This window comes from Variovorax sp. 10L426, from assembly GCF_056395305.1.
In genome coordinates this window covers 55,618-111,142 of the sequence record NZ_JBFTJF010000012.1, presented here as the reverse complement: position 1 = coordinate 111,142, position 55,525 = coordinate 55,618, and the positions used below count along the sequence as shown (strand labels likewise).

The following is a 55,525-nucleotide window of genomic DNA, read 5'->3' as shown; positions in this document are numbered from 1 at the left end:
CCGGCTACGCGGACCTCGCGGTCTCCAAGTCAGACATCAAGTCCACCATTTACGGGCACCCCGAATTCAAGGCTTTCATCGAGAAGCAGAACGCCCATTTCGCCACTTGGCGCAAGGCCGCCACGGTCAGGCTCAAGGGGCTGAAAACCGGATTCCATCCCAAGGAACTCATCGCCGAACTGTCGGAGGGCCTGCTCGCGCATTACATCGGCCAGCCGCTGATTGATGCCTACGATGTCTACCAGCACCTGATGGACTACTGGGCCGATGTGATGCAGGACGACTGCTACCTCATTGCCGACGACGGCTGGAAGGCCGAGACCTACCGAGTCATCGAGAAAGACAAGAAGGGCAAGGAAAAGGACAAGGGGTGGACCTGCGACCTGATCCCGAAGACATTGATCGTTGCGCGCTACTACGGCGAGGAACAGGCAACGATTGATGGCCTGACGATGCAACTGGAAAAGACGGCAGCCAAACGATCGGAGCTTGAGGAGGAGCACAGCGGCGAAGAGGGTACTTTCTCGAGCGTGGAGAAGATGACGGTCGGCAATGTCAAAGACCGTATTCGCGAACTCGGGCAGGGGGCTGAATGGGCGGAGGAACTGAAAGCGCTGAAGGACTGGCTCGTGCTGGCGACCGAAGAGGCTGTGCTCAGTCGGAAATTGAAGGATGCCGAGGCTGACCTCGACGCGAAGGCCTATGCGCATTACGCGAAGCTTTCGGAGTCCGAGACCAAGGAACTGGCAGTTGACGACAAATGGCTTCAAGTATTGGATGAAGCCGTACACGGTGAGATGAATCGTGTAAGTCAACAGCTTGCGAGGCGTCTCGCAGAACTCGTCGACTGCTACGAGATTTCGCTACCGAAAGTGGAGGATCGTGTCCGCAAACTGTCGGTCAAGGTTGACGCACATCTTGTAGAAATGGGGTTTTCATGGAATTGAAGCCCGCGTACAAAGAGAGTGCATTGGGAGTGATCCCTGAAGATTGGCAGATTGCTCCGGTTCGAGAGCTGGCTGCTCCCATTCGTAACGCGATCGTCGGTGGACCGTTTGGATCGGACTTGGTATCTAAAGACTATGTAGATGAGGGAGTACCTGTCATTCGTGGGCAAAACATGGGCGGAAGGCTTGTGTCAGGAAAGTTCGCATGTGTGACTCCTGCGAAGGCGCAGTCGTTGGACGCCAACTTGGCGAAACCGAACGATCTCGTATTCACTCAGCGCGGGACACTTGGGCAAGTGAGTTTGGTGCCGGATGCTCCTTTCGATCGCTATTTGGTTTCCCAAAGTCAAATGAAGGTCACTCTCAATCGAAAAATCTGCCATCCGCTCTTTTACTACTACGTGTTCAGTAGCTCGGCACAGCAGGACATTATTCGAGATGAAACCATTCAAACAGGCGTGCCTCATATCAATCTCGGAATTTTGCGCAATATTGAAGTTCAGGTGCCTTCACTCTCTGAGCAGGAGGCTATAGCCGAAGCTTTGGGTGATGTGGATTCCCTGATCGAATCTCTTGAGCAGCTTCTCGCTAAGAAGCGCTCTATCAGGCGGGGCGCGATGCAGGAATTGCTCGCCGGGACGCGACGACTTGAAGGTCACTGCGCCAAGTGGAGGAAAATGGCATTTGGGGAAATTGTCCATTTACGCAAAGAGAGAGTCGATCCCCGCTCGTCGGCTTCCGTAGATTTTTGTGTCGAGTTGGAGCACATCGAACAGGACAGCGGCCGACTCATCGGCGCTACTGCAACGTCAGAGAACTCATCCTTGAAATCGGTATTTCAAAAGAATGATGTTTTGTTCGGGAAGCTGCGGGCATACCTCAGAAAGTACTGGCATGCCGATAGAGGGGGCGTCTGTTCTACGGAGATTTGGGTAATGGCGGCCAAGCAATCCATGCTCGTTTCTCAGTATCTATTTCAGTTGGTGAAGACCGATCGCTTCGTCGATGCGGCCAGTACCGCATATGGGACGCATATGCCTCGTTCGGACTGGAATGTCGTCAAGAGTTTGGAAGTCGCACTACCTTCGATAGGAGAGCAGGCAGCCATTGCGACCGTGCTCTCCGAAATGGACGCTGAAATCGAAGCCTTGGAAGCCAAGCTCACCAAGGCTCGTCAGATCAAGCAAGGCATGATGCAAGAGTTGCTCACAGGGAGGATTCGACTGGTATGAAGTCATCGACCATCATGTTTGGCAGGCGCGGGAGCGCCGCATGAGCACCGTCGGGCAACCCGAACGCGCCACTCAGCAGCGCGTGATCGCGCTGTTTCGCGATGAACTCGGCTATCTCTACCTCGGCGACTGGTCCGACCGAGGCGGAAACAGCAATATCGAAACAGGCTTGCTCTCGGACTGGCTCGCCCGGCGCGGCAACAGCCCGGCGCAAATCGGCGTTGCCCTGCACAAGCTGCAGACCGAGGCCGGCAACCACAGCCGCACGCCCTACGGCAACAACCAGGCGGTCTACAGCCTGTTGCGCTATGGCGTGCCGGTGAAGGTCGAGGCGGGCAAGGTCACCGAGACGGTTCACCTCATCGACTGGGACCAGCCCGAGAACAACGACTTCGCCATCGCAGAGGAAGTCACGCTCAAGGGCGGCCTGGAGCGGCGGCCGGACCTGGTGCTCTACGTCAACGGCATCGCCATCGGCGTGATCGAGCTGAAGAACAGCCGCGTGAGCATCGGCGAAGGCATCCGGCAGTGTCTTTCCAATCAGCAGCCGGCGTTCAACCAGTCGTTTTTCTCGACGGTGCAGTTCGTCTTTGCGGGCAACGATTCCGAAGGGCTGAAGTACGGCACGGTCGGCACGCTTGAAAAGTACTTCCTGAAATGGAAGGAGGACGAGGCCGACGACAGCCGCCTCAAGCTCGACAAATACCTGCTCAAGATGTGCGGCAAGCACCGGCTGATCGAGTTGATGCACGACTTCGTGCTCTTCGACGGAGGCATCAAGAAGCTGCCGCGTGTGCACCAGTATTTCGGCATCAAGGCCGCGCAGGAGCACGTTAGCCAGAAGAAGGGCGGCATCATCTGGCACACGCAGGGCAGCGGCAAGAGCATCGTGATGGTGCTGCTCGCCAAGTGGATTCTGGAGAACAACCCCAACGCGCGGGTGGTGGTCATCACCGACCGCGATGAGTTGGACAAGCAGATCGAGAGCGTCTTTTCCGAGGCGGGCGAATCCATTCAGCGCAGCGGCAGCGGGCGCGAGTTGATGCGGCAACTCGGTCAACCCAGGCCGCGCCTTCTATGTTCGCTGGTCCACAAGTTCGGCCGCAAGGATGTGGACGATTTCGAAGCCTACATCCAGGCGTTGCGGGCCGAGCCGAGTTCCACGGTCGGCGAGGTGTTCGTGTTCGTGGACGAGTGCCACCGCACGCAAAGCGGCAAGCTGCACAAGGTGATGACGGCGCTGATGCCCAACGCGGTGTTCATCGGTTTCACCGGAACGCCGTTGTTGAAGAAGGACAAGCAGACCAGCCTGGAGGTGTTCGGCGGCTACATCCACACCTACAAGTTCAGCGAGGCGGTGGAGGACAACGTGGTGCTGGATCTGGTCTACGAGGCGCGCGACATCGATCAGTGGCTGGGTTCGCAGGCCAGGATCGACACGTGGTTCGAGGTAAAGACGCGCGGCCTGAACGACTGGCAGCGCAACGAGCTGAAGCAGCAATGGGGCACGATGCAGCGCCTGCTGAGTTCGAAGGCGCGGATGGACCGGGTGGTCGCGGACATCGTGTATGACTTCAGCATCAGGCCGCGGCTCAACGATGGCAAGGGCAACGCGATCCTGGTGGCGTCGAGCATTTATGAGGCGTGCCGGTACTTCTCGCTGTTCAAGGAGACGCCGTTCAAGGGCCGGTGCGCGCTGGTGACTTCGTACAACCCGAACCCTCAGGATGTGACGCGCGAGGAAACGGGCGCAAACACCGAGACGGATAAGCAGTTCATTCACAAGACCTATACGGCGCTGCTTGAGGGCGTGAACGCGAAGCCTGGGATGACGAAGACAGAGACCTACGAGGAGTGGGCGAAGGCCTTGTTCATCAAGGAGCCGGCGAGCATGAAGTTGCTGGTGGTGGTGGACAAGCTGCTGACGGGGTTCGACGCGCCGCCGTGCACCTACCTGTATCTGGACAAGAAGATGCAGGACCACGGCCTGTTTCAGGCAATCTGCCGCACGAACCGGCTGGACGGGGACGACAAGGAATTCGGCTATGTGGTCGACTACAAGGACCTGTTCAAGAAGGTGGAGAAGGCGATCGCGGTCTACACCTCTGAGCTGGACCACAGCGCGGGCGGTACGGACCCTGAAGTGATGATGCAGAGCCGGCTGGCGAAGGGCCGGGAGCGGCTGGACGCGGCGCTGGAGGCGCTGGCGCTGCTGTGCGAGCCGGTGGCGCCGCCGCAGGGGACGCTGGAGCACATCCGTTATTTCTGCGGGAATACGGAGATCGCCTCTGATCTGGTGGAGCGAGAGCCGCAGCGCTCGACGCTGTACAAGGCGACGGCGACGCTGGTGCGTGCCTACGCCAATCTGGCCGACGATATGGCCACGGCCGGGTTCACGCAGGCGGATGTGACACGTATCAAGGAGCGGCTCAGGCACTACGTGGACGTGCGCGATATCGTGCGTCAGGCCAGCGGGGAGTCGCTGGACCTGAAGGCTTACGAGGCGGACATGCGCCACCTGATCGATACGTACATTGAGGCAGGGGAGCCGCGCAAGATTTCGCCATTCGATCAGTTGGGGTTGTTGGCCCTGATCGTGAAGAGCGGCGTCGGGCAGGCTATTGCAGATCGGCTGGCAAATCTCAGGGGCGACAAGGACGCCATCGCGGAGACGATCGAGAACAACGTTCGCAGCAAGATCGTCAAGGAGCATCTGAGCGATCCGGCGTTCTTCGAGTCGATGTCGGCGTTGCTTGACGAACTGGTGCAATTGCGCAAGCAACAGGCCTGCAACTACGAGGCATTGCTCAAACAATACGAGGCGCTGGCGAAGATGGTGGAGTCGGGCAAGGCGGAGAACATGCCCGCACGACTGGATACGCGCGGGAAGCGCGCCATCTTCAACAATCTCAAGCCATACGCGGTGGCCTTCGACTCGAAGGGGGTGGTGGCCTCGGAGCCGCTATCGCCGCATGAGGTGGCCTGGAACCAGCAGCGCGCTGTGGGCGTGGCCCTGCGGATAGACGAGGTGGTGCGCAAGGTGCGGCCCGACGATTGGCGGGGGGTGCAGTCGCGCGAGCAGGTGATCAAGAAGGCCTTGTACGAGGTGCTGCGCGACCCGCGCGAGGTGGAGCACATCTTCCTCGTGGTGAAGGCGCAGCCGGAGTACTAAGGGACCGATGATGCATGCGCTGACATTGGGCGATGTGGCGGTGGATGTGGAGTTCAAGGACATCAAGAACCTCCATCTGAGCGTGTATCCGCCAACGGGGCGGGTGCGGATCGCGGCGCCGCTGCGGATGAAGATGGACACGGTGCGCGTGTTCGCGTTGTCAAAGCTGGCCTGGATCAAGGCACAGCGGCAGAAGCTCCAAGATCAGGTCCGGGAGACGCCGCGCGAGTACCTGGACCGGGAAAGCCACTACTTGTGGGGACGGCGTTATCTGCTGGAGTGCGTGGAGGATCCCAAGGGGCCGTCCTGCGTGGAGCTGAAGCATCGGCAGATCGTCCTGAGGGTTTCTCCAGGCGCGGACCTTGCGGTGATGGAAGCCGTGGCGGCCCAGTGGTATCGAACGCAGCTCAAGTCGATGGTGGCGGAACTGCTGCCCAAGTGGCAGGCGGTGCTGGGAGTCACGGTGGATCGCGTTTTCGTACAGCAGATGAGAACTCGGTGGGGCAGTTGCAACCCCGGTTCGCGCTCCGTCAGGTTGAACACGGAGCTGGCAAAGAAGCCGCCGGAGTGCGCCGAGTACGTGCTGGTTCACGAAATGCTGCATCTGCTGGAGCCGACGCACAACGCCCGTTTCCAAGCGTTGATGGACAGGTTCATGCCGCAATGGCGCGTGTACCGGGATGCGCTGAACCGGTTGCCGGTGCGGCACGAGGACTGGGTTTATTAGGCTGCCGCCGAGGTGCTCAAAGCAGCTTCGAAGCCTCCGCAATCGGTATCGGCACCGTCATATCCAACAGCATCTGCCCCATCCCCTTGCCGAGCGGGTCTATGCGCATGGAGGAGGGGCCGCCGCCGTCCAGCGCATCGTGGAGCAGCAGATTCATTCCCGCGATGCCCGGCAGGTAGAAGCGCTCGACCTTGCCGTGCACCATGTGCGCGAAATACGCGCCCACCGCCTCGGGCGTGACGCGCGACCAGAGGAGAGGCAGCCATTCGGGCCGACGCGCGACGAGGCCGATGTTCGACAGGTTCCCCTTGTCGCCGCTGCGCGCCCACGCCAGTTCGATCAGTCGCACTTCCACCTGCTGGCCACCGTCTTCCACGAAGGCCGGAAGCTCGGCGATCGCCACAGCCGGCGACGAGCCGCCGACCGGCGGCACCGCCACCGCGTGTCGTCGACCATCGAGCACGAAAGCCATCGGCACCGTCTCCTTGGCGAGCAAAAAGGCGAAGGGCTTGATCAGCGGCGACACCGCCGGCCGGCCGCCACCGGGCCCCGTGGTGCCGGGTGACCACGAAGTACCCGATGGTGCAATCTCGCGCGCGAACATCGCCAGCGCGGCCTTCTGGGGATGGTTGGCAACCACGCGCATCATGACCTCGCGCACATGCCGCGTACGCGCGTGCGGGCCATAGAGCGATTCAGCGCCGATCACCTCGATGTAGGTCGACGTGAACGGCGGCAGGCCCATTTCGGCGAGGATTTCGCTCGTTCGCTCGATGATCGACTCGGCCGTGCGCACCGCCTTCTTCTCGGCATCGATACCGACGATCACCATGCTCCCAGCGCAACGGAAACCGTCCAGTTGGGTTGCCGAGACCTTGTAGCTCGGCGACGGCGCACGGCCTCGCGCCGGGCTCACGTGCACCCGGTCGGCGCCTTGCTGCTCGATCGTTACGTCCCGGAAGTCGCAACTCACGTCGGGCAGCATGTAGGCGCCCGGGTCGCCGATCTCGTAGAGCAGTTGCTCGGCCACGCATGCCCGTATCACCTTGCCGCCGGTGCCTTCGGGCTTGGTCACGACAAAGCTGCCGTCGGCATGGCATTCGACGATCGGATAGCCGATGTGAGCCCAGTCGGGGATATCTGCCCAGTCGGTGTGCAGGCCGCCCGTCGCCTGACAGCCGCATTCGATGATGTGGCCCGCCAGACTGCCCGAGGCGAGCAGGTCGTAGTCGTCGGCGCGCCAGCCGAACTCGTGCATCAGCGGGCCGAGCGTGACGGCGCTGTCGACGCAGCGGCCCGTGATGACCACGTCGGCGCCCGCTGCCAGCGCGGCGGCAATGGGAAGTGCGCCCAGGTAGGCGTTGGCGCTCAATACCTTCTCAGGCAGCGACTCGCCGGTGAACATGTCCTTCGCGCCGGCATCGCGCACGACGGGCATCTGCGCACTCAGGTCATCGCCTTCGACCACCGCGATGCGCAGTGCCACGCCTTCGGCCTCGGCCAGTGCCTGGAGCGCGGCAGCGCAGCCGTGCGGATTGATGCCGCCGGCATTGCTCACGACCTTGATGCCCTGGCGCTTGACCTCTGCCAGCACCGGCTTCATCGCGATGTCGACGAAATCCGTGGCATAGCCCATCTCCGGCTTCTTGGCGCGCGCCGCGGCCAGGATCGCCATCGTCGTTTCGGCCAGATAGTCGAACACCAGGTAGTCGAGGCGGCCGAGCTTCACCAACTGCGGCGCCGCCACCATGCTGTCGCCCCAGAAACCTGAGGCACCCCCGATGCGAACGGTCTTCTGCACGGCGGCGGGCGTGGGCGTGGTCATGGCGAACGGTCCTCTATGGCAACGGATGAAGCGAGCTTAGGCGAGGAGGGCGGGGCGACGCTTGCGCCAACTCGCTGCGTGGGGGCAAGCGCTGCGGGGGAGACAGCCGACGAGGCGCTGGGGCATGATCGCGTGGCCGCTGCTTCCTTGTTCCATGTTTCTTTCCTGCGCGGCATCTGCCATGTCATTGCCTCCACCTACCGCCGAGCGCGCGCCTGCCCACGGCCGAACCATCACCATCCGCGGTTATCGCCGCAACGATGGCCTCTGGGACATCGAAGGTCACCTTCGCGACGTTCGCGACCAGCATTTCAAGTTTCCGGGCGGCGAAAGGCCGGGCGGTGAGGCGATCCATTCGATGTGGCTGCGGCTCACGGTGGACAACTCGGCGCTGATCGTCGATGCAGTCGCCGCAACGGAGGATTCGCCGTTTCCCGATGCCTGCGGCGACATCGCGCCGAACTACGCGGGGCTGATCGGCCTGCGCGTGGGGGCGGGATTCAACCGTCACATCTCGAAGCTTTTCGGCGGGATTCGCGGCTGCACCCACATGTCGGAGTTGCTTCGGACCATGGCGACCGGCGTCATCCAGACGCTCGCCGGCACCAACCTCACGGTGTCGGAGACGGAGAAGCCCTTCCAGCTCGACGGCTGCCACGCGTTGGCGAGCGACGGACCGCGCGTGGCGCTGTTCTATCCACGCTGGTATCGGCCGGCGAAGGACGATCCGGACGCCGAGGTGGACCCGCAGTCGTAGCCAGTCGGCGCAAGACCGTCCGGCCTCGGTGCGGCTAGCCTTGGCTGACAAGGAGACATCCATGGAGTTTCTGGAGGCGCCGCCGCTCCCTTTCTATTTCTCGCCAGAGCATGAGCAGTTCCGCGCCAGCCTGCGCGAATTCGTGGCGAAGGAAATCACGCCTTTCGTCGCCGAATGGGATGAGGCCGAGACCTTCCCCCGCGAACTCTATGCGCGCGCAGCGTCCCTTGGCGTCCAAGGCCTCGGCTATCCGGAGGCCTACGGCGGCACCCCGGCAGACGTGTTCTATCAAATCGTGGTGGCCGAAGAATTCGCGCGTTGCGGCGGTGGCGGCCTGCAGGCCTCGCTGAACTCCCACAGTATCGCCTTGCCGCCCATCCTTCTGGCGGGCAGCGAGGCGCTCAAACAGCGTGTGATTCCGCGGGTGCTCGCCGGCGAGAAGATCGCGGCGCTGGCCGTGACCGAGCCCTCGGGCGGCTCGGACGTAGCGGCCCTGAAGACCACGGCCGTCCGTGAAGGCGACCACTACATCGTCAACGGCGAGAAGACCTTCATCACGTCCGGCATGCGCGCCGATTTCATCACCACCGCCGTGCGCACCGACCCGGCCAACAAGGGTGCCGGCGGCATTTCGGTGCTGGTGATCGACGGCGACACGCCCGGCCTCACGCGCTCGCCGCTCAAGAAGATGGGCTGGTGGAGTTCCGACACGGCGCATCTGCGCTTCGAGAACTGCCGCGTGCCTGCGGCGAATCTCGTGGGCGTCGAGAACAAGGGCTTCAAGACCTTCATGAACAACTTCAACAGCGAGCGCCTCTTCATGTCGGCGTCGGCCTGCGGCTTTGCGGAGGTGTGCTTGGCAGAGGCTGTCGACTGGGCGCGGCAGCGCACCATCTTCGGCATGCCGCTGTCCGAACGCCAGGTAGTGAGACACAAGCTCATGGACATGACGCTGCGCATCGACGCCGCACGCACGCTGGTCTACGACCTGGCCTACCGCATCGAGCACAAGCTGGCCGACCCTGCACGCCTGGTGGCGCGCGTGTGCCTGGCCAAGGTGCAGGCCACGCAGGCAATGCAGTTCTGCGCCGACCAGGCCGTGCAGCTTCTCGGCGGCATGGGCTTCATGCGCGGCACGCGCAGCGAACGCATCTACCGCGAGGTCAAGGTCATGATGATCGGCGGCGGCTCCGAGGAGGTCATGAAAGACCTGGCGGCGCGCCAACTCGGCCTTTGATCGGCCGCTGAGATAACCAGGGCAAGCACGATGAAAGATACCGCCGACGATCTCCGCGCCGAATACCGTGCGCTCGCGGACCTCTGCCGCACGCTGACACCCGCGCAATGGCGCCTGCGCAGCGAGTTCTACGGCTGGACGCCCTGGGACGAAGTGGCCCACCTCTGCTTCTTCGACGAGACCGCCTTGCTCGCGGTCACCGATGCAGACGCCTTCGCACGCGATGCCCAGGTGCTCAACGAGATGCTCGCCGCCGGCAAGGAGTTCAGCGCGATCGCGCGCGACAAATACGGCCACCTCGACGGTGCAGCACTTCTCGCGCTCTGGGAGCCGATTGCGATGCGCCTGACCGATGTGCTCGCGGGCCTCGACCCCAAGGCGCGGCTGCCCTGGTACGGGCCGATGATGAGCGCGCGCTCCTTCGCCACAGCGCGCCTGATGGAGACCTGGGCGCATGGCCAGGATGTGTGGGACGTGCTCCGGCGCCGCAGGCCCGGCACGGCGCGCCTGAAGCACATCGCGCACATTGGCGTCACGACCTTCGGGTGGACCTTTGTCAATCGAGGACTGCCGGTACCGCCCGTGGTGCCGTACATCGAACTCGAAGCGCCCGACGGCGAAACCTGGCGTTGGGGCGATCCGACTTCGACGGAGTCGGTGCGCGGCACCGCGCTCGATTTCTGTCTGCTCGTGACCCAGCGGCGCAACGTCGCGGACACGGCGCTGCGCTATACGCAAGGCAGCGCGAAGCAATGGCTGTCGATCGCGCAATGCTTCGCCGGTCCTCCCGCCGACCCGCCGGCACCCGGCGTGCGCAAGGTGGATGACGCCGACGCATGACCGGATTGCCGCTGGCGCTCGATATGCAGGCGCCGATCGAGGCGGCGCTTTCGCGGCTGCGCGAGGGCAGCGCCGAGTGGTGTCTGTCCGACCACACTTTCCCCAATCTCTATCTGTTCCGTGCCGCGCACGACTATCGCTATCTTCCCGGCGAGTGGCCGTGCGTGTCGGGTCGAACTTACGACGGAACACGACACCTGATGCCCCTGTTTGCGTCCGCGGACGCGCCGCTCGAAGTCCTGCTCGGGCTGCTCGAAGGCCACGATTGCCTCTATCCGGTAGCGCGGCGCGATGCCGACGCGCTGCCATCCGAGGTCTTCAGCCTGTCGGATTCACCGGACGACGCCGACTATCTCTACGCAGCGACACAGTTCGCGGACTACCCGGGCCGCGCGCTCGCCGCGAAACGCAGCCAAGTACGGCAGTTGTTGGCCACCCACACCCTCTCGGCCGAGCCCTTCGGCGAAGCATGGACCGGCGCGGCACGCGAGGTGCTGCGCGGCTGGATGGCGCAAAAGGGAAAAAGCAAGGGTGAAGCCGATGAAGCGGCCTGCATCGAAGCGCTCGACCATGCCGCGCGCTTCGGATTCGAAGGCTTTGTCCATTTCGCGAACGGTTTCCCCGCAGGCTTCGTCCTGGCGCAGGCGCTGCAGCCCGGCGTGTTCGTGATGCGTTTCGCCAAAGGCCTCGACAGCCATATCGGCATCTATCCGCACATGTTCCAGCACTTCTGCCGCGCCTTCGCGCGCCCGGTCACCTGGCTCAACTTCGAACAGGACATGGGACTGCCGGGTTTCCGGCGCAGCAAGCGCTCGTACGGGCCCTCCGCGCTGATCCCCAAATTCCGGGTTCGTCTGCGTGCCTGACGGCGATGCAGCCACTTCGCGCAAGACCGGCCGGGACCCGGTGCCTAAGCTCGACGAATGGCAACCATTGAATCGACCATTTCCAGCGGCAGCGAGGCCTTCAAGGCGAACGCCGAAGGCATGAAGGCCTTGATCGAGCGCGTGCGTGGTTACGAGCAGCGCAGCATCGCGACATCGGCCAAATCACGCGAACGCTTCGAGAAGCGCGGCCAACTGCTCCCACGCGAGCGGCTGTCTCTTCTGCTCGATCCCGGCACGCCTTTCCTCGAGATTTCATCGCTTGCGGGACTGGGCCTGGACAACCCCGACTTGGAGAAAAGCGTTCCGGGGGGCGGCGTGATCGCCGGCATCGGCTGGGTCTCCGGCGTGCGCGTCATGGTCAATGCATCTGATTCCGGCATCGATGCCGGTGCGCTGCAGCCGATGGGCATTCCGAAGCAGTTGCGCATTCAGGAACTTGCGCTGGAGAACAAACTGCCCTACGTGCAACTCGTCGAAAGCGCGGGCGCCAACCTCATGACCTACAAGGTCGAGGAATTCATCACCGGCGGGAGCCTGTTTCGCAACCTCGCGCGCATGTCGGCCGCCGGCTTGCCCGTCATCACCGTGACGCACGGCTCATCGACGGCAGGCGGCGCCTACCAGACGGGCCTGTCGGACTACATCGTGATGGTGCGCGGGCGTTCGCGGGCCTTCCTGGCCGGGCCGCCGCTGCTGAAGGCCGCCACCGGCGAGATCGCGACCGAAGAAGAACTCGGCGGCGCGGTGATGCACACCTCGATCTCGGGCCTGGGCGACTATCTTGCAGAGGACGACCGCGACGCCATCCGCATTGCGCGCGAGATCCTCGCCAACATCGACTGGAATCGCGACCTGCCACAGGAGCCGCCGCGGCGCTACAAGCCGCCGCGCCACGACGCCGAGGAGTTGCTCGGCATCATGCCGATGGATCCCAAGCGCCCGGTCGACATGAAGCAGGTGATCGCGCGCATCGCCGACGACTCGGAGTTTCTCGAGTTCGGCGAAAACTACGGCAGCGCCACGGTGGTGGGCCACATCAAGATCGAAGGACTGCCGCTGGGCATCGTGACCAACAACGGCCCGATCGACCTGGCCGGCGCGACCAAGGCCACGCACTTCATCCAGGCCTGCTGCCAGTCGAAGACGCCCATCCTCTACCTCAACAACACGACCGGCTACATGGTGGGCAAGGACTACGAGGAGGGCGGCATGATCAAGCACGGCTCGAAGATGATCCAGGCCGTGACCAATGCCACTGTGCCGCAGATCACGATCTATTGCGGCGCATCCTTCGGGGCCGGCAACTACGGCATGTGCGGCCGCGGCTTTCATCCGCGCTTCTGCTTTTCATGGCCGAATGCCAAGACTGCGGTGATGGGGGGCGAGCAAGCTGCCAGGACGATGGTCATGGTCACCGAGGCGGCGATGAAGCGCAAGGGCGAGGTCGACCAGGCGAAGCTCGACGATCTGGAGCGCCGCATCATCGAGCGCTTCGACAGCCAGATGAGCGTGTTCACCACCAGCGCGCGCGTGCTCGACGACGGCGTGATCGATCCGCGCGACACGCGCGCCGTGCTCTCGAACGTGCTCTCGATCTGCCGGGAAGCTGAATTGCGCCAGCCGCAAAAGATGCAGTTCTCGGTGGCCCGCCCATGACCTACGGGTTCCATTCATGACCGCACCCGCACCCGCACCCACTTCCCACGCCACTCCATTTCACAAGCTGCTCATCGCCAATCGCGGCGAGATCGCATTGCGCGTGATCCGCAGCGCGCGCTCGCTCGGTTATCGCACCGTGGCCGTCTACTCCACCGCGGACGCCCAGGCGCGCCACGTGCAAGAGGCCGATCAGGCCGTGTGCATTGGCGAACCGCTGCCGGCGCAGTCGTATCTGAACATCCCGGCGATCATCGAAGCCGCAAGGCTCAGCGGTGCCGACGCGGTGCATCCGGGCTACGGCTTTCTCGCGGAAAACGAAGATTTCGCGCGGGCTTGCAAGGACGCGGGACTGGTCTTCATCGGCCCCTCGGCCGAGGCCATCGCATCGATGGGCAACAAGGCCGGCGCCAAGACCTTGATGCAGGCGGCCGGCGTGCCTTGCATTCCGGGCTACCAGGGCGACGACCAGAGCGAGGAGCGCCTGGTACGAGAGACCGCGCGCATCGGCTTCCCGGTGATGATCAAGGCCACGGCCGGTGGGGGAGGCCGCGGCATGCGGCTTGTCTCGTCCGCGGAGGAGTTTCCTGACCTGCTGCGCAGCGCGCGCTCGGAGGCGCAGAGCGCGTTCGGGAATCCGGAGGTGATCCTCGAGCGTGCCATCGTCGAGCCGCGCCATATCGAGATCCAGGTCTTTGCGGATCGCCTCGGCAACGCGATCCATCTTGGCGAACGCGATTGCTCGGTGCAGCGGCGCCATCAGAAGCTGATCGAGGAGGCGCCGTCGCCCGCAGTGAATGCCGAACTCCGCGAGCGCATGGGCGCGACGGCAGTGGCGGCGGTCAAGGCGATTCGCTACGAAGGCGCGGGAACGCTCGAATTCCTGCTCGATCGCGAAGGCAACTTCTACTTCATGGAGATGAACACGCGGTTGCAGGTGGAGCACCCCGTGACCGAGGCCGTGACCGGGTTGGATCTGGTGGAACTGCAACTGCGCGTCGCGGCCGGCGAGCCGCTGCCGTTGTCCCAGGAGCAAGTCCGTTTTGACGGCCATGCGATCGAAGTGCGGCTGTGCGCGGAAGATGTCGACAAGGGCTTCATGCCGCAAAGCGGCGCGGTCGCACTCTGGAGGATGCCCGCGCGATTGCGCGTTGAAGAAGCGTTGCAGGACGGCGGCGAAATCCCGCCGTTCTACGACTCGATGGTCGCGAAGATCATCAGTCACGGCCGCACGCGCGACGAGGCGCGGCGAAAGCTCGTCTCAGGCCTTGAAGACATGGTGGCGCTCGGCGTGACGACCAATCAGGCTTTCCTGCGGCGTTGCATTTCGCATCCGGTATTCGCAAGCGGCGGAGCGACGACGGCCTTCATTGGCCAGCACCACGACGAACTGCTTGCGACAGACGCCGTCACGCAAGAGCGGGCCGCGGCGCTCGCCGCCGTGCTTCTCTACGAGACGACCGGCGAGCGTCGCCCACAGCCGCAAGGACGTCGCATGTGGCACAGCCTGCCCATATCGGCGCGCTTCGAACTTGCCGGGCAGCTTCGCAGTGTCAGCATGGTGCTGTCCGAACGGCGGCACTTCGATGTCACCTTGGACGGAAAGACTTTTGCCATCGAGTTGATCACGCTCGGCGACGACGCGGTGCGAGTCATCTGCGACGGCGTGCTCGAAAGCGCTACCTACCATCGCGATGGCCCGATGCTGCTCATGCACTACCGCGGCCTCTCGTTGCATGTGGAGGACAAGAGCCGCGCTGCCTCGGTGCGACAAGGCGAGTCGGGCGGGGACGGCAAGCTGCGCGCATCGATGAATGGACGCGTGGTTGCCGTACTGGCCGAGGTGGGTCAGCAGGTCCGGGCCGGCCAGCCGATCGTGACGCTGGAGGCGATGAAGATGGAGCACGTCCACACCGCGCCGTTGAGCGGCAGGCTCGCGGCGGTGCATGTCTCGAACGGTGATCAGGTGGCGGCCAGCCGCGTGGTGGCCGAGATCGAAGCTGATGCGGCCGAACCCGTCGAAGCGGGCCAGTGAGGCGCTTCAGTTGAACATCCGGGGATCGAACTCGAAAGGATTGCGCTCGACATGCACCGCGATGTGCCGGTACTGAGGGTGATCGGGATTGATGACCAGGTTCAGGTCGCCCGGCTCGACTGCTGAAGGAACCCATAGGCCCAAGGTCTGGCCCCGCTCGCGCCATTGCAGCCCGACCGCCTGCGTCAGAGCCTGGTTCGTCACCCAGTCCGCGGGCAGGGCGGACATGACGCTCGCATCGAGCGTCGCCTCATCGGGCAAGTCGAGCCGCATCAGCGCCAGATTCCTCGGCGCAATGCCGTTGCAATTCACGCGCATTTCCAGTTGGCAGATGGACCGGCTCGAACCCGCGTAGACCACCGGTTTTCCGACAGGCGGCATGGGATGCCATCGCCCGGCAGCCAATGTGGAGCCGATCCACAGGGTGTCGAGCGTGAGATTCCTGGTGCTCGCGATGCGCCAGACGGGCAGCGTCAAACGACGCCCCCGTGTTCGATCGCATTCAGGATTTCGCGCACACGCTCGGCGCCGAATTCGTTGGACGCGAATTCCAGCGGTGTCTTGCCGTCGAGCAGCGGATGGGACTTGGTCATCCAGGCCGGGCCGTCTTCGCCGAAAACCTCGGCGGCCCGGACCAGGAGGTCGGAGTGGCGCAGCATGCGCTCGGTCACGGCGGCGTCCAGGTCCTTGTCGCCGCCGCCCTTGCGCGACAGCATGGAGGGCGTGAGGTTGAGCGCGATCTGCAGGTCCTTGCGGCGCTCCAGTCCGGAGGCGGCGAACCATTCGTCGATGACTCTGGCCCTGACCGGGGATGCCGCCATTTCGGCCGCTTGTTGGCGGTTGAAGAGCAGGATGCCGTGCGCCGCGTCGTTGCCAGCCGCGCGAAAGACCCAGAGGGGGCGGTTCTCGCCGGTGCTGCCATAGGCCGCCTCGAACACGCGCTGGAACTTGGCGGCCTGGCCGTAGGCGGCAGCGTCTTCGGCCGCCACGGCGACAGGCTTCGAGCCGAGGCGGGGGTATCGCCGTGTCTTGGCCGCCGGTTGTTTGCTCGATCGTTGGGTGGAAGTCATGGCTCAGACACTAGCATAGTTGCAAATGCAATGCTGGTATGTTGCATTTGAATGAATCCAAGCGTTCAGCGCATCCGATCCGCCACCCAGTCCACGAAGACGCGCACACGCGCCGACAACTGCCTGTGATGTGGATAGAGCACCGAAACTGGCATCGGCGCAGGCCTGAATTCCGTGAGCACCTCGCGCAGCGCACCAGACGCCAGCAGTTCCTGCACGTGGTAGCGTGGCAGCTGCACGACGCCCAGCCCGGCCTCGCAACAGGCGACGTAAGCGTCCGCATGACTCACCGTGACCGAGCCGCGCAACTGCATCGCCTGCCGTTCTCCGTCGACGGTGAACTCGAAGGGCAGGACCTTGCCGCTGGCGTTCGCGTAGTTCACTGCGCGGTGGGCGCGGAATTCATCCGGCGTCATGGGCTCGCCGAAGCGGTCAAGGTAGGCGGCGCTCGCACACGTCACTTGCTCAAGCAGCGCGACGCGTCGGCCCACCATGCTTGACTCGCGCGGCTCGCCGGCGCGCAGCACGCAGTCGATGCGCTCGCGCACCAGGTCGACCAAACGGTCGCCGAGGCCGATCTCCAGCTCGATGTCGGGGTACTTGTCGAAGAAATCGCCGATGTGTGGCAGCAGGAAATACCGGGCGAGGGTGCCTTGCAGGTCGACGCGCAACTTGCCCTTCGGCTTCGCCGCCGATTGGGTGAAGGCGGCCTCCGTTTCCTCGAGATCGGCCAACAGTTGCTGGCAGCGCTGGTAATACGCCTCGCCGTCCAGCGTGGCGCTGACCTGCCGCGTGGTCCGGTGCAGCAGGCGAACACCGAGACGTCTTTCAAGCTGCTGGATGGTGTGCGTGACCGTCGCGCGCGGCAGCTGAAGCTCGTCGGCGGCCTTCGTGAAGCTGCGCCGGTCGACGATGCGCACGAAGACTCGCATGGCTTCGAAACGGTCCATCTGAAAGCCCTCAATTGTTTGTTCTGATTGAACAGTGAAGGCAAATCTAACGCATTTATCTGAAAGGCGATAAACAGAACAATTCATTCACCGACTCGGCAATGAGCGGCGAAATCAGCCCTCAACCAACGTCAACCCAACCCATGGGAATCCGTCATGAATAACGCTTCACAGGTCGCCATCGTCACCGGCGCATCGCGTGGCATCGGCGCCGCTATCGCAACCCGTCTTGCCAAGGATGGCTACAAGGTCATCGTCAACTACGCCGGCAACGCCAAGGAAGCCGCGAAGGTGGTGGAAACCATCGCAGCCGCCGGCGGCGATGCGAAGGCCGTGCAGGCCGACGTGGCCGACCCGGCTGCCGCCCGTCGCCTCTTCGACGAAGCGCTGGCAGCCTATGGCCGCGTGGACGTGCTCGTGAACAACGCGGGGATCATGCCGCCCGCCTTGCCGCATCTCGCGGACACGGACGACCAGACCTTCGATCGCTTGTTCGCTGTGAACGTCAAGGGCAGTTTCAACACCCTGCGCGAGGCCGCGAGCCGCCTTCAATCGGGTGGCCGTATCGTGAACTTCTCGACCAGTGTGATCGGCCTGGCCTTGCCCGGCTATGCGGTGTACGCGGCGACCAAGGGCGCGATCGAGGTCATGACCCACATCCTCGCCAAGGAATTGCGCGGACGGAACATCACCGTCAACGCCGTTGCGCCGGGACCCACGGCCACCGCATTGTTCCTCGATGGCAAGACGCCCGAAGCGGTCGAGCGCCTCGCCAAGGCTGCGCCGCTGGAACGGCTCGGCACGCCGGATGACATCGCAACCGCGGTCGCTCAACTGGCGGCTCCCGGCGGTTGGGTGAACGGCCAGACGCTGCGCGTCAACGGCGGCCTTGTCTGAGCCAGCACATCGCCGACCTGCTGACGGCCTCGTCGCGCGTTGATCGAACACCTTCAACGCCGCAGATGCCGCACTTCCTCGGCCAGGGCTTGCACGGTCAGCGGCGCCGAGCCCTCGGCCTCGTTGCTGATGGTGACGTAGGCGCGATGGCCTGCGCCCGTGGTTCCGTGGATCACCCGCGCCAGTGTGGTCCGGGTCTCGGGATCGAGGTCGACCAGCTTGTCGAACGGCTCGTACAGCGTCTTGGCTTCTTCATAGCCATAGGCGCCGTGTCGCCGGTGGAGGTTCCATCGGCACACGAGCGGTCCGGGCCAGAGGGCGCGCAGCAGCGGAAGGTGATCCTCGATGGGCGGCATCTTGGAGTGAAGACCGAGGCAGTAAGTCGCGCCTGCTTCCCGGAGCACATCGCATAAGGCAGGCGTCAGGAACTCCGGATTGCGCACTTCGACCGCGATCACGGCGTCCGGAGCGATAGGGTGCAGGGGCGGCATCGCCTTCAACATCGCGCCGAGCCGGTCGAGGATTTCAGGGAGCCGGCCCAGCATCGGGCCGGGCAGGGGACTGAGCTGGAACACCAGCGCGCCCAGCTTGGCGCCCAGGCCATCGAGCGCCGGCTGGACGAATTCCATCGCAGCGAGCATCGGGTCCAGAAAGGCCGGATTGGGCTCCATACCGCGCCCATCCTCGCCGCGCACCACGGCATCGGCGACGAGGCTCGGCGCCTTCACGACGAAGCGGAAATCCTCCGGCACCTGCGCCGCATAGACCGCGAACTGGCTGGCGGACAAAGGCTTGTAGAAGCTGCGGTCGATGCTCACCGCGCGAAACAGCGGATGCTGGACATAGGCCGCGAGGCCGTGTTTGGACAGGACGGATGGTTCGTAGTCGCCGTCCCAGACTGTGTCCTTCCATCCCGGGAAGGACCAGGACGATGTGCCCAGGCGCAGGCCCGGCGGAAGATCTGCCGCGAGCGCATGGAGCAACGGATCGGGTGAAACCGCCTGGACCTTTGCCGTGCGCTTGCCGGCACGCTTCCTGGCAGCGGGAGCAAGTGACGGGGAGGGTGTCGGCTCGGCCCGGTCGTCCGGCTCGCTCAGGTCGTCGAAAAGAGATTCCTGCATCAGCTCTGCTTCGCAGCCTGAGGATTGGCGACGATGTCCACACCGGCCGGGGCGTAAAGACTCAGCTGGCCCACCTTTTCTTCCACCGTCATCCGGCCGATCAGTGACTCGACACGCGCCTCGGCAACCGATTGCTGAACAGTGGTCGAACAGCCTGTGATGCCGGCCACGACAAAGAGGACAAGGGCGGCCGCCGGAAATCTGCAAACACTCATGGCTGCCGATTTTCGCGGACAGCGCGGGCACAATCCGCGCCATGAGGCAATGGTTACGCACCCGGGGTGGCTGGTGGCTCGCCTGGCTGCTGGTCACCGGCGCCGGCGCGGCCTGGATTGCGCGTGCCGAAATCCAGCAGTTGCACGAGGATTTCGAGGTCAACGGGCGCATCGCGCACCGGCTGATGAGCCAGCAGGTGGTGCAGTACGACGCGGTGCTCGCGACGCTCGCGCTGCTGGAAACCGTGCCCGGCGGGAGTCAGCCCGAGCGGCGATTGCCGTCTGTCTATCCGTCGATCCTTGGCGTTCAGCGCCACGAGGCCGACGCGCCTTGGTCCGACCCCCGCCTCGCCGATGCGGCAGCCCGCTCGCGTGAATTGCGGCGTCCCGAATTCGTTGCGGACGATTTTCCCGGCGGTCGCTACAGCCTGGTGATCGGTGCGCTCCCGACCAGCTATGTGATCGACATCGACCTCGCAACGACGGTGCCATGGCGAGACTGGCCGATGGACCCGAAGACCAGCCCGGTCCGCGTCGCGCTTGAAAGGGAAGGGCAGCAGTTCGTGGTCCAGCCGGGGGCGGAAACCCTACCCGGCGGCTGGCACTTCGGCTTCCGCAAGGTGCTGGCTTCGGAGAGCCAGGCCTTCGATCTCGTGGCGGAGCGCCGGGTGTCGTGGACGGAACTGCCTTGGGGCGCGATGAGCGGGTGGGCGCTGGCGGTGGGACTCGTGCTCGGCGGCGCTGCCATGTTTCGGCGCCAGCGGATCGCACGGCAGCGCGCCGAAGATCTCTTGCGGCTGGGACAGGTCGCGAGGCTCAACGCACTGGGCGAACTCGCCGCCGGCATGGCGCACGAGCTGAATCAGCCTCTGACGGCGATGCTGGCCAACACGCAGGCCGCCCGGCGGCTCCTCGATGACGATCCGCCGGAACTCGCGACCGCGCGAACGGCGATGAAGCAGGCAGCGGAACAGGCGCGGCGAGCCGCCGATGTGGTGGGTCGCCTGCGCCGCGTGATCGAGCGGCCCGAACGCCACGCCGACACACGGCCCGTGCCTTTGCAGGAGGCGCTGCGCAGCGTGCTCCATCTGCTGGCGCCGGAATTCGAGGGACGATCGGTTGTGCCAGCGATCGACGATACGGCCCATGCGCCCGTCATCGTGCAAGTCGACCCGATTGCGCTCGAACAGATCATCCACAACCTCCTGATGAACGCCCTGCAAGCGCTGGACGAAGCGCCGTCAGGCGAGCGACGCCTGCGGCTCGCGATCGGGCGCGAAGGCGCAGTGGGTGTGCTGACCGTCACCGACAACGGTCGCGGCTTCGCGCCCGACGCGTTGCCGCACATCTTCGAGCCGTTCTTCAGCACGCGCGAAGGCGGCCTCGGCCTCGGGCTGAGCCTCTGCGAGTCGCTGGCCGTCGGCATGGGCGGATCGCTCGCCGCCGAGCACGAGTCGCCACGCGGCGCCCGCTTCACGCTGCGATTGCCGCTGGCTGCCGCATCCCCGGAGCACACCGCATGAACGAGCCGCAGTCCCCGCTGATTCACTTGATCGACGACGACCTCGCCGTGCGGGAAAGCCTGGCGCTGCTGATCGGAACCGTCGGCCTGCGCGCGCAGACCTGGGCGGACCCGCAGGAATTCATCGACGGCTTCGACCGCGGCAGCGTCGGCGCGATCGTGCTCGACGTCCGCATGCCGGGCATCAGCGGGCTTGCCGTGCTGGACACGCTCATCGGACAGGGCGTCGACCAGCCCGTCATCATGCTCACCGGCCACGGCACGGTGGAGATGTGCCGGCGCGCATTCAAGTCCGGCGCGGCGGAGTTTCTTGAAAAGCCCGTGGACGACGAGCAGTTGCTCGAAGCCCTGCAGCAGGCCGTGCGCCGGCACGTCAACTCGCGCGAGCGCACGCAGGCCGACCAGGCCGCACGCGACCGCTGCGCACAGCTTTCCGAACGCGAACGCGAAGTGCTCGGCTACATCGTGGCAGGACTGACCAACAAGGAGATCGCGCGCACGCTCGCGCTGTCGCCACGCACGGTCGAATCGCACCGGGCCAACCTTTTCGCCAAGCTCGAATGCGATTCGCTGGCTCGGTTGATCCGCCGCTACGCGTCGCTCGTCGATGGCGAGGCTCCGTAGTTCTACGGAGCACTGCGCGTAACCGTACGAATGGCGTTCCCGCCGCGCGATTTCTACAGTGGCGGTGCGGTCGGCGAAGTGCCGGCGCGACCCCATCGAACCCATTCGGAGATCCTCATGCATTCAACCCTTCGCCTCGGCAGCCTCGCCGTCCTTCTTGCCGCCGCCGTGACCGCACAGGCACAAAGCCAGGCGCCGAGCCCGGCCGTCCGGGCCGAAAAGAACATGTCGCTCGAACTCGCCAACCAGATCGCCGCTGCCAGCGTCGCAGCCTGCGCCGCCAACGGTTATGCCGTGGCGGCGACGGTGGTCGACCGCGCAGGCACCGTGCGCGCCGTGCAGCGTGCCGACAACGCCGGCGCCCATACGCTGGGCGCCAGCGAACGCAAGGCATGGACTTCGGCATCGGCCAAGTCGCCGACGCTCGCAATGATGGAAAACGCGCAGAAGAACCCGGGCGCGGCGAACCTGGTGAACATCCCCGGCTTCCTGCTGCTCGGCGGCGGCGTGCCGGTGAAGTCGGGCAACGAAGTGATCGGCGCAGTAGGTGTGGGCGGCGCGCCGGGCGGTCACCTCGACGAGCAATGCGCGAACGCGGCGCTCGAAAAGGTCAAGGGTCAACTGGGCTGAGCATCGAAAAGCGGCAGGGCGGGCGCCGCAAAACAAGGCGTCTCAGGGACAATCGGGGCGATTCTTTTCGCAGGGCCGCCCCATGTACATGCCTCCGCAATTCAATGGCACAGATCGCGCCATCGCTTTGGAACTGATGCGCGCGCATCCCTTCGCCAGCCTGATTTCGACCGACGACGAAGGCCTGCCATACGTCACTCATCTGCCACTGGTGGCGGATGAAAGGGCGTCCGGCGAACTGGCGCTGCTCGGGCACTGCGCCAAGCCCAATCCGCACTGGCGCTATCTTCGCGACCGGCCCAAGGCGGCGGTGACCTTTCTCGGGCCGCACGCGTACATGTCGCCTTCGGTCTACCCCGATCTCGCCCGCGTCCCGACCTGGAACTACCTCGCCGTGCATTGCACGGTCGAAGCCAGCCTGATCGAAGCGCCAGTCGAAAAAGATGCGCTGCTCAAGCGCCTGATCGGCCAGCACGAACCGGCCTACGCACAGCAGTGGCGCGACCTCTGCGAGGAGTTCCAGAACAAGATGCTCAACGGCATCGTCGGCTTCGAACTGCGCGTGACGACGCTCCAGTGCAAGCTCAAGCTCAATCAGCACCGCAAGGAATCGCATCCCGCCATGTACGCGCAGTACAGCGTGGGTTCGTCGGACGAGCAGGCGCTCGCGGGATGGATGAAGCGCCTCGGGATGAACGTGACCGATGCGGTCAGGGCCGAGGAGATCTGAGATGCGCGCTATCGGGCTCATCGGACTTCTGTTGGCGCTGGTCGTCGTCGGGGTGCTCGTCAAGAAGCAACTGAACGTGGTCACTGCGCCGGTGCTGCCGCCCGGCGTGGCGGTAACGGGTGCTGCACCGGCAGGCGATGTTCGCGCCCAGAGCCAGCAGATTCAGCAGCAGATCAAGCAATCCATCGAGGCGGCGCAGAAGCCGCGTCCCATGCCGGATGACAACTGACGCGCACTGGATGGCATTGGCGCTGGCCGAGGCGCGGCGGGCCGGTGAATCCGGCGAAGTGCCGGTCGGCGCAGTGGTGGTGAAAGACGGTGTGCTTGTCGCGAGCGGACGCAATGCGCCGGTCGCGATGCATGACCCCAGTGCGCATGCAGAGATCAACGCGCTGCGGGCCGCAGGGGAGGTGCTCGGGAACTACCGCCTCGATGGCTGCGAGCTTTTCGTGACGCTCGAACCCTGCGCGATGTGCGCCGGGGCCATGCTGCACGCGAGGCTGAAGCGGGCCGTGTTTGGCACAACGGATCCCAAGACGGGCGCGGCAGGATCAGTGGTTGATCTGTTCGTGCAGCCGCAACTCAACCATCACACGGTGGTCGAGGGGGGCGTCCTGGCGGACGAGTGCCAGGCGCTTCTGCAAGCCTTCTTCCGCGATCGTCGCAGCGCTGCCCGCGAAGCGGCAGAACCGTTGCGCGACGATGCCTTGCGCACGCCAGCCGAGCGCTTCAGCGCGTTGGCCGACTTTGCCTTCGCGCCGCACTACGTGAGCGAGCTGCCGAGCTTGAGCGGGTGGCGCATGCACTACCTCGACGAGGGTCCGGTCGATGCGGGATTCGCGCTCCTGTGCCTGCACGGACCCGGTGAATGGAGCTATTTCTTTCGCCATCTCGCAGGACTGAGGCAGGCACGCGTCCTGGCGCCGGATCTCATCGGCTTCGGCCAGAGCGACAAGCCCAAGCGCGAGGCGATTCATCGGCTGGACTGGCATCGCGATGTACTGCTCGAGTGGATCGACCGGCTTGATCCCGGGCCGCTGGCGCTCGTGCACAGCGCCGGCGCGTCCGCGCTGGCGTCGCTTCTCGTCGATGCGGCGCCGGCGCGTTTCCCCAAGCTGATGCGCGCACCCGACGAAGGAGGGCAGGCCGTCGACGCATGGCGGGCACCGTTCCCCGATCGCGGCTACGAGGCCGGCCTGCGGGCGCTGGGGGCCATTCCGAAGCGCGCCTCGGGCCTCTCGGCCGCGCAGGCTGCGCAACTCGTCAAGGACGCGATGGGATACTTCGCCCCGTGAAAAAACACATCTACATCTATTCGCCATCCAGCGCCGTGCGCGACAAGGCCGCTTTCAAGCGCGGCATCAAGCGGCTCCAGGCGCTGGGCCACGAAGTCGAGATCGACGAGACCGCCCTTGCCAGCCATCAGCGTTTCGCCGGCGACGATGCCGCACGCCTGGCGGCCATCGCCCGCGCCGCCGCCAGCGGTGCTGACGTGGCGCTCATCTCACGCGGCGGCTACGGCCTCACGCGCATCCTCGACGCCATTCCGTACAAGGCCGTCGCCAAGGCCATCCATCGCGGCACCGAGTTCGTCGGGCTCAGCGACTTCACCGCGTTCCAGTGTGCGCTGCTGGCGAAGACCGGCAGCGTGAGCTGGGCCGGTCCGGCCGTCGGCGAAGACTTCGGCGCCGAAGCAGGGGCCGACGACATCATGGAAGCCTGCTTCGACGATTTACTGTGCGGGCAGGGTGAGGGCACCGGCTGGCGGATGCCGGCGCGCGATTTCACCGGCCTGGGGCCCATTCGCGGCATCCATGGCGCAGTACTGTGGGGCGGCAATCTCTGCGTGCTGACGAGCCTGCTCGGTACGCCTTACTTCCCGACGATCGACAAGGGCGTGCTGTTCCTCGAGGACGTCAACGAGCACCCGTATCGTGTCGAACGCATGCTCGACCAACTGCGACATGCCGGCGTTCTCGCGCGCCAGAAGGCAGTGATCCTGGGACAGTTCACGGGGATCCGGAAGGTGCCGCACGACCGCGGCTTCGGCATGCAGGCCGTGACAGCGCGCCTGCGGGAGTTGATCAAGGTCCCGGTGCTGACGGGACTTCCCTTTGGTCACGTGCCGACCAAGGTTCTGCTGCCTGTCGGCGCCAAGGTGGAACTTGCGGCCGATGGGCGGGATGTCTTCATGGTCTGGGGACATCGGCACGGGCACGATCACGCGCACTGAGAGTGCCGGGAGAAAGCGGGGTGCGGGCCTGTCCGAGGCCGAAGCAGCGGCTTTCGATCAGGTGATGATGCGCTGGTGGGTCCTCGGACCCATCGTGTGCGGAAGGCCGCCCTTGAACAGGCGATTGATCTGGCGCATCTGGCGTCGCGCGGCGACTTCACCGTCCACAGCGCTCAGCGCCGTCAGCACATCCTGACGCAGATACCAAAGCGCTTCGAGATCGCCTGCGAAGCGCACACGCTGCGCAACGCGTTGCACGGAATGCCCACCGTGAACCTGCAGCAGCGACAGCATGGCTGTGCGAATCCGGCCCATCTGGCGATCCGTGGCACGGCGCGAGCCGAAGCCTGGAAGAGACAGAAAGCGGAAGAACCTGCTGAAGGGGGCCATGGAATGAAGGCGGGTGCCGGAAGCCTTGATGGGTGGGTACGTTACGGCTGGCCCAGTCATCACACAAGTATGGAAACAACATTTCATGTTTAAAAACAACATACTTCACGAATCACTTCAAGTTCCGGTCTAATAACGGATACCAAAGTGTTACTTTGTTAAGTGAAACGTTTTGCATTCGGCGTGTCGAAATGAAAAAGCAACACGTTTGCCGCGAAGTCGAGCGATTTGGCGCTGGAAGGCAGTGTTTTTTTGCTCCTTTGCCATAATCCGAAAGCGAGAGCTACCAAAAACTGCACAACATGGGCGCCGATTCCACTGTCGTATTTGCCGACTTGACGGGGAGCACCAGGGTCTTCGAGGCCATGGGGAACGCGCGCGCAACCGAGACGGTGACGCGATTGACCCAGTGGATTGCCGGCGTATGCGAATCCCACGGTGGTCGCGTCGTCAAGTCGCTCGGTGACGGCGTGTTTGCCGTGTTCGGAAACGGCATCACCGCGACGCGCGCCGTGCTCGAAATGCAGCGCAACCATCAGAAGCGGTTGCAGACCTGGCCGGCCCCGCTGCGCATGGAGCTTCAGATCGGCGTCGCGAGCGGCGAGATCGTGGAAGTCGACGGCGACTGCTATGGCGATGCGGTCAACCTGGCTTCGCGTCTCAGCGATCTCGCAGGCCCCGGACAGATCTGGGCGACCGAATCGGTCATCGAGCAATTGCACGAAGGCGAGGTTCGCCATCGCAGCCTGGGCCCGATCAACATCCGCGGCAAGAACGAGATGCCCATCGTCCACCGGGTCGACTGGCAGGACGAGGTCTCCGAATTCCTGACGATGCCCGCCTCGCTGGTTCCACCTGCGCGGGCTGCGGATTCGTCCTTCGGGCAGATCGAGTTGGCCTGGCTCGACGTGCGCTCGATGTTTCGTGCGGAAGAGTTGCCGATCCACCTCGGCCGCGTCGATGAGGCGCAGTTCGTCGTCAACGATCCGCGCGTTTCACGCCTCCATGCGCGCATCGAATCGCGCAATGGCAGTTGCGTGCTCGTGGATGTCAGCACGTACGGTACGTGGGTGCGTTTTCATGGCACGGCAGGCGCCAGCGGCGAGATCGCGCTGCGGCGCGACGAGTGCGTGCTGCATGGCAGCGGTGAAATCGGCCTGGGCGCGCCGTTGAGTGACTTCAGTGCGCCGACCATCTCGTTCAATACCACCGGCGGCAACGTGCTGCTGGCGCGGCGCGACGTGCGCTAAGGCGCCCTCGGCGCCTCACGAGGCGTCGGGTAGGTCGGAAATGCCCAGTTCCGAACAGATCCGGTTCACGAGGGCCTTTGTTCCCGCCAACTCCGCCTCCAGCCGTGCCACGTGCGCCTTGAGGGCGGCCACTTCGCTCAACGAGATGTCGCCGGCGCCGACGGCTGTCGCAGGACTGGTCAGTTCTTCTGCCGGTTCGCCGCTCAGCAGATGCGCCCAGCGGCTTTCCCGCGCTCCGGGCAGCCTTGGCAGCTTCACCACGAGACTGCCTGCGGGCCGCTCAGCCATTTCCTCGAGAAAAGCCTCGACCGACGAAATGTCCGCGAAGTTGTGCATGCGGTCGGACGCGATGCGAAGTTCTCCCGCCGTCTGCGGTCCGCGAAGCATCAGCACCGTCAGCAGGATGATCGACTGCGACGGAATCCTCAGCACGCCATCCACGTTGTGCGCGTAGCGAAAAACCCGGCCGCCGCTGGTCTCCTGCACGAGGCTGAGACTCTTGAGGCTGTCGATCGCAGTCTGGGCGTCGGCGTCCGTGATCTCGAGGATCGGGTTGCGGCTCGTTTTCTGGTTGCAGCCGGCCACGAGGGCGTTGAGGGTGAGCGGATAGCTGTCGGGCACCGTGCGCTGCTTTTCGGCGAGCACGCCGAGCACACGGGTTTCGAGAAGAGAAAGTACGGGCAGCGGGCTGGACATGGCAGGAATTCTGATAGGGATTTGACGGGAATCGGCGGGTCAGCGTAGCTTAGCGACCCGCTGCCTTCCCGTTGCCTATTCCGGAGGCAATGCGGCCGGAACCCGCGTGGATACACGCCACCTGCGGGTGACTCCCGTCACTTCACACAGTGTTATCCACAGAATCGCGGCACAACTCCGCCGACCGACGTTCAGGTCTGCGGCCGCTCGATCACGCGCACGAGACGTTGCAGATCTTCGAGGAGCAGGCGGAGTGGGGCGGCGAGGAGGGCATCCGGCGCATCTTCGCCGCCCGCACGGGTAGCGGCGCGCAGCGCGGCCAGGTCCGGCTGGCCACGTCCGGCGAGGACATCGGCGACGCTCGCAAGGCCGGCGCTTGCGGCCAGTGCGGCTTCGCGACCGCAACGCAGGGGTTGCCGCTCACCGGTAACGCGCAGTACACGGTTGAGCAGCGAGATGTCCTGCACGATCCGGCTCGTCAGTCCGGCAATGTTCCTGTGATGTCGCTCACCACTGGCCGCCTCGGTGCGCTTGAAGACACGCGGTGCGCGGTCCGCGCTTCCGGCGAGCGTCGTCAGGCGATCCAACGCGCTGCGAACGGCGGCACCTGTTTTCTCGGCGTCGGATTCGTCGCGCGCGCTTCGTGCGTCCGGATCTTGCAGGGGACGGGCCATGCGTTGGAGAAGGGCAGCGCACCCCGCCCGAAGGCGGTCGCCCGCGCGGTATCTCGACGAGACGATGGCCACGCCCATCGCGACGCCGACGCCGATGAGGATCTGGACCACACGCAACACGGCGACCTGCAATGCCGAATGGCCAGGGAGCCCGCCGGCCGCCAGGATGATCAACGCAGCGATCGGAGCGCTTCGCAAAGCCGGGCTCGCGGCGCTGGCAAAAGACAGCAGCACGATGATCGTGAGCGTCGTCGCGAGGACATTGCTGCCCATATGTTGCAGGTAGACGCCGAGCAGCCCGCCCGCGACGCCGATCAAAGTCCCCCGGGCGCGATCCCAGCCGGCATCGAAGGTCGACGCGGAATTGGGCCGCATCACGATCAGCGTGCTCATGACCGCCCAGAAGTGCTCGGGCAGCCCCACCACCATCGAAATGAAATAGGCGAGAACAACCGCTGAGGCCAGTTGCAGGCCGTGATGCCGCTTCTCGGCATCCATGGAAAACCAGCTCATGATCGCGCATCGACCTGTGCATCGGCGGCCAACGCCTCCGAAATACCTTCGATCAACGTGCAGGCTTGCAGCAGCACCGCGCGTTCGCGTTCACCGAGCGTGGCTTCAATGACCTTCGCGAGCGAGGCTTCGCCGGCATGGACCGCGGCGGCGAGCCGCTTCGAGCCCAGCCGCGTGAGGCTCAGGAGCGACTGTCGACCGTCGGACGCATGGGCCTTGCGCGCAATCCATCCGTCGTCTTCGAGTTCCGCCAGCAGCCGTGTCAGGGACTGGAGCTTCACGCCTTCACGTGCAGCGAGTTCGGTGGGCGTCGAAGGACCGGCGCGGTAGAGCTGCCCGATCGCACTGAGCTTCGCCACGCTGATTCCGCCTTGCTGCGGCGCGGGGCGCAATCGGCGGGACAAAAGGGTGACGGCTCCGCGAAGACGGATCGCGCAATGCGCTGAATCGGGTGGGGGGTCGGATCGGCTCATGCGAAGTACCAAGACGTGTCGTAGTTTTCGGATGCTAAGACATGTCTTGGTAAATCGCAACGCGCGAGGTTATCCGGCGGCATCTTCCATGGCCGCGCTGTACGCGCCTTGGCTTGCGGCGGCGTTCAGGCGTGCGCGCTTGAGCAATGCTTCCTGTGCCTGGCGCACATTGGCAGGGCGGCCTTGCCAGGCCTGCAGCGCGGGATCCTGGAGCGCGCGTCCATATGAAAAGCTCAGAAACCACGGTTGCGCGCCTAACCGATTCAGCGCATCCAGATTGGCCGTGGCCTCGGCGGGCGACTGTCCGCCCGAGAGGAAGTTGATGCTCGGGACGGCAGCCGGCACAGCGCGCCGCAGCACGCCGATCGTCTGCGTTGCCACTTCCTCGGGCGTTGCTTGCAGGGCGTGGGTCTTGCCTGGCACCACCATGCTCGGCTTGAGAAACATGTGTTCGAGCACCACACGATGGCGATCGAGGGCACGAAAGACTTCGTGCAGAACAGCCTGCGTGACCTCGGCGCAGCGCGCAAGGGTGTGGTCACCGTCGATCAGCACCTCGGGTTCCACGATCGGCACCACGTCGTGTTCCTGGCAGACGGCCGCGTAGCGCGCCAGCGATTCGGCGTTGGCCGCGATTGCCGCCTGGCCGGGCAGGGTGTCGGAAACGTTGTAGACGGCGCGCCACTTGGCAAATCGCGCGCCGTGCTGCTTGTAGCCCTCGAGGCGCTCGGCGAGCCCATCGAGGCCTTGCGTGATCTCGTCACCCGGTGCCAGCGCGAGCGGGATCTTTCCCGCGTCGACCTTGATGCCCGGCACGATCCCTTGCCGCGCGGCCAGTTGCGGCAGCGGTTCGCCATCGTCCGAGCGCTGAGTCAGCGTTTCCTCGTAGAGGATGACGCCGCTGACGTACTGGCCGAGGCCCGGCGTCGACAGCAGCAGGCTGCGATAGGCGCGCCGGTTTTCCTCTGTCGATTCCACGGCGATCGTCTTGAAACGCTTGGCAATCGTCGGGCCGCTTTCGTCGGCCGCAAGAATGCCTTTGCCTTTCTGGGCGATCGCTGCCACGGTGGCTTGGAGTGCGCTGGGAGTGGCCATGGGAATCCTCCGGAGGGATGTGCAGTCTGTCGCCGGGAGGTGCTGCAATGCAAGCCCCTCCTGGGCGTGATGCCATGGCCACTCGAGTTGTTTCGCGCCGTGCAAACGCGAGCGCCTTGCAGGATTGTTGAAGATGTTTGCACGATCCTCCGGTTGACTCGCCTGGGTGGAGACAAGCGTCGGCAAGATACCTAAGCTCCGATCCATGCTGACATCCACCCACAACGCACTGCGCAGCGATCGGCCTGTCGATCAGCTGCAAACCACCGTGATGAGGGCCGAACTCGCCGCCATGATCGACCGCATCACGGTCACTGACGGCGGCCATCAAACGCCTATACCGCGCCTGATGCTGGGGCGGGCATCGAGCGTGCAGCATCCAGTGCACGCCATCCACGAACCGGCCTTTTGCGTGCTGGCACAAGGCAGCAAGCGGGTTCTGCTGGGCGACGAGGTCTATGTCTATGACAGCAGCCAGTACCTGGTGGTGGCGCAGAACCTGCCCGTGGCCGGGCAGGTGATCGACGCGTCGCCGGAGGCGCCCTACCTGGGCCTGCGACTGAGCTTCGACGTCAAGGACATCGCCGCACTCGCGCTGGAAATGAAGCTCGGCGAAACCCTTCCGAAGCGGGCGTCGCAGCGCGGCATCTTCACCGGCGAGCTGTCCACGACGCTGCTGGATCCCGTGCTGCGGCTGACCAAGTTGCTGGATACGCCTGAAGACATTCCGGCGCTGGCGCCGCTGATCACGCGGGAGATCCTGTACCGCCTGATGAGGTCGCCCGACGGCTGGCGACTGGCCCAGATGGCCGTCGTCGACGGCCACAGCCAGCGCATCGCCCAGGCGATCGGCGTGCTCTCGCGACGCTTCCAGGAGCCGCTTCGTGTCGAGGATCTCGCGGACGAGGTCCACATGAGCGTGTCTTCGCTGCACCAGCATTTCAAGGCCGTCACCGCGATGAGCCCGCTGCAATTCCAGAAGCAGCTGCGCCTGCAGGAATCGCGACGGATCATGATCAGCGAAGACGTCGATGCCGCCACGGCAGGGCACCGCGTGGGCTACGAGAGCCAGTCGCAGTTCAACCGCGAATACAGCCGCTTCTTCGGCTTGCCGCCAGCGCGCGATGTCAAGCGCCTGCGCGAGCTTCAGCTGGGTCGCGTGAGCAGCTGACGACGGCAAGCGGCCAAGGCCGCAAATCCAACCGCAAATGTCAGTGGCGCCGCAATGCGGCACGCCGCAGGGGGCGTTCGTCCATTGATGGGCTCCATTCCGAGAGGTCAATCATGAAAATCCATCTGAAACTGAACGGCAGGGTGATCCCGGCCACCTTGGCGGACAACAAGACGGCGGAGGAATTCGTTGCCATGCTGCCGCTGACGATCACGATGCACGATCTCTTCAAGAGAGAGAAATTCGGTCCGCTGCCCAGTGCGATCTCGGGCAGGGGCACGCGCACTGACCAGGCCTACGAGGTCGGCGACATGATTTGCTGGGCGCCCGGACCCGACGTCACGATCTTCTACCGCCACGACGGCCAGACGATCAGCGGCGGCGTCCACGTTCTCGGAAAACTCGACTTCGGTGCGGAGGAGTTTGGTGCGCCCGGCCCGCTGACGGTGACCATCGAAGTGCCGGCGTTGGACATCGAGCAGTCGACCGTCGACCTGCTGAGCGCATGCGGGCGATGCACAGCGTCGGATTTACGCACGATGTTGTGAGTTCGTGTCTTACACACAGCGGTTCGCCGCTACGGCCAAAGTGAAAACTTCGGCGTATCGCCCCCACGGGCAAGGAGCAGCATCATGGACGCGCCAGAGATTGTGCACAGACAGCGCAGGCGCTATCAGCGGTTTTTCAGGCGTGCCTTCATGGTGGGGGCGGGCCTTGCACTCGCCCTGTTCGGCGTGCCGCTTCTCTTGCCGACGCCTGTGACGGTGCAGAGCGGCGCGTCGACCGCAAGGCTGATCCCCTATGACCTTGTCGAGTCGCAGTTGCTTCTGGTCTCGATCTTGCTGGCCGTCGTCCTCTGGTCATTGGCTGGCTGGATCACGACAACGCTGCTACTTTGGCTGGAATCGGTCAGAAACTCACCAAATCCACGATACCGTACCCGATGACCGCGAGCAGGCCGATGATGCCGGCCATCAAGAGGGGTGTTCCCCAGCGCGTCGCCCGCGCCGCAAATCCAACCGTCATGACGCCTGCTGCCACGCAGGTCGCGATCGCAGCGTTCAGCAGCGTGAATTCAGGCATTGCGCACCGGTTGCTGGGCGCCGGCGGGCGCAGCCGGAACCAGGCCGTAGCGCACCATGACGGAAATCAGCGCATTCTTGTCCGGCGGTCCTTTGCCGGCATTGGCGACCGCTGCCACGTCCCGAAAGTACTGCGCGCCGATATCCGGTGACTGCACGATCAGCGCCCGAGCGTCAGCCGCGAAGGGATTCGAGAACTGGTGGACGCTTCCTTTAGGGCTGAACATGGATTCACCAGGTGTGAGGTCCCGGACCTCGGTCCCGACCGAATACCGCAGGGTTCCTTCGAGAACGTAGACGCACTCGTCGTTCTTCGTGTGGCTGTGCGGCGGTGGCACGTTGGAGTTCGGCGGCACCGTGAGTTCGAACATGCCCATGGTGTCGGAATGCGATCCGTCCACCAGATAGCGAACGGACAGTTGGCCAAGCTTGATGACGGATGGATCGGTCATTTTTTCTCCGATGAGGACGGCGCTACATCATGCAAGGTGTTTGCCTGAAAGGGAAACACGCGGGTTCGGTGACAGGACAGAGAGAGCCGGGAGGGAAGGATCTGCAGATTCTGGAAGCTGGCTTTCGGAACTTGCGTCAGTCATTTTACATAATATACATTGTATTATTTTAAAGAGTCCGCAAGGAGGCTGGGCAAATCGACTCTCAGCGCCCCATCCGACTGTCATAGCTCCGAGAAACGCGATCGATCAGACCCGGATCGCGTGGACCCGTGGCGTCGAATTGCACACGCACGCTGCCGTCCGCCTGCTGACGCACGCTGGCGGTCACGGTGCCGGCACCGATGCGGCCGACGATGGTGCCGCTGCCGCGGTCCTCGACGCTGATCGCGAGGCCTTGGTCGCGCATGGCACCGGACGCCGCAGCGAACGATCGGTCGAAGCTGGCCGGGGCCGACGTCGACACGGGAACGGGATAGCCGTAGTACGCACAGCCCGACAAAGCCAACGCCGCAGCGAAATTCGCCGCGCGTGCCAGGATCGTGAAGCTCTTCATGCTGTCGCCTCCATCGGTTGCTCAAATACTGTGGCCGGCCTTTTCGGCTTGAGCCCTGATCATCTGCTGCAGGATCGCCATCAGCGCGGCGCCCGTCAGGCCGAACATCAACACGCCGTTCGCAGCCTCCAGCGGACCCAGCAGCTTCCAGGGCTTGGTCATCACCACATCGCCGTAGCCCAGCGAACTGAAGTTCACTGCGGAGTGGTAGACGGCCTCGTACAACTCGTCGAACTCGCCCAGCACCATGAACAGCGATCCCCAGATCATGATCTGGACGAAGTTGCCCAGGATCAGCACGATCATCGCGACCAGCAGCGAACGAATTTGGACGAATGGTCCTGCAATGACCGCCTTCCGATTCGACTGATTGATGTAGTAGCGAACGCTCCAGAACGTGACGGTCGCCTGCAGCACCAGGCACAGCAGGATGGTCGGCAGCCCGATCGAGAGATTGATCAGCATGGTGTGATTCCTCCGTTCAGGCCCACCGTGGTGCATCCACCGAGCATCGCGGCGGCGCCGGCCAACGCCATGATTCGCACCCTCGATCCCTTCGAAGGCATCGCGCGCGCCGGGTCAAGATGCAGTCGGCAAGTCGCTCTCCGCCACGACGTTCGGATCGGTCGCCACCCACCGCATCAGGATCTGATAACCCAGGCTCAGCGCGGTGGCACCGAGGAACATGCCCAGGATGCCGGCGCCCGCCAAGCCGCCCAGGGCACCGATCAGGACCACCGGCATGGGCGCATCCACGCCCCGGCCCAGCAAGAGCGGCTTCAGCACGTTGTCGAGCATGCCGGCGACCACCAGAAGCACCGTGTTGGCGACTGCCGGCACGGTCTCGTAGTCCTTGCTCAACCAGACGTAGGCGATGACCGGAATAGTGACCAGCAGTGCCGGCACCTGCGCGACGCCCAGCACCAGCACGATCACGGCCAGAACGCCGGCGAAGGGAATCTCGGCAAGGATCATGATGATGCCCACGGCCATGGCCTGGATGAAGGCCACGCCAACCACGCCCAAGGCCACTGCGCGAATGGTCGCGGTGGCCAGCGCGGCGAATTCCTCGCCTCGTCGGCTGCCGACGATGCGCCCGAGGATGGACTCCGCGGCTTCGGCACCCGACTCCCCGAAGGCCATGATGATGCCCGCGATGATGAACGAGGCCATGAAAAGCAGAATTGTTCCGCCAATGCTTGCCACCATCCCGAGCGCCTTGGCGGCCAGTTCGCCGAGTTGCGGCTGCATCCTCTGAATGACCGCTGGCATGTCCGTATGCGCCAACGACCACCAACCATGCAACTTCGGGCCAACGATTGGCAAGTCGGCCACGCGCGCCGGTGGCGCAGGAACTTCGAACTTGTTGTCTTTCACCTTCTCCACAGTCGCATGGACCGAATCGCCCATCGAGCCGAACACCACCGCCGTGGGCGCCACGATCAGCGCAATGCCGCCCAGCACCAGCAAGGTGGCCGCCAATCCCTGTTTGCCGCCCAGCTTGGCGGCCAGCGCCTGATGGCCCGGATAGATCGTCACCGCCAGGATCAGCGCCCACGCCATCATCGTGATGAAGGGCGAGAAGATCTTGAAACACAGCAGCGTCAGGGCCAGGACCAGTCCAGCCCGGATGAAGACATCCATCAGCTTCCTGGACAGTCGTGTTTCGAGTACCAGATCAGGCTTGTTGGTCGTTGTCATCGGTCCGCCCTCGAAAGTAGACGATGTAGGAATTTTCCTTCGCTGCTTCTTCTTTGACTTGACAACTCTCAAGAGTGGAGCAATCAGCGGGTGGCAGGATGCTGCATCTGTATGCGACTCGGTGATCTCCCTGTCGGAGCTCGACACGAACAACTGCGCTGGACGCTGATTGCGGTGGCGAGCATTGCCCTTGCCTTTCTGGGCGCCTGGCTGCTGCAAAGCGCCATTCCGCGCCACATCGTCCTCGCGTCCGGCCTGGGCGACGGCATGTACCACCAGTACGCGCAGCGCTACAAGGAAATCCTGGCACGCGACGGTGTGACGGTCGAGGAGCGCATGACAGGCGGCGCGGACGAGAACGAGCGCTTGCTGCGCGATCCCCATTCCGGCGTGGATGTGGCCTTCGTCCAAGGCGGCGTGGTGCGGCCGAACGAGCGCGAGACGCTGGTCATGCTGGCCGCCCTGTACTACGAACCGCTGTGGATCTTCTATCGCGACACCGTCGTCCACGAGCACTTCGACGAGCTTCGCCACAGGCGGCTCGCCGTGGGTTCACCGGGCAGCGGCGTGCGCGCTTTCATGGAACCGCTGCTCGCGGCCAACAACATCACCAGCCTGAATTCCGAGCTGGTGCCCCTGGTCAATCTGGAGGCCCTGCGCGCGCTGCAGGCGGGACAGGTCGACGCCGCATTCCTGGTCGGACCCGCGCAGTTCCCGGCAATCTGGCAGGCCTTGCACGATCCGGATCTGAAACTGCTGAGCCTTGCACGGGCAGAGGCCTATCAGCGCAGGTTCTCCTACATCACCAAGTTGACCTTGCCACCGGGAACGATCGATCTCGCACTGCACATTCCGGAGCAGGAGGTGAAGCTGATCGGCACCAAGGCGATGCTGGTTTCGCGGGATGGTTTGTCGCCGGCGATCATCAACCTGCTCCTCGAAGCCGCGCGCGAACTGCATGGGAACCAGGGATTCTTCGAAGCGGACGACGAGTTTCCGAACACTTCGATGGTGGACCTGCCGGTGTCGACCGATGCGAGTCGCCATCACCGCTTCGGGCCGAGCGTGCTTCACCGTTACCTTCCGTTCACCCTCGCGGCCTACCTCGAACGCCTGATCGTGCTGCTGGTGCCCGTGGTGTTCGTGATCGTTCCGCTGACCAATCTCCTGCCGCGGCTGTTCCGCTGGCGAGCGCGGTCGCGCATCTATCGCTGGTACGGAGAGTTGGCACTGCTCGAGCGCGATGTCGCAACGCGCACCGGCAACTTGCCCGTCGCGCAATGGCTCGGCGACCTGGTCCGGATCGAGCAGGCTGCTGCGCGGATCCGCGCCCCATTGAGCTATGCCAGCGAGGCCTATACGCTGCGCGAACACATCGGACTGGTTCGCCGAGCCGTGATTGCCAAGGCACAGGGCACTGATGCGAGCGCGGACGAGCTCACGGCTCGTTGATCCAGAAGTGGGCGATCATCACGTCCCCATTGGCCATCGACGTGACGTGCATCCGGAACCAGCGCAACTCGTCGGGCGAGTGACAGGGGTATTCGCAGGTGAACGTCGTCCGGCCCTCGTCGATCACGCCTTCGAGCCCTCGAAGAACTTTCCGCGTCGGTTCGTCCTTGAGCGAACTGCTTCGACATGCTTCCAGGTAGTTCACGCCCGGGCCGACCGACCCGGGTCCGGGCATTCCGTTGTGGTCGACGAATTCGGTCCACGCGCGATTGACGAACCGGATCGTGCCGCGCCGGTCCATGACCGCGACACTGCCCGCGATGGCGTCGATCACATCCTGCAGTGTCTTGTCGGTGGCTCGGCTCAACAGTCTTGGCAACGCATGGGCATCATCGAATTCCGCGCGGGACGCTCCGCCCTCCCCTTTGTCGGCCAATTGCCCCGGTGCGGCCTGTGGGCCGGCCAACCCCGGCGTTCCGGAGCGCGGGACGAGCACGTCGAGCACGGTGCCTCCTTGCGGCCCGCTGTCGATGCGCATGATCCCGCCGTTGGCACGAATCCGTTCCCGGATGCCCAGAATCCCGAAAGACTCGTGCTTGCGCATATCTGAAGCGGCCATGCCGCGGCCGTTGTCCTTGACCTGGAGCGAGATCGAGTTTTCGGTCGCCATCGCAAGGCGAATGTGCACCTCGCTGGCGTGCGAATGCTTGGCCACGTTGTTGAGCGCCTCCTGGGCGACGCGGTACAAACAGAGGGCGACTGACGGCGCTTCCACCCATTCGTTGAAAGCATCTTCCCCGGGTGTATTCACCTCGCATGCGATTCCCGTCTGTTGAGTGAATTGGCCTGCCATCGCCTCCAGCGCCGGCACCAGGCCGAGGTCTTCGAGCATGGGAGGGCGCAGGTCGTTCACGATCCGCCGCGTCGAAGCGACTGCCCGCTCGGCAAGGCGATCGACCCCGGCAACCAGCGGCGGCAATTCCGGCGCCTCGTCGCCAAAGCGAGCGCTGATGAAGTGCAGATCCATGCGGATCGCGGACAAGGTTTGCTGCAGGTCGTCGTGCAGTTCGCGCGCAATACGCTTGCGTTCTTCTTCCTGCACCTGGTCCCGCGAAGCGATGAGCCGTTGCAGGGCGAAATGCGAAGACGCAAGGTCGGCCTGCACTTCCCTGATCGCGGTCACATTGCGTGCCGCGACAACGGCGCCTGCGATCGTTCCGCTCTCCGAGCAAATGGGCGCGAAGCTGTAGCTGCCGATCAACGACGCCCCGGTGTCCTTGCGCCGCAAGCTGTATTCGACGTTGGTCGCCGTCTCTCCTCGCAGGGCCCTGGCAAGCGGCCACTGCTCCCGCGTCGCGTGCTCGCCATTCGGCAAGAACACATCCAGCATGTCCATGTAGTCTGCGATCGCGCGACTGCAAGCGGCCTTGTCCGGAAAGCCGTGAAACGATGCAAAGGCATCGTTGAATTCGATGAGCCGGCCCTCGACGTCGGAGATGCAGACCGCGTCGCTCATGCTCGACAGCGCCGCCTGAAGCTTCGAGGCGCTGTCGCGGAGAGCATGCTCGGCCTGCTTGCGTTCCGTGATGTCACGCAGGATCACCGTGTACAGCAGACGCCCGGCAATGGAAACGTGGGAAATCGCAGCCTCGATGGGGAACTCGGCGCCATCCGCTCGCAATGCGGCCACATCCCGCTTCAACCCTATGCGACGCGAGATGGCCGGGTCGCGGCCCAATGCGTCGACATCCCGTGCATACCTCTCCCGAAATCGCGATGGAACGAGGCGGTCCAGTGGCGCGCCGATCAGCTCGTCCAGCGTGCAACGGAACATCCGGGCCGCTGCAGGATTGGCTTGCACGATGACCTGGTTCTCGTTGGCCGTGAGAATCGCGTCGACGGCCGATTCGAAGATTCCCCGGAGTCTCGCTTCGGTCAATGCCTGCGCATCGACCATCAGATTGAGTTGTTGTGCGACCGCCCTGATCTCGGGCGGCCCCGTGAGCTGGGCCCGAATCGTTTCCTTGCCTGAAGCAATCTGGCTGGCCGTCTCTTTCAGGTGCGAGATGGGGTTGACGATGGCAGCGCTCAGGCGCCACGCCAGGACAAGCGCGAGGAGGCACAGCCCCGCGGCGATGACGATCGCTCGCAGCACTGCGCGCTCGTATTCCGCAAAGACCTCGGCCTGAGGCAGACTGGCCGCCACTCGCCAGTCCGCGCCGGGGAGAGTCACGAATGCAAACCACGCCAGCAGCGCTGCCACGGGAAGCATGACGCCGACCATCAGCAGAACGATTCGGCTCCGGATCGACAGGTTCTCAAACCATGAAGACAAAGGATTCCTCGCCAGTCAGTGGATGCGGGTCGGACCGCCCGTAGGATGCCTCAAAAAAGCGGACTTTCTGACGATTCATTGATCAGACTCACTCGGCGCGCGGCTGATCAGGGGCAACATGGCGGCCTGGGGGGTCAACAACGGCGGTTGTGAGGTCTACAAGTGAAAGTGCTGCTGGTCGACGATTCCACGGCTATACAGCGAAGCTTCGGGGCGCTGCTGGCGAGCGCACCCGGCGTCGAAGTCGTGGGCTATGCCGATGACCTGGCTTCGGCCATGGCGGCGATTACCTCAAGCCAGCCCGAACTCATTGTTCTGGATGCCATGCTGCGCGGGCAAGACCGGGGGATCGATGTCCTGCGTCATGTCAGGCAGCACCATCCCGGCATCAAGGTCGTCATGATTTCCCAGTTCAATTGGGTGGCCATGCGCAGCAGTCACATGGAAGCCGGCGCGCTCGCCTACTTCGACAAGAGCACGGAGTTCCAGCAAGCGCGAGACTTCATCGCGGATTTGTCGAATGCCCAGTCCGCGGCGTCTGCGGCCTCTGCCACGCTCAAGCCCTGAGGGCATGCCGCTTTGCAGGCGCGCGCGTGCCTTGCGCGTACCGCTGCAACGCATCGAGATCAAGAATCTCGACCTTGCGTTGCTCGACCTCGATCAGGCCCGCTTCCATCAACACCGCAAATGAACGACTGATGGTTTCATGGGCCACGCCAAGATAGCTTCCGATGTCACGGCGCGTCATTTGCAGGCGCAGCGATCGGGGGGATTGCCCGCAACTCGACATGCACCGCGATACATGCAGCAGAAACCTTGCCAGCCGCACCTCGGCCGCGGCGGCGGCCATCATTTCCGACACCCGGGTCAGGTCGACCATCGCCTTGGCCACGGCGCGCATCACGCCACGGTCGAACGACGGAAGGTCTTGCGTCAAGGCATAGAAATCGGGCAACGCAATCGAAAAGACACTCGCATCCTCCAAGGCCACCGTCGCCATGAGGTGGCGAGCATCCGACAGTGCATCGAAGCCCAGCAACTCTCCCCGCCGCACAAAGCCGAAGACCTGCTCGTAGCCATCTTCGGCGGTCCGGAAAACCTTGAAGACGCCTGTGCGAACCACATGGATGGAGGTGGCCGGCGCCCCTTCAAGAAACAAAAGTTCTCCCGCCTGCAGACGCCGCACGGTGGGCTGGACGATGGGTGCGTGCAATTCATCGTCGACCAGCACGCCAATGAGATCGAGCATGTCATGCAGGTGGGTCCATTCGCGACGATCGATGCCGGCAAGCCCGAACCTGCCATTGCCGCTGAAATGCATGGACGTTTCCTGGACTTGAGGGATGTTCATCGAATGCTCTCCGTGGTGGGCGATGGCTGAGGGTGCGCGAGGCCGGAGCTTGCATCGCCGGCAGCAGCCCGAACATCGGCGCAATGCTTGGCACGAGAGCGGATTGATCCTTGAGTTCTCGGATTTTCCCGATCGCCGAGTAGGAGTATTCCGATATCAGGCGATCGCGAGATCGAGGATGGGAGAAGCCACGGCTTGTGGAGATGCGCGTTTCGCGCCATATTCGCTTCAACAGACAAGACCGATCTTGGCAGTTCGTTCTGCTGGATCCGAGGAGGTATCTTGAGAGCTGCCACTCCTTCAAAGCCGGCGCTGCGAATGCTTTTGGTTGACGACCACATGATCGTTCGGGAAGGCCTGATGCGAGTGCTCGATCCGGCTGGCAACAACTGGGTCCTGACCGAGGCGAATACCGGCTACCAGGCGCTCGAGTTCCTCCGTGAGAATGCGTTCGACCTTGCGCTCATCGACCTGTCGATGCCCGGGATGACAGGGCTTGAACTGGTGCAACGCATCAAGAACGAATTCACGAGCGTTCGCATCCTCGTCCTGAGCATGCACGCGGAAGAGCAATACGCAGTGCGCGCCTTCAAGGCAGGTGCCCACGGCTACGTCACGAAGGACATCGCGGCAAGCGAGCTCGTCGGTGCAGTCCGCAAGGTCGCTGCAGGTGGCGTCTATGTCACCGAGAGCCTCGCCGAGAAATTCGTGCAGCAACTCAATGGATCGTCGGAAGCGCCGAGACACGCGGTTCTGACCGACCGTGAGCTCGATATCCTGCGACGCGTCGCGGCTGGCCAGCCGCTCACTGCCATCGGCGACGCGCTTCACCTCTCGGTGAAGACCGTGAGCACGCACAAGACGCACATCCAGGAAAAGCTGCAGCTCTCCAGCACCGCCGAATTGATTCGCTACGCGCTGGAGAATCACATCGACGACCCCTTCATCCAGGCGTAGACATTGGCCTGCTCGAAAGGCAACAGCCGCCGATGATTGAATGGCCCTCAAGAAAGGAAGGCGACATATGCGTGTCCTGATCGTCCGATTCGCGCGCGCGCTCATGATCGCCGCCTCGCTGTTCACGGCATTGGCGGGCGCGCAGCAGGGCCAGACCTTCTCCCGGGAGCAGCTCGACCAGATGGTCGCCCCGATCGCGCTGTATCCAGATTCGCTGTTGTCGCAGGTTCTGATGGCCGCCACGTATCCCGCAGACGTCGCCGATGCCGCGAAGTGGTCCAAGGCACACCCTGACCAGAAAGGCGATGCGGCGCTGAAGATGGTCGCCGACCAGCCGTGGGACCCGAGCGTGCAGTCACTGGTCGCATTTCCGCAGGTGCTGCAGATGATGGGCGACCAGCCGGATTGGGTGCAGAACCTCGGCGATGCCTTCCTTGCCTCGTCCAAGGAGGTCCTCGACTCTGCGCAGCGATTGCGCGCCAAGGCCCAGCAGACCGGCAACCTCAAGAGCTCCGAGCAGCAGCAGGTCATCGTCGAGCAGGAACCGCAGACGCAGCAGACGGTGATCAAGATCGAGCCCACGAACCCGCAAGTGGTGTACGTGCCTGCCTACAACCCGACCGTGGTCTACGGTGCGTGGCCCTACCCGGGCTACCCGCCCTACTACTACCCGCCTGCGCCCTACTACTACCCCGGCGCGGCGCTCGCGACCGGCATCGCCTTCGGTGTGGGTGTGGCGGCCACCGCTGCACTCTGGGGCAATACCAACTGGGGCGCGGGCAACGTCAACGTCAACGTGAACCGCTACAACAGCGTGAACGCCAACCGGCAGATCAACGCCAACCAGACGAACTTTCAGCACAACGCGTCCAACCGGCGCGGCGTGCCGTACCGCGATTCAGCGAGCCAGCAGCAGTTCGGAAAGAACGTCGGAGGCGCGGAGCAGCGCGGGGACTACCGCGGTCGCGATGCGCAGCGTCAGCAGGCGCAGTCCAACCTGCAGCAACGCGGCATGGACCCGGGCCAGGGTCGCGATCAGCTTCGCAACGACCCCGCGACAAGGGATCGGGCCCAAGCCGCCGCGGGTGGCGCGGGTCGCGGACCTGGGGGCGTTGGCGGACCCGGAGGTGTCGGGGGCGCCGGCCGTCCAGGGGGCGCTGGTGGTCCCGGAAGCGTCGGCGGTCCTGGGGGGCCGGGCGGTCCTGGCGGTGTCGGCGGTCCCGGAGGTGCTGGCCGTCCTGGCGGCCCTGGCGGCCCTGGCGGTCCCGGAAGCATCGGCGGTCCTGGCGGCCCTGGCGGCGCTGGCGCACGCGGCGGCGACAACGCCCTGCGAGGAGCCGGCGACGGAAACCAGGCGCGCCAGCAGGCCAGTCGCGGCGACGCAAGCCGCCAGTCCATGGGACAACACCAAGGCGCTGGTGGCGCACGCGCCGGCGCTGGCGGGGGCGGTGTACAGATGGGCGGTGGCGGTGGCGGCCGGCCAAGCGGCGGAGGCGCGCACATGGGTGGTGGTGGTGGCGGCGCTCGCGCAGGCGGTGGTGGTGCGCGTGGCGGCGGCGGTGGTGGACGCGGCGGCGGTGGCCGTCGTTGACAGGAGGCATCCATGACGCAAAACACTGACCGGCGCATGCCGACCTTCAAGACCTTGGCGGCCGGCATTGCCGTGGCGTTGTCGCTCGCCTCGGGACCTTCATTCGCGCAACACGCCTACCCAACGCCGGACGCCGCCGCGCAAGCATTCGTCGACGCCGTGACGCGCAGTGATACCGCCGCGCTGGGCGTCGTGCTCGGCCCCGACTGGAAGCGCTTCGTTCCGGCGGGCGGCGTCGATGTGGACGACGTCTATGACTTCCTCGGGGCATGGGCCAAGCAGCACAAGATCGTCCTCGAATCGCCGGGCAAGGCAATGCTCGCGGTGGGTGACAGCGACTGGACGCTACCGGTGCCGATCGTGAAGAGCGCCGCCGGCTGGCGATTCGACCCCCGCGCGGGTGCGGACCTCATGCACACCCGGCGCATCGGACGCAACGAGCTCGCCGCGATGCAGGCCGCGCTGGCGTACTACGACGCGCAGAAGGAATACGCCCAGAAAGACCGCGACGGCAACGCCGTACTCGAGTACGCGCAGAAGTTCGTGAGCTCGCCGGGCAAGCACGACGGCCTCTACTGGCCGGATGCCGCCGGTCAGGACGAAAGCCCGCTCGGGCCGCTCTACAGTGGCCAGAAAAGCAGCGAGGGCTACCACGGCTATCACTTCAAGATCCTCAAGGCCCAGGGCAAGGACGCGCCGGGCGGTGCTTACGACTACGTGATCGGCGGCCGCATGCGTGGCGGCTTCGCGCTGGTCGCGTGGCCGACCCACTACGGAGAAACGGGCGTGATGAGCTTCATCGTCAGCCACGACGGCACGGTGTACGAGAAGAACCTCGGGCCGAACACCGACGCCGCGGCTCGCGCGCTCACGCGCTTCAATCCCGATTCAAGCTGGCAGAAGGTGAACGTGCCCGGAAGCTGAAGCAGGTCAGGCGCTGGCTCGATACCGGGCAATGGCTTGTTCGACGCCGAAGAACATGCCGTCCCGACCGAGACGCTCGCCCAGCGGTGATCGCTGCACCATCGCCAGCACACCGGGATTCAGACCCGCGAGCCATAGCGTGATGCCGTCGTTTCGCAGCCTCTCCTCGCCTTCCGTCAGCATCTTGAGCGCGGTGTACTCGATGTCGAACACACTGCTCATGTCGAGGACGACGACCTTGGGGTGCGCCGCGTCGACCAAGGCCTTCATCTTGAGACCGACGCGCTCCGCATTGGCGAAATAGATGCGCCCTTCCGGCCGGATCAGCAGCAACTCGCCGAAGGCCTCGTCTTCGGGATGCTCGTCGGTTCGTGGCCGCAGCACAGGGGTGCCCGGCTTGCGCCCCAGGACATGGACCGGCGGATCGGACATCTGGTAGACCAGCGCCACGAGGGACACGACGATCGCGGTGACGATGCCTTGCAAGGTTCCAAGCAGCACCACGCCCGCCATCGCCACCAGCGCCCAGATGAACTCGGTCTTCCGTATCTTGAGGATCTCCCTGAATTCCACCGGCTTGATCAGGCCCACGGAATACACGATCACCACGGCTGCCAGCGTGGCATGCGGCATCAGGCCGATGAAGGGCGCCAGGAAGAGTGCCGTGACCAGCGCGGCGGCTGCCGTGACGAGTTCCGCAAGCTGGGTGCGCGCGCCGCCGAGACGATTCACGGCCGTCTGCGTGGTGCCTCCGCCCGCCGGCATCGCGCCCAGCAGCGCCCCGCCGACATTGGCCACTCCCGTCGCCCACAGTTCCCGATTGGGCTCCGGCACCGGCTCCCCGGTACGGACAAACGCGCGCCCTGCGGCGATCGTCTCGGTGAAACTCATCAGCGCGATGCCCAGCGCCGCGGGCCAGAGAGGAATCAACAATTGCGCATTCGGCAGCGTCACCGGCGGCAAGCCGGTCGGAACAGCGCCGACCGGCGAGACGCCGTAGCGGTCGAGCCCCAGGAACTTCATGGCGGCGATGCCGCCCGCCACGGCGATCAGCGGGGCGGGCGCGCGCGGCGTGAAATGCTCCATCGCCACGAGGGCGATCACGGTGATGACGCCGACGAGCACCGTCGGCACCGATGCTTCCGGCAGGTTCTGCACGATGGAAAGCAGGTTCTGCAGGAACGAGCCCTTCGGAAAATGGATGCCCAGCAGCTTGGGAATCTGGTCCACCACGATGACGATCCCGATGCCTGCCTTGAACCCGACCAGCACCGGCTCCGAGATGAAGTTCGCGACAAAGCCCAGGCGCAGCAGACCCGCCATCACAAGGATGACGCCGGTCATCAGCGCCAGCGTCGCGGAAGCCGTCAGCAGGTTTGCCGGGTTGTCGTCCGGCACGACGGCCGCCAATGCCGTGCCCGTCAGGATGGCGAGCGTGGTGGTCGTGCTCACGCTGAGGGGACGAGAGCTCCCCAGCAGCGCGTAGATCACCATCGGGACGAACACCGTGTAGAGACCGACCTGCACCGGAAGTCCCGCGATCGTCGCGTAGGCGAATGCCTTGGGAATGACGACCGCCGCGGCGATCAGGCCGGCCACGACGTCGGCGGAGAGCCATTCGGACCGGTAGTCGCGAAGCCAGCCCGGGATGGGCAAGGCCACGCTGCCGCGCATCTCAACGCGGCGCTTCATCGGGACTTCCCAACGTGCGCTTCACCAGTCGCACGGTCGCGTCGCCGGGACACTGCGAGTCCTGGAAGCCCAGTCGCTTGGCGAGGCCGCGCATGGACGCATTCGTCGAGAGGACGAAGCCCTCCATATAGCGAAAGCCTTGCGATTCCGCGAGCGCCATCAGTGTGTTCATGAGATGCGGCGCCAGGCCCAGCCCTTGCCAGCCGTCGACGATCGCGATGGCGAACTCGCAGGTGTCGCTGCCGGCATTCGACGCATAGCGCGAGCCGCCGATGATGACCTCGTCCGCACCCTCCCCGCTGACGGCGACCAGCGCGCACTCCCGATCCGCCACCGGATGCGTCGCCGCTTCGAGCATCTTGTCCGGGATCTCCCGCATCGTGCCCATGAAGCGCGTGTAGCGAGAGTCCGCCGACATGTTGCCGACGGCCGCCTGGAGCGGTTCCTTGTCCTCTGGCAGGATTTCGCGCACGGTGACGCGGCGGCCGTCTCGCAAGGTCAGCGTGGCCGGAAGGCTCATGCTCAGTAGACCTCGGGAACGACCCTGAGCGGGTGATCCGACTCCTTGTAGTCACCCCGGATCTGTCGCTTCGGCAGCTTGACCTTCTCGCGCGGCACGGTTTCATAGGGAACGTGGGCGAGCAGGTGCTTGATCAGGTTCAGGCGCGCCCGCTTCTTGTCGTCCGATCGCACGACGAACCAGGGCGCCTTCGGGAGATCGGTAGCCATGAACATCTCGTCGCGGGCGCGTGAATAGTCGTACCAGCGGTTGTAGGACTTGAGGTCCATCGGCGACAGCTTCCAGATCTTGCGCCCGTCCTGGATGCGCGCTTCGAGTCGACGAGTCTGCTCGTCCGGGCTGACTTCGAGCCAGTACTTCAGCAGGATGATCCCGGAATCGATGATCGCCCGCTCCACGAGCGGTGTTCCGGCGAGGAAGGTTTTTGCCTGCGCGTCCGTGCAGAACCCCATGACGCGCTCCACGCCCGCCCGGTTGTACCAACTGCGATCGAAGATCACGATCTCGCCGGCAGCCGGCAGATGCGAGAAATAGCGCTGGAAGTACATCTGCGACTTCTCCCGCTCGGTCGGCGCCGGCAAGGCGACGACGCGAAACACGCGCGGGCTGACACGCTCGGTGATGGCCTTGATCGTGCCGCCCTTCCCTGCGCCGTCGCGTCCCTCCAGGATCACGCATACCTTCAGGCCAGCGTGCTGCACCCATTCCTGCATCTTGACCAGTTCGACGTGAAGCTCGCGCAGTGCCTTGTCATAGACCTTGCCCGACAGCGATTTGTCCGCTTCGGGCTTGGCGTCGCCTTCGTTCGCCGCTGGCGGCATCTCCTGGGTTTCATCCTTGGGGGCAGACTTTCCCTGGTGGTGTCTCTTCTCGCTCTTCTCGCTCTTGGACATCGCTTGCTCCTCGGTTGTTGAAGTTCCTCGTCTCCGTTTTCGCGCCACTGCCGTCGCTCACAGCAGCCGCGCAGCCTCGTCCAGCAGGTTCCTGCCCTTGGGGACATCGCCCCGGGACACCTGCACCAGCGCGAACGCGCGCTCGATGGGCGGATCGCCGGGCACGCGTGCGATCTCCAGATCGAGCGTGTGGCCCTCGTCCTCGCCATGTTCCGGGAGCACGACGTTCATCCGGCTCAACCGCAGCCGTCTTGTCGTGACATGGATCAGCTGGCCCGCGTCAGCGAATACTTCGCACATGACGTCGAGCTGCCGGTCGAGCGTCTCGGCGCGCGAGCCCAGGCTCTTGAGTTCACGGTCGTTCTCTTCCATCTGCGTGCGCAGACGTGCCGAATCGGAGGCATCGCCCTGGGCCTGGCCGCCGAGCACCGATCGCATGCCGCTGCCCTGGCGCTCGATCAACCGAAGTCGCGTGGCCAGCAGCGCGCGCTCCTGCTCCAACTCGTCGCGACGCGAGCTGTCCGCGGCGATTCGCGAGAGGGCCTCGATGGCCAGCTGGTCGATCATCCGAAACACGATTTCGCGTCGCAGTCCGGCGTCTTCCGGACCGCAGATGCGGATCTGGTGATCGCTGAAGCTCACCGTCGTCTGGGGAACGTCCGAGCGGGTGATGCCGCCTTCCTGCGCGACGCCCAGCGTGCGGCGTTCACTCATCGCCATCCCGAGCACCGCAAACCCTTCGCGAAGGCCCTGCTCGTTGTCGAGGAAGCCGCACAATTCCGTGGAGCGACTGAGCACCGGCCCGATATCGTCGGCGGCCCCGAAAAACGCGCGGATGTACGGATCGGATGCCCAACTCGCCGCATTGAGGACGCGTGGCGCAGGAAAGCCCTCGACGAGTTCACGAAGATGGCGCGCCGCCTTCGCGACGGCCGATTGCAGCCGCGCCTCATGGCCGCGCGCCATGCGAAGCCGCGGGCTCAGGGCAATGACGCGCTCCACCATGCGCCCGACGTCCTCATCCCGCGGCGCGTCTCCGTCGCCTTTGTCCCCGAAGAGCCGAGCCAGGAGTCCCATGGCGAATCGATGGGAGTGAGGATCAGGCGAAGTCGTCGCTCAGGATCTGGGCGGTGAGACGTCCCTTTTTCCAGTACATGTCGTGGATCCGCTCCTTGACCTTGTGCAGCGCCTCCGGATGGACGCCGTTGAAAGTCACGATGACGGCAGGCCGGTTCCCTGCGCCCGGCGCATGCTGGATCTCGTCGTATTCCGGACATCCGTACTTCACGAGGAACGCCTTGATTTCGTCATCGGTCGTTCCCTCGGAAATGTTTCCCATGAACAGTCGTGCCACTGAAGTCTCCTTCGGGAACTTGTCCCATCAAGCCATGATGTTCACGCCGCCGTCGATGTACAGCGTCTCGCCCGAGAGCCGCCGCGCGTAAGGCGTCGCCAGGAAAGCACAGGTGTACCCCACGTCCATGATGTCGACAAGCTCCCCGAGCGGTGCGCGCTGGGCCGCCTCGTTGAGGAGCAGGTCGAAATCCTTGAGACCGGACGCGGCGCGCGTCTTGAGCGGCCCCGGCGAGATGGCGTGCACCCGGATGCCGAGCGGGCCGAGTTCGTAGGCGAGGTAGCGCGCCGACGCTTCCAGCGCGGCCTTGACCGGGCCCATCACGTTGTAGTTGGCGACCACCTTGTTGGCCCCGTAGTACGACATCGTCAGCATCGTGCCGCCGTCCTTCATCAGGGGTGCGGCCAGACGGGCCATTCGCACGAACGAATGGCAGGAGATGTCCATCGCCTGCGAAAAACCCTCGGCGGAGCACTGCAACAGCCCGCCCTGCAGGTCCTCCTTCGGCGCCCAGGCGATCGAGTGCACCACGACATCGAGGCGGCCCCATTCGCTTTCGATCTTTGCGAACACCGCTTCGAGGTCACCGGCCTTCGACACATCGAGCGGCATGAAGATCGGCGCCTGCAGTGCGGTCGCCAAGGGCTCGACGTGGGCCCTGGCCTTCTCCCCGGCATAGGTGATCGCGAGGTCGGCACCCAGATCGCGAAACGCCGCGGCGCATCCGTACGCGATCGAGTTTTCGTTGGCGATGCCGCAGACGAGCACCTTGGCGTCTTTCAGCAAGGGGCGCGGCATTTCGAGCGTCATCGTCCACTCCCTTGACCAAGCACCTGGCGCGTGTGCCGGGCAATCATCAATTCCTCGTTCGTGGGGATCACCCACGCCGAAACCTTGCTCGACGGCGTGCTGATGCGTGGCCCGTCGGCCAGGTTGGCGGCGGGGTCGAGTTCCACGCCCAGCCAGGCCGCATCGCGGCAAACGCGCTCGCGGAGCGTCGACGCATGTTCGCCGATGCCGGCCGTGAACACCAGCGCGTCGATCCCCTGCGCCGCCGCGGCCAGCGAGCCGAGTTCGCGCCCGATGCGGTAGACATAGAGGTCGATGGCGAACTGCGCACGCGGCTCGTCGCTGGCCAGCAGCGCGCGCATGTCGCTGGACACGCCCGAAACGCCCAGCAGCCCGGACTGCTTGTAGATCAGGTCCTCGACCGCACGTACATCCATTCGCAGTTCATCCTGAAGGTAGAGAAGGACGCCGGGGTCCAGGTTGCCGCTGCGCGTTCCCATCGGCAAGCCGTCGACGGCCGTGAAGCCCATGGTGCTCGCAAGACTCCTGCCAGCGGCCATCGCACACATGCTGGCGCCGTTGCCAAGGTGCGCGACGATGGTGCGGCCCGCCGCTGCCTTCGCATCGAACTGCGGCAGCACACTCGCGATGTACTCATAGGACAGTCCGTGGAACCCGTAGCGCCGCACACCGAGGTCTGTGATGGAGGCCGGCAGCGCGAAGGCCTGGGCTGTCTCGGGCTGCACGCGATGAAACGCGGTGTCGAAGCAGGCCACCTGAGGGAGATCCGGCCGCTGCTGCGCGACGATCTCGATCGGCTTGAGGTTGTGCGGCTGGTGCAAGGGCGCCAGGGGAATCAGCTTTGCCAGGGACGAAATCACATCGGGCGTGACCCGCACGGCCCGCGGGAACGCCAGTCCGCCATGGACAACGCGATGACCCACCGCAGACAGCGCATAGCCCTCGCGGTGTTCGCGAAGAAAGTCCGCGATGTAGCCGATGGCGCCCGCGTGCCCCAGATCGGTCCCCTCCCCCCACGACTTCGCTTCGATTTCGGTCCCGTGCGCGTCGACGGCCTTGAACCGCGGCGCGGTGAAGATCCCTTCGACCTGGCCGCGCACGATCAGGTCCAACTCGGTGCCATGCGTGGCGAAGGCGCTGAACTTGATGCTCGAAGAGCCCGCGTTCAGCACGAGGATCACGTCAGCCATGGCATCACCCCTGCACTGCCAGGCTCTCACGCCGCGCCTTGGCGACCATCGCTGCAACGGCGCATGATGCCAGCCGCGCCGTCAGCGAATCGGCCCTGCTGGTCAGGATGATCGGCACCCGCGCGCCGAGGACGATGCCCGCCGCGTCCGCCCCCGCGAGGAACGAGAGGCTCTTGGCGAGCATGTTGCCGGCTTCGAGATTGGGCACCACGAGCACGTTGGCGCGTCCCGCGACGGGTGAATCGATCTGCTTGATCTTCGCGGCCTCGGGGTCGATCGCGTTGTCGAGCGCCAGCGGACCATCGACCAAGGCGCCGGTGATCTGGTGCCTATCAACCATCTTGCACAGCGCCGCCGCCTCGATCGTCGAGGGCACCTTGGGATTGACGGTCTCCATGGCGGAGAGAATCGCGACCCGCACCACGTCGACTTGCAAGGCATGCGCCAGGTCGATCGCGTTCTGGACGATGTCCACCTTATCTTCCAGCGTCGGGGCGATGCTGATCGCCGCGTCGGTGATGATCAGGGCCTGTTCGTGGTTGGGCACGTCCATCACGAAGCAATGGCTGATGCGCCGTTCAGTGCGCAGGCCGACATCGCGCCTCACCACCGCCGCCATCAGCTCGTCCGTGTGCAGGCTGCCCTTCATCAACGCCTCGACCGTGCCTTCGCGGACCAATTGCACGGCCTTGTCCGCCGCTGCATGGCTGAAGGGCGCATCCACGATCGGAATGCCGCTGATGTCGATGCCAAACGTCTGCGCGACGCTCTCGATCTTCGCGCGCGGCCCGACCAGGATCGGCGCGATCAACCCCAGCCTCGTGGCCTCCCGCATTCCCTCGAGCGAACTCTGGTCGCAAGGATGCACGACGGCCGTCGGCATGGGGGTCAGCGACTTGCAGGCGTCGATCAGACGCTGATATTTCTCATGCCTCGCGCTCATTTGGATGCCTTCCTGCGCGGTGCTGTCTTTCGGGCCGCGGGAAACTGACCTCGGACCACAACCGATCGCGCCCCCTCTTTGCGGGACTTGTCGCCCAAAGTGGCCCGGATCCGGGACAGCATGGCAAGCTGCTCGGCGGTCGGCGTGGTCTGCAGCACGCGACGGTCGCCGGTCACACGGTCGAGCAGCGCCAGGAAGCGCCCGCGCTCGCCGGCATCCGCCAACAGGTCGGCCAGGGTCGACACCGCCCGATCGGGCTCGCACCGCGCGATGATTTCCTGCGTTCCGCGAATCGTGCGCCAACGGTAAGGCGTCACGTGCGGCAGCAACTCCGCGTAGTCTTCGGCCAGTTCTCGCCGCAGTTCGAGACGCGACAGCGGCAGCGGCTCGTCGCCCTGCGACAGCAGGAAGGCGGCGCGCGCCACGGCTTCGACGTAGCCGCCCTGCGCGATGGCGGCGAGCGCCTCACGCACCTCCGGCCGGTCCTTCGCTTCCAGCACCTCGTCGACACCGCGCCCCGGGGTTTCATCACCGCCTTGCAGCGAGAACATGTTCGCGTAGACGCCGAAGAACTGTGCCTCGGTCATCGCATCACGCACCGCGCGATAAAGGTCGAGCGATGCACTGACCATCTCGGCGCCGAGATTTTCGCCCCGGCGCAACGGATGGTTGGCGTCCAGCGCCTTTCGGTCCGCCCTCACCGCCTGGGCAGCAGGCGCGATCCATGAAAGCCAGGGATTGAGGCTGGAGACCGCCCAGTTCTGGAAGCGCAGCGGATGAAACTCCCGCTGCAGTTGCGCCGTGTATTCGTTCGACATGGCTTGCACCATCGGCCGCGCGAACAGTTCGTAGGCGCGCTGGTTGAACTCCGAGACGGCCGCCACCGCTTCGAACGGCTTCTCGTCCACACGCTTGAAGCGGTTGAGGCGCTCCGCGATGTCCTCCAGCCGGTGTTCGTGAAACTCGACCTCGTAGGCGGGTGCACCGTCCGCACCCTCGTGCTCGGTGATCGCCATGCCGTAGAGGCCCGGCGGCAGCAGTTCGATGCTCTTGAGAACGGACACGATCTGCGCGTGTTCCTTCTTCGCGACCGCGCCGGAGACGAAGATGCCCAGGTGCCCGACGTGCTCGTGCAGAAGTCCGACGATGACCTGGCCACGTGCCTTGATCTCCGCCGTGCTGCGATAGACGTCCGCGACCCAGTTGAACGCCTGTTGCGGCGGGGTGATGTTGTCCCCCATCGATGCGAACAGGACGATGGGCGACTTGATGTCGCGCAGGTCGAAGGGCTTGCCGCTGCCCGACTTGACATCGCCCGACCACAGCTTGTTGCCAACGAAGAGGTTCTGGGTGATCCACTCGATCTCTTGCCGGTTCATCAGGTAGTAGCCGCCCCACCAGTGCTCGAATTCCAGGAACCGGGGCGGTTCGGTGTCGACCTTGTCGAACAGGTGGTAGTACTTGTCCCAGAAGCTGTTGGCCGGGTTCAGGTTCTCGAAATTCTGGACCAGGTACGCGCCGTCGAATTTGCCATTGCCCATGTCGGCGGCCATCGAGGCCAGCCACGAACCCCCCAGAAGACCGCCCGAATAGCGCATGGGGTTGTCGCCCTCGCCTTCGTTCCAGGCCCCGCCCCAGTACGACATCGGCGCGCCGTTGATGACGATCGGGCCCGTGTCGTCGGGGTCCGAAGCGCCGAGCATCATCGCGGCCCAGCCGCCCTGGCAATTTCCGATGATGGCCGGCTTGGAACTGTCGGGGTGCAGCGCCCGCACCTTCTTCACGAACTGCTGCTCGGCATTGCAGACGTCGAGCAGCGTCTGCCCCGGCTCGGGGTCGCGGAAGAAGATGACGAAGTACACCGGATGCCCCGCGCGCAGCGCGACGCCGACTTGCGAATCGTCCTTGAAGCCGCCGATGCCGGGTCCGTGGCCGGCACGCGGATCGATGATCAGGTACGGCCGCCGCTTCGGATCGACAAGAACGCCCTTGGGCGGCGTGATCTTCAGCAACGCGTAGTTCACCGGGCGAGCGAATGTGCGGCCGTCGAGGACGACTTCCGAGTCGAAATGCAGGACCGGCTTCAGGCCCTGCGCGTTATGTTCGACGAAGTTGTTCCCGCGCCGCCACAGCGTGTCCCAGAACAGGATGGAGCGCTGCGTGGCATCGACGGCGTATTGCAGAAGGCTCTGCGGATTCGCACTTGCCGCGGACTTGAGCAGTGATTCGCCGCCTTCGGCCTGCACGACCTGTTGGATGCGCTGGACGTAGTGTTCCTGCGCGATCTGCATTCGCTTCTGGAAGACGGTGGCAACCTTCGTCCCGACCTTGTGACTGTGCGCGAGCCGCGCTCCTGGATCCATGGCGATACCTCAAAAGAATGGGAATACCGAGGTGTGTCCGGGCGCTGTGACACGGCTGTGACACCACATCGCGCTGGCCGGGCTATTTTGCGGCGCTCTTCATGCTCATGGCAATTACCGGGCTCGTTCCACGCCCGTCCTGCCATTGTGAGAAGCGGCCGACGAGAGGGGTTTGATATCGATCAACTCGGATCGATCAGTGCCCGCGAAATCCCGTCACTGGGTGCAGCACGGCGAAGGAGCCGCTGCCATGGCCGGCGTGTCGAACCCGCCGCCCAATGCCAGGTACAGATTGGTGCGCTGTGCCAACTGCTCTGTCTGAACGCGCAGGCGCGAGGTGCGCGCCGCGTAGACGGTGAGCTGGCTCTGCTCGACCGAGCGCAGGTCGACAGAACCCACGCGGTACTGGATTCGCGAAAGCTCCAGCGCCTCCTCGCTGTCGCGGATCGTCGCGGCGAGGATGGCGTCGCGTTCGCGCAGCGTCGATTCCGCACCCAATGCGCCTTCGACTTCACCGAACGCCTTCTGGCCTGCGCGTGCGTAGTCGGCAACCGCCACCTTCTGTTCCGCCGTGCGGATTTCGACCTGCGCGCGCAATGCACCACCCTGGTAGATCGGCGCAATCAGGTTGGCACCGACGCTCCAGACCGGGCTGCTGGTGTCTTTCAACACGAGCAATTCGCTCGACACGTTGCTGCCGCCCGCGGTGAGGCTGATCCTCGGAAGCTGCGCCGCCTTGGCTTCGCCGACGCGATCGAACGCGGCGGCGACGCGACGCTCCGCCGCCACGAGGTCGGGCCGGCGCTCCAGAAGTTCCGACGGCACGCCGACGGGCAACGGCGGCGGCATCGGCGAAAGTTGTGTCGCGACGGCGATCTCCGCGGAGGGATAGCGTCCGAGCAGGAGTTCGAGCGAACGCAGGGCCTGCTCGCGCGCGAATTCCACCTGCTTCAGCGCATCGCGATAGGTACCGACATTCGCGCGCGCCTGCGCCACGGCCAGGTTGTTGCCGTTGCCGATGCGCAGGCGATCCTCGGACATTCGAAGCAGGACGTCGGAGGAATTGAGCGCGTCCAGCGTGATTGCGCGTTGCAAGCCCGCCTCGACCGCAAGGAACCATGCCTTGGCCACCATGGCAGCCAGGGACTGCCGCGCGTAGGCATAGTCAGCCTCGGCAGCCAGCGACTGCTCCTTGGCCGCCGCCTTGGCGTAGCGAAGCCGGCCCCATACATCGAGTTCCAGCGACGCATTCAGGAAAATCCCGTCCAGCCCGCCGCCGCCGCCCGACTTGCCGCCGCCCAGGCCGACCACGCCCACGGACGGGAGCAACGCGCCCGCCGCCACTTTGACGTAGCCGCCGGCCTGCTCGACGCGCGCCGCCGCGACCCGCAGGTCGGCGTTGTAGGCGAGCGCTTCGTTGACGAGCGCTGTCAACGCAGGCTCGTCGAAGGTCGCGAGCCATCCATCGGCCACAGGCGCCGTCACGCCGCCGCCCGCCCTGAATGCCGTCGGCGCGGGCCCCTGGGGCAGCACCTCGTTCTGCAACTCGGCGGCTGTCGGCGGCGTCTTCAGCGCACAGCCGGCGACCGCCGCCGCCAGCGCCAGCGCTGTCGCAACGTGCCATCGATGAAGCGAGGGTGTTCGCATCAGTGCAGCTTCAGGACAAGGTAGTTGGTGATGGATCCGACGCGAAGGATCACCATCCGGAGGATGTGGATCATCTCCACGTGATCGGTATAGATCGCGCCCTGGCCATCCGCGCCCGCGGCAAGGAACAGCTGGGCATCCTG

The 55,525-nt window shown here is 64.6% G+C and carries 56 protein-coding genes (2 of these 56 running past the window's edge); 27 read left to right on the top strand and 29 right to left on the bottom strand.

Annotated elements, in window-relative coordinates; genetic code table 11:
* The 4 genes in view from AC1DHL_RS18460 to AC1DHL_RS18445 are tightly spaced (at most 40 nt apart) and all read left to right on the top strand, a layout consistent with a single transcriptional unit that may run on beyond the window.
* A protein-coding gene (locus tag AC1DHL_RS18460; protein ID WP_478162905.1) for a type I restriction-modification system subunit M crosses the window boundary here: on the top strand, positions 1 to 947 show its end. The gene continues 1,453 nt to the left of window position 1, outside the view; the window shows 947 of its 2,400 coding nt (coding positions 1,454-2,400); its start codon lies off the left edge, out of view; it ends in the stop codon at positions 945 to 947.
* A complete protein-coding gene (locus AC1DHL_RS18455; protein ID WP_478162904.1) occupies positions 938 to 2,179 on the top strand; it encodes a restriction endonuclease subunit S in 1,242 nt (413 codons plus the stop codon). Before AC1DHL_RS18460 ends, AC1DHL_RS18455 begins: the two co-directional genes overlap by 10 nt.
* A gap of 40 nt (positions 2,180 to 2,219) precedes the next feature.
* Positions 2,220 to 5,351, top strand: coding sequence for a type I restriction endonuclease subunit R (locus tag AC1DHL_RS18450; protein ID WP_478162903.1), 3,132 nt, complete (start codon positions 2,220 to 2,222; stop codon positions 5,349 to 5,351).
* Between the two features lie 7 nt (positions 5,352 to 5,358).
* Positions 5,359 to 6,078 (top strand): M48 family metallopeptidase, encoded by a 720-nt coding sequence (locus AC1DHL_RS18445; protein WP_478162902.1) that lies wholly within the window; start codon positions 5,359 to 5,361, stop codon positions 6,076 to 6,078.
* Positions 6,079 to 6,094: 16 nt separating this feature from the next.
* Here AC1DHL_RS18445 and AC1DHL_RS18440 read toward each other — a convergent pair whose 3' ends face one another.
* Entirely contained in the window at positions 6,095 to 7,903 is a 1,809-nt protein-coding gene (locus AC1DHL_RS18440) for an acyclic terpene utilization AtuA family protein (RefSeq protein ID WP_478162901.1), read from the bottom strand.
* Positions 7,904 to 8,084: 181 nt separating this feature from the next.
* On the opposite strand from AC1DHL_RS18440, the gene AC1DHL_RS18435 reads away from it, so the two are divergent.
* The 6 genes from AC1DHL_RS18435 (at position 8,085) to AC1DHL_RS18410 (ending at position 15,315) form a co-directional block, all read left to right on the top strand.
* Entirely contained in the window at positions 8,085 to 8,660 is a 576-nt protein-coding gene (locus tag AC1DHL_RS18435; protein WP_478162900.1) for a DUF2889 domain-containing protein, read from the top strand.
* Positions 8,661 to 8,721: 61 nt separating this feature from the next.
* On the top strand, positions 8,722 to 9,897 hold the full coding sequence (locus AC1DHL_RS18430; protein WP_478162899.1) for an acyl-CoA dehydrogenase family protein: 1,176 nt from the start codon (positions 8,722 to 8,724) through the stop codon (positions 9,895 to 9,897).
* A 30-nt stretch (positions 9,898 to 9,927) separates the two neighbouring features.
* Entirely contained in the window at positions 9,928 to 10,737 is an 810-nt protein-coding gene (locus tag AC1DHL_RS18425) for a TIGR03084 family metal-binding protein (RefSeq protein ID WP_478162898.1), read from the top strand.
* Positions 10,734 to 11,603, top strand: a complete 870-nt coding sequence (locus tag AC1DHL_RS18420) for a phosphatidylglycerol lysyltransferase domain-containing protein (protein ID WP_478162897.1) — start codon at positions 10,734 to 10,736, stop codon at positions 11,601 to 11,603. Before AC1DHL_RS18425 ends, AC1DHL_RS18420 begins: the two co-directional genes overlap by 4 nt.
* A gap of 57 nt (positions 11,604 to 11,660) precedes the next feature.
* The gene (locus AC1DHL_RS18415) at positions 11,661 to 13,280 is read left to right on the top strand and encodes an acyl-CoA carboxylase subunit beta (protein WP_478162896.1); all 1,620 of its coding nucleotides are present in this window, start codon (positions 11,661 to 11,663) and stop codon (positions 13,278 to 13,280) included.
* 16 nt (positions 13,281 to 13,296) lie between these two features.
* Entirely contained in the window at positions 13,297 to 15,315 is a 2,019-nt protein-coding gene (locus tag AC1DHL_RS18410) for an acetyl/propionyl/methylcrotonyl-CoA carboxylase subunit alpha (protein WP_478162895.1), read from the top strand.
* A 6-nt stretch (positions 15,316 to 15,321) separates the two neighbouring features.
* Here AC1DHL_RS18410 and AC1DHL_RS18405 read toward each other — a convergent pair whose 3' ends face one another.
* The 3 genes from AC1DHL_RS18405 to AC1DHL_RS18395 all read right to left on the bottom strand — a co-directional run bounded on the left by AC1DHL_RS18405 (position 15,322) and on the right by AC1DHL_RS18395 (position 17,335).
* Entirely contained in the window at positions 15,322 to 15,792 is a 471-nt protein-coding gene (locus AC1DHL_RS18405) for an RES family NAD+ phosphorylase (RefSeq protein WP_478162894.1), read from the bottom strand.
* The gene (locus AC1DHL_RS18400) at positions 15,789 to 16,385 is read right to left on the bottom strand and encodes an antitoxin Xre/MbcA/ParS toxin-binding domain-containing protein (RefSeq protein WP_478162893.1); all 597 of its coding nucleotides are present in this window, start codon (positions 16,383 to 16,385) and stop codon (positions 15,789 to 15,791) included. The genes AC1DHL_RS18405 and AC1DHL_RS18400 overlap by 4 nt, the downstream gene beginning before the upstream one ends.
* A 65-nt stretch (positions 16,386 to 16,450) precedes the next feature.
* Complete coding sequence (locus AC1DHL_RS18395; RefSeq protein WP_478162892.1) at positions 16,451 to 17,335, bottom strand: LysR family transcriptional regulator; 885 nt, start codon at positions 17,333 to 17,335, stop codon at positions 16,451 to 16,453.
* 156 nt (positions 17,336 to 17,491) lie between these two features.
* Here AC1DHL_RS18395 and AC1DHL_RS18390 point away from each other — a divergent pair, with 156 nt between their 5' ends.
* Positions 17,492 to 18,232: an SDR family oxidoreductase gene (locus AC1DHL_RS18390; protein WP_478162891.1), complete on the top strand. Its 741-nt coding sequence runs from the start codon at positions 17,492 to 17,494 to the stop codon at positions 18,230 to 18,232.
* Positions 18,233 to 18,285: 53 nt separating this feature from the next.
* Here the strand turns inward: AC1DHL_RS18390 and AC1DHL_RS18385 are convergent, their stop codons facing one another.
* Both AC1DHL_RS18385 and AC1DHL_RS18380 read right to left on the bottom strand, forming a co-directional pair.
* Positions 18,286 to 19,353, bottom strand: a complete 1,068-nt coding sequence (locus AC1DHL_RS18385; protein ID WP_478162890.1) for a DUF72 domain-containing protein — start codon at positions 19,351 to 19,353, stop codon at positions 18,286 to 18,288.
* A complete protein-coding gene (locus AC1DHL_RS18380) occupies positions 19,353 to 19,568 on the bottom strand; it encodes a hypothetical protein (RefSeq protein WP_478162889.1) in 216 nt (71 codons plus the stop codon). Before AC1DHL_RS18380 ends, AC1DHL_RS18385 begins: the two co-directional genes overlap by 1 nt.
* Positions 19,569 to 19,609: 41 nt before the next feature.
* On the opposite strand from AC1DHL_RS18380, the gene AC1DHL_RS18375 reads away from it, so the two are divergent.
* From AC1DHL_RS18375 to AC1DHL_RS18345, 7 genes are all read left to right on the top strand, one after another.
* Positions 19,610 to 21,091, top strand: coding sequence for a sensor histidine kinase (locus tag AC1DHL_RS18375; RefSeq protein WP_478162888.1), 1,482 nt, complete (start codon positions 19,610 to 19,612; stop codon positions 21,089 to 21,091).
* Positions 21,088 to 21,714 (top strand): response regulator transcription factor, encoded by a 627-nt coding sequence (locus tag AC1DHL_RS18370; RefSeq protein ID WP_478162887.1) that lies wholly within the window; start codon positions 21,088 to 21,090, stop codon positions 21,712 to 21,714. The genes AC1DHL_RS18375 and AC1DHL_RS18370 overlap by 4 nt, the downstream gene beginning before the upstream one ends.
* A 117-nt stretch (positions 21,715 to 21,831) precedes the next feature.
* Positions 21,832 to 22,344 carry a GlcG/HbpS family heme-binding protein gene (locus AC1DHL_RS18365; protein WP_478162886.1) on the top strand — a complete coding sequence of 171 codons (513 nt, stop codon included), beginning with the start codon at positions 21,832 to 21,834 and terminating at the stop codon, positions 22,342 to 22,344.
* A gap of 82 nt (positions 22,345 to 22,426) precedes the next feature.
* On the top strand, positions 22,427 to 23,074 hold the full coding sequence (locus AC1DHL_RS18360) for an FMN-binding negative transcriptional regulator (RefSeq protein WP_478162885.1): 648 nt from the start codon (positions 22,427 to 22,429) through the stop codon (positions 23,072 to 23,074).
* Between the two features lies 1 nt (position 23,075).
* On the top strand, positions 23,076 to 23,303 hold the full coding sequence (locus tag AC1DHL_RS18355; protein WP_478102969.1) for a hypothetical protein: 228 nt from the start codon (positions 23,076 to 23,078) through the stop codon (positions 23,301 to 23,303).
* Entirely contained in the window at positions 23,293 to 24,369 is a 1,077-nt protein-coding gene (tadA, locus tag AC1DHL_RS18350; protein WP_478162884.1) for a tRNA adenosine(34) deaminase TadA, read from the top strand. Before AC1DHL_RS18355 ends, tadA begins: the two co-directional genes overlap by 11 nt.
* On the top strand, positions 24,366 to 25,307 hold the full coding sequence (locus AC1DHL_RS18345) for an LD-carboxypeptidase (protein WP_478162883.1): 942 nt from the start codon (positions 24,366 to 24,368) through the stop codon (positions 25,305 to 25,307). Before tadA ends, AC1DHL_RS18345 begins: the two co-directional genes overlap by 4 nt.
* A 57-nt stretch (positions 25,308 to 25,364) precedes the next feature.
* Here the strand turns inward: AC1DHL_RS18345 and AC1DHL_RS18340 are convergent, their stop codons facing one another.
* A complete protein-coding gene (locus tag AC1DHL_RS18340) occupies positions 25,365 to 25,622 on the bottom strand; it encodes a hypothetical protein (RefSeq protein ID WP_478162882.1) in 258 nt (85 codons plus the stop codon).
* Between the two features lie 377 nt (positions 25,623 to 25,999).
* Between AC1DHL_RS18340 and AC1DHL_RS18335 the strand changes: the two genes are divergently transcribed.
* Positions 26,000 to 26,947 (top strand): adenylate/guanylate cyclase domain-containing protein, encoded by a 948-nt coding sequence (locus AC1DHL_RS18335; protein ID WP_478102974.1) that lies wholly within the window; start codon positions 26,000 to 26,002, stop codon positions 26,945 to 26,947.
* Between the two features lie 15 nt (positions 26,948 to 26,962).
* On the opposite strand, the gene AC1DHL_RS18330 is transcribed toward AC1DHL_RS18335, so the two are convergent.
* From AC1DHL_RS18330 to AC1DHL_RS18315, 4 genes are all read right to left on the bottom strand, one after another.
* Positions 26,963 to 27,643 (bottom strand): YceH family protein, encoded by a 681-nt coding sequence (locus tag AC1DHL_RS18330; RefSeq protein WP_478162881.1) that lies wholly within the window; start codon positions 27,641 to 27,643, stop codon positions 26,963 to 26,965.
* A gap of 191 nt (positions 27,644 to 27,834) precedes the next feature.
* Positions 27,835 to 28,830 (bottom strand): FUSC family protein, encoded by a 996-nt coding sequence (locus tag AC1DHL_RS18325; RefSeq protein ID WP_478162880.1) that lies wholly within the window; start codon positions 28,828 to 28,830, stop codon positions 27,835 to 27,837.
* Positions 28,827 to 29,189 (bottom strand): MarR family transcriptional regulator, encoded by a 363-nt coding sequence (locus AC1DHL_RS18320; protein ID WP_478102977.1) that lies wholly within the window; start codon positions 29,187 to 29,189, stop codon positions 28,827 to 28,829. Before AC1DHL_RS18320 ends, AC1DHL_RS18325 begins: the two co-directional genes overlap by 4 nt.
* 183 nt (positions 29,190 to 29,372) lie before the next feature.
* Positions 29,373 to 30,398, bottom strand: coding sequence for a class I fructose-bisphosphate aldolase (locus AC1DHL_RS18315; protein WP_478162879.1), 1,026 nt, complete (start codon positions 30,396 to 30,398; stop codon positions 29,373 to 29,375).
* Positions 30,399 to 30,603: 205 nt separating this feature from the next.
* Between AC1DHL_RS18315 and AC1DHL_RS18310 the strand changes: the two genes are divergently transcribed.
* The 3 genes from AC1DHL_RS18310 to AC1DHL_RS18300 all read left to right on the top strand — a co-directional run bounded on the left by AC1DHL_RS18310 (position 30,604) and on the right by AC1DHL_RS18300 (position 32,516).
* Entirely contained in the window at positions 30,604 to 31,569 is a 966-nt protein-coding gene (locus tag AC1DHL_RS18310) for an AraC family transcriptional regulator (protein WP_478102980.1), read from the top strand.
* Between the two features lie 113 nt (positions 31,570 to 31,682).
* A complete protein-coding gene (locus AC1DHL_RS18305; RefSeq protein ID WP_478102981.1) occupies positions 31,683 to 32,117 on the top strand; it encodes a cyclophilin-like fold protein in 435 nt (144 codons plus the stop codon).
* An 84-nt stretch (positions 32,118 to 32,201) separates the two neighbouring features.
* The gene (locus AC1DHL_RS18300) at positions 32,202 to 32,516 is read left to right on the top strand and encodes a hypothetical protein (protein ID WP_478102982.1); all 315 of its coding nucleotides are present in this window, start codon (positions 32,202 to 32,204) and stop codon (positions 32,514 to 32,516) included.
* Here the strand turns inward: AC1DHL_RS18300 and AC1DHL_RS18295 are convergent.
* The 5 genes from AC1DHL_RS18295 to AC1DHL_RS18275 form a co-directional block, all read right to left on the bottom strand.
* Complete coding sequence (locus AC1DHL_RS18295) at positions 32,479 to 32,652, bottom strand: hypothetical protein (protein WP_478102984.1); 174 nt, start codon at positions 32,650 to 32,652, stop codon at positions 32,479 to 32,481. The genes AC1DHL_RS18300 and AC1DHL_RS18295 overlap by 38 nt on opposite strands.
* A complete protein-coding gene (locus AC1DHL_RS18290) occupies positions 32,645 to 33,103 on the bottom strand; it encodes a cupin domain-containing protein (RefSeq protein ID WP_478102985.1) in 459 nt (152 codons plus the stop codon). The genes AC1DHL_RS18295 and AC1DHL_RS18290 overlap by 8 nt, the downstream gene beginning before the upstream one ends.
* A gap of 205 nt (positions 33,104 to 33,308) precedes the next feature.
* The gene (locus AC1DHL_RS18285; protein ID WP_478162878.1) at positions 33,309 to 33,659 is read right to left on the bottom strand and encodes a hypothetical protein; all 351 of its coding nucleotides are present in this window, start codon (positions 33,657 to 33,659) and stop codon (positions 33,309 to 33,311) included.
* Positions 33,660 to 33,680: 21 nt separating this feature from the next.
* Positions 33,681 to 34,124, bottom strand: coding sequence for an ion channel (locus AC1DHL_RS18280; RefSeq protein WP_478162877.1), 444 nt, complete (start codon positions 34,122 to 34,124; stop codon positions 33,681 to 33,683).
* A 114-nt stretch (positions 34,125 to 34,238) separates the two neighbouring features.
* Positions 34,239 to 35,360, bottom strand: coding sequence for an AI-2E family transporter (locus AC1DHL_RS18275; RefSeq protein WP_478102989.1), 1,122 nt, complete (start codon positions 35,358 to 35,360; stop codon positions 34,239 to 34,241).
* 111 nt (positions 35,361 to 35,471) lie between these two features.
* Here AC1DHL_RS18275 and AC1DHL_RS18270 point away from each other — a divergent pair, with 111 nt between their 5' ends.
* On the top strand, positions 35,472 to 36,812 hold the full coding sequence (locus AC1DHL_RS18270) for a TAXI family TRAP transporter solute-binding subunit (protein WP_478162876.1): 1,341 nt from the start codon (positions 35,472 to 35,474) through the stop codon (positions 36,810 to 36,812).
* Here the strand turns inward: AC1DHL_RS18270 and AC1DHL_RS18265 are convergent.
* Positions 36,799 to 39,147, bottom strand: coding sequence for a PAS domain-containing sensor histidine kinase (locus AC1DHL_RS18265; protein WP_478162875.1), 2,349 nt, complete (start codon positions 39,145 to 39,147; stop codon positions 36,799 to 36,801). The two genes, AC1DHL_RS18270 and AC1DHL_RS18265, sit on opposite strands and share 14 nt — an antisense overlap.
* Positions 39,148 to 39,309: 162 nt before the next feature.
* Here AC1DHL_RS18265 and AC1DHL_RS18260 point away from each other — a divergent pair, with 162 nt between their 5' ends.
* Positions 39,310 to 39,714, top strand: coding sequence for a response regulator (locus tag AC1DHL_RS18260; protein ID WP_478102993.1), 405 nt, complete (start codon positions 39,310 to 39,312; stop codon positions 39,712 to 39,714).
* Here AC1DHL_RS18260 and AC1DHL_RS18255 read toward each other — a convergent pair.
* Positions 39,704 to 40,498: a Crp/Fnr family transcriptional regulator gene (locus AC1DHL_RS18255; protein ID WP_478102994.1), complete on the bottom strand. Its 795-nt coding sequence runs from the start codon at positions 40,496 to 40,498 to the stop codon at positions 39,704 to 39,706. The two genes, AC1DHL_RS18260 and AC1DHL_RS18255, sit on opposite strands and share 11 nt — an antisense overlap.
* Before the next feature lie 318 nt (positions 40,499 to 40,816).
* Here AC1DHL_RS18255 and AC1DHL_RS18250 point away from each other — a divergent pair, with 318 nt between their 5' ends.
* The 3 genes from AC1DHL_RS18250 (at position 40,817) to AC1DHL_RS18240 (ending at position 43,970) form a co-directional block, all read left to right on the top strand.
* A complete protein-coding gene (locus AC1DHL_RS18250; protein ID WP_478102995.1) occupies positions 40,817 to 41,455 on the top strand; it encodes a response regulator in 639 nt (212 codons plus the stop codon).
* Positions 41,456 to 41,522: 67 nt separating this feature from the next.
* The gene (locus AC1DHL_RS18245; protein ID WP_478162874.1) at positions 41,523 to 43,046 is read left to right on the top strand and encodes a DUF3300 domain-containing protein; all 1,524 of its coding nucleotides are present in this window, start codon (positions 41,523 to 41,525) and stop codon (positions 43,044 to 43,046) included.
* 12 nt (positions 43,047 to 43,058) lie between these two features.
* Positions 43,059 to 43,970, top strand: a complete 912-nt coding sequence (locus tag AC1DHL_RS18240; protein WP_478102998.1) for a DUF2950 domain-containing protein — start codon at positions 43,059 to 43,061, stop codon at positions 43,968 to 43,970.
* 6 nt (positions 43,971 to 43,976) lie between these two features.
* Here AC1DHL_RS18240 and AC1DHL_RS18235 read toward each other — a convergent pair whose 3' ends face one another.
* From AC1DHL_RS18235 to AC1DHL_RS18185, 11 genes are all read right to left on the bottom strand, one after another.
* The gene (locus tag AC1DHL_RS18235; RefSeq protein WP_478162873.1) at positions 43,977 to 45,662 is read right to left on the bottom strand and encodes a SulP family inorganic anion transporter; all 1,686 of its coding nucleotides are present in this window, start codon (positions 45,660 to 45,662) and stop codon (positions 43,977 to 43,979) included.
* A complete protein-coding gene (locus AC1DHL_RS18230) occupies positions 45,646 to 46,182 on the bottom strand; it encodes an N-acetyltransferase family protein (protein WP_478162872.1) in 537 nt (178 codons plus the stop codon). Before AC1DHL_RS18230 ends, AC1DHL_RS18235 begins: the two co-directional genes overlap by 17 nt.
* 2 nt (positions 46,183 to 46,184) lie before the next feature.
* Complete coding sequence (ppk2, locus tag AC1DHL_RS18225) at positions 46,185 to 47,003, bottom strand: polyphosphate kinase 2 (RefSeq protein ID WP_478162972.1); 819 nt, start codon at positions 47,001 to 47,003, stop codon at positions 46,185 to 46,187.
* Between the two features lie 129 nt (positions 47,004 to 47,132).
* Positions 47,133 to 48,152 (bottom strand): hypothetical protein, encoded by a 1,020-nt coding sequence (locus tag AC1DHL_RS18220; protein WP_478162871.1) that lies wholly within the window; start codon positions 48,150 to 48,152, stop codon positions 47,133 to 47,135.
* 22 nt (positions 48,153 to 48,174) lie between these two features.
* Positions 48,175 to 48,414, bottom strand: a complete 240-nt coding sequence (locus tag AC1DHL_RS18215; RefSeq protein ID WP_478162870.1) for an RNA recognition motif domain-containing protein — start codon at positions 48,412 to 48,414, stop codon at positions 48,175 to 48,177.
* A 42-nt stretch (positions 48,415 to 48,456) separates the two neighbouring features.
* Positions 48,457 to 49,239 carry an enoyl-ACP reductase FabI gene (gene fabI, locus AC1DHL_RS18210; protein WP_478162869.1) on the bottom strand — a complete coding sequence of 261 codons (783 nt, stop codon included), beginning with the start codon at positions 49,237 to 49,239 and terminating at the stop codon, positions 48,457 to 48,459.
* Complete coding sequence (locus AC1DHL_RS18205; protein ID WP_478162868.1) at positions 49,236 to 50,429, bottom strand: acetate/propionate family kinase; 1,194 nt, start codon at positions 50,427 to 50,429, stop codon at positions 49,236 to 49,238. The genes fabI and AC1DHL_RS18205 overlap by 4 nt, the downstream gene beginning before the upstream one ends.
* A gap of 4 nt (positions 50,430 to 50,433) precedes the next feature.
* Positions 50,434 to 51,372 carry a phosphate acetyltransferase gene (locus AC1DHL_RS18200; RefSeq protein WP_478103007.1) on the bottom strand — a complete coding sequence of 313 codons (939 nt, stop codon included), beginning with the start codon at positions 51,370 to 51,372 and terminating at the stop codon, positions 50,434 to 50,436.
* Complete coding sequence (locus AC1DHL_RS18195) at positions 51,369 to 53,735, bottom strand: DUF3141 domain-containing protein (protein ID WP_478162867.1); 2,367 nt, start codon at positions 53,733 to 53,735, stop codon at positions 51,369 to 51,371. The genes AC1DHL_RS18200 and AC1DHL_RS18195 overlap by 4 nt, the downstream gene beginning before the upstream one ends.
* A 216-nt stretch (positions 53,736 to 53,951) precedes the next feature.
* Positions 53,952 to 55,382, bottom strand: a complete 1,431-nt coding sequence (locus AC1DHL_RS18190) for a TolC family protein (protein WP_478162866.1) — start codon at positions 55,380 to 55,382, stop codon at positions 53,952 to 53,954.
* A protein-coding gene (locus tag AC1DHL_RS18185; RefSeq protein WP_478162865.1) for an HlyD family secretion protein crosses the window boundary here: on the bottom strand, positions 55,382 to 55,525 show its end. Its footprint extends 1,077 nt past the window's final position; 144 of the gene's 1,221 nt are visible here — the last part of the coding sequence; its start codon lies beyond the right edge, outside the window; the stop codon is at positions 55,382 to 55,384. The genes AC1DHL_RS18190 and AC1DHL_RS18185 overlap by 1 nt, the downstream gene beginning before the upstream one ends.

Coding starts and splice junctions, on each gene's coding strand:
- AC1DHL_RS18360 (WP_478162885.1), top strand. CDS start 22,427: ATGTACATGCCTCCGCAATTCAATGGCACAGATCGCGCCATCGCTTTG.
- AC1DHL_RS18315 (WP_478162879.1), bottom strand. CDS start 30,398: ATGGCCACTCCCAGCGCACTCCAAGCCACCGTGGCAGCGATCGCCCAG.
- AC1DHL_RS18440 (WP_478162901.1), bottom strand. CDS start 7,903: ATGACCACGCCCACGCCCGCCGCCGTGCAGAAGACCGTTCGCATCGGG.
- AC1DHL_RS18385 (WP_478162890.1), bottom strand. CDS start 19,353: ATGCAGGAATCTCTTTTCGACGACCTGAGCGAGCCGGACGACCGGGCC.
- AC1DHL_RS18450 (WP_478162903.1), top strand. CDS start 2,220: ATGAGCACCGTCGGGCAACCCGAACGCGCCACTCAGCAGCGCGTGATC.
- AC1DHL_RS18355 (WP_478102969.1), top strand. CDS start 23,076: ATGCGCGCTATCGGGCTCATCGGACTTCTGTTGGCGCTGGTCGTCGTC.
- AC1DHL_RS18205 (WP_478162868.1), bottom strand. CDS start 50,429: ATGGCTGACGTGATCCTCGTGCTGAACGCGGGCTCTTCGAGCATCAAG.
- ppk2 (WP_478162972.1), bottom strand. CDS start 47,003: ATGCCGCCAGCGGCGAACGAAGGCGACGCCAAGCCCGAAGCGGACAAA.
- AC1DHL_RS18200 (WP_478103007.1), bottom strand. CDS start 51,372: ATGAGCGCGAGGCATGAGAAATATCAGCGTCTGATCGACGCCTGCAAG.
- AC1DHL_RS18255 (WP_478102994.1), bottom strand. CDS start 40,498: ATGAACATCCCTCAAGTCCAGGAAACGTCCATGCATTTCAGCGGCAAT.
- AC1DHL_RS18395 (WP_478162892.1), bottom strand. CDS start 17,335: ATGGACCGTTTCGAAGCCATGCGAGTCTTCGTGCGCATCGTCGACCGG.
- AC1DHL_RS18335 (WP_478102974.1), top strand. CDS start 26,000: ATGGGCGCCGATTCCACTGTCGTATTTGCCGACTTGACGGGGAGCACC.
- AC1DHL_RS18420 (WP_478162897.1), top strand. CDS start 10,734: ATGACCGGATTGCCGCTGGCGCTCGATATGCAGGCGCCGATCGAGGCG.
- AC1DHL_RS18250 (WP_478102995.1), top strand. CDS start 40,817: ATGCTTTTGGTTGACGACCACATGATCGTTCGGGAAGGCCTGATGCGA.
- AC1DHL_RS18390 (WP_478162891.1), top strand. CDS start 17,492: ATGAATAACGCTTCACAGGTCGCCATCGTCACCGGCGCATCGCGTGGC.
- AC1DHL_RS18300 (WP_478102982.1), top strand. CDS start 32,202: ATGGACGCGCCAGAGATTGTGCACAGACAGCGCAGGCGCTATCAGCGG.
- AC1DHL_RS18455 (WP_478162904.1), top strand. CDS start 938: ATGGAATTGAAGCCCGCGTACAAAGAGAGTGCATTGGGAGTGATCCCT.
- AC1DHL_RS18235 (WP_478162873.1), bottom strand. CDS start 45,662: ATGAAGCGCCGCGTTGAGATGCGCGGCAGCGTGGCCTTGCCCATCCCG.
- tadA (WP_478162884.1), top strand. CDS start 23,293: ATGACAACTGACGCGCACTGGATGGCATTGGCGCTGGCCGAGGCGCGG.
- AC1DHL_RS18275 (WP_478102989.1), bottom strand. CDS start 35,360: ATGACAACGACCAACAAGCCTGATCTGGTACTCGAAACACGACTGTCC.
- AC1DHL_RS18270 (WP_478162876.1), top strand. CDS start 35,472: ATGCGACTCGGTGATCTCCCTGTCGGAGCTCGACACGAACAACTGCGC.
- AC1DHL_RS18365 (WP_478162886.1), top strand. CDS start 21,832: ATGCATTCAACCCTTCGCCTCGGCAGCCTCGCCGTCCTTCTTGCCGCC.
- AC1DHL_RS18310 (WP_478102980.1), top strand. CDS start 30,604: ATGCTGACATCCACCCACAACGCACTGCGCAGCGATCGGCCTGTCGAT.
- AC1DHL_RS18280 (WP_478162877.1), bottom strand. CDS start 34,124: ATGCTGATCAATCTCTCGATCGGGCTGCCGACCATCCTGCTGTGCCTG.
- AC1DHL_RS18195 (WP_478162867.1), bottom strand. CDS start 53,735: ATGGATCCAGGAGCGCGGCTCGCGCACAGTCACAAGGTCGGGACGAAG.
- AC1DHL_RS18445 (WP_478162902.1), top strand. CDS start 5,359: ATGATGCATGCGCTGACATTGGGCGATGTGGCGGTGGATGTGGAGTTC.
- AC1DHL_RS18245 (WP_478162874.1), top strand. CDS start 41,523: ATGCGTGTCCTGATCGTCCGATTCGCGCGCGCGCTCATGATCGCCGCC.
- fabI (WP_478162869.1), bottom strand. CDS start 49,239: ATGACGCTCGAAATGCCGCGCCCCTTGCTGAAAGACGCCAAGGTGCTC.
- AC1DHL_RS18435 (WP_478162900.1), top strand. CDS start 8,085: ATGTCATTGCCTCCACCTACCGCCGAGCGCGCGCCTGCCCACGGCCGA.
- AC1DHL_RS18400 (WP_478162893.1), bottom strand. CDS start 16,385: ATGACTTCCACCCAACGATCGAGCAAACAACCGGCGGCCAAGACACGG.
- AC1DHL_RS18325 (WP_478162880.1), bottom strand. CDS start 28,830: ATGAGCTGGTTTTCCATGGATGCCGAGAAGCGGCATCACGGCCTGCAA.
- AC1DHL_RS18295 (WP_478102984.1), bottom strand. CDS start 32,652: ATGCCTGAATTCACGCTGCTGAACGCTGCGATCGCGACCTGCGTGGCA.
- AC1DHL_RS18410 (WP_478162895.1), top strand. CDS start 13,297: ATGACCGCACCCGCACCCGCACCCACTTCCCACGCCACTCCATTTCAC.
- AC1DHL_RS18370 (WP_478162887.1), top strand. CDS start 21,088: ATGAACGAGCCGCAGTCCCCGCTGATTCACTTGATCGACGACGACCTC.
- AC1DHL_RS18190 (WP_478162866.1), bottom strand. CDS start 55,382: ATGCGAACACCCTCGCTTCATCGATGGCACGTTGCGACAGCGCTGGCG.
- AC1DHL_RS18415 (WP_478162896.1), top strand. CDS start 11,661: ATGGCAACCATTGAATCGACCATTTCCAGCGGCAGCGAGGCCTTCAAG.
- AC1DHL_RS18220 (WP_478162871.1), bottom strand. CDS start 48,152: ATGGGACTCCTGGCTCGGCTCTTCGGGGACAAAGGCGACGGAGACGCG.
- AC1DHL_RS18285 (WP_478162878.1), bottom strand. CDS start 33,659: ATGAAGAGCTTCACGATCCTGGCACGCGCGGCGAATTTCGCTGCGGCG.
- AC1DHL_RS18375 (WP_478162888.1), top strand. CDS start 19,610: ATGAGGCAATGGTTACGCACCCGGGGTGGCTGGTGGCTCGCCTGGCTG.
- AC1DHL_RS18215 (WP_478162870.1), bottom strand. CDS start 48,414: ATGGGAAACATTTCCGAGGGAACGACCGATGACGAAATCAAGGCGTTC.
- AC1DHL_RS18380 (WP_478162889.1), bottom strand. CDS start 19,568: ATGAGTGTTTGCAGATTTCCGGCGGCCGCCCTTGTCCTCTTTGTCGTG.
- AC1DHL_RS18230 (WP_478162872.1), bottom strand. CDS start 46,182: ATGAGCCTTCCGGCCACGCTGACCTTGCGAGACGGCCGCCGCGTCACC.
- AC1DHL_RS18290 (WP_478102985.1), bottom strand. CDS start 33,103: ATGACCGATCCATCCGTCATCAAGCTTGGCCAACTGTCCGTTCGCTAT.
- AC1DHL_RS18240 (WP_478102998.1), top strand. CDS start 43,059: ATGACGCAAAACACTGACCGGCGCATGCCGACCTTCAAGACCTTGGCG.
- AC1DHL_RS18305 (WP_478102981.1), top strand. CDS start 31,683: ATGAAAATCCATCTGAAACTGAACGGCAGGGTGATCCCGGCCACCTTG.
- AC1DHL_RS18425 (WP_478162898.1), top strand. CDS start 9,928: ATGAAAGATACCGCCGACGATCTCCGCGCCGAATACCGTGCGCTCGCG.
- AC1DHL_RS18340 (WP_478162882.1), bottom strand. CDS start 25,622: ATGGGCCGGATTCGCACAGCCATGCTGTCGCTGCTGCAGGTTCACGGT.
- AC1DHL_RS18430 (WP_478162899.1), top strand. CDS start 8,722: ATGGAGTTTCTGGAGGCGCCGCCGCTCCCTTTCTATTTCTCGCCAGAG.
- AC1DHL_RS18330 (WP_478162881.1), bottom strand. CDS start 27,643: ATGTCCAGCCCGCTGCCCGTACTTTCTCTTCTCGAAACCCGTGTGCTC.